The 57,671-nt window shown below is 74.1% G+C and carries 44 protein-coding genes, 1 tRNA gene and 1 pseudogene (1 of these 46 only partly in view); 25 read left to right on the top strand and 21 right to left on the bottom strand.

Going from position 1 to position 57,671, the window contains the following annotated elements:
* The 10 genes in view from ACZ6I1_RS23605 to ACZ6I1_RS23560 are tightly spaced (at most 18 nt apart) and all read left to right on the top strand, a layout consistent with a single transcriptional unit that may run on beyond the window.
* Window positions 1-5,829 carry the 3' portion of an SDR family NAD(P)-dependent oxidoreductase gene (locus ACZ6I1_RS23605; RefSeq protein WP_469290188.1) on the top strand. 1,104 nt of this gene lie to the left of the window's left edge, so the window shows 5,829 of its 6,933 coding nt (coding positions 1,105-6,933); the start codon falls outside the window, past its left edge; it ends in the stop codon at window positions 5,827-5,829.
* The gene (locus tag ACZ6I1_RS23600) at window positions 5,822-10,495 is read left to right on the top strand and encodes a type I polyketide synthase (RefSeq protein WP_469290186.1); all 4,674 of its coding nucleotides are present in this window, start codon (window positions 5,822-5,824) and stop codon (window positions 10,493-10,495) included. Before ACZ6I1_RS23605 ends, ACZ6I1_RS23600 begins: the two co-directional genes overlap by 8 nt.
* Complete coding sequence (locus tag ACZ6I1_RS23595; RefSeq protein WP_469290184.1) at window positions 10,485-10,802, top strand: acyl carrier protein; 318 nt, start codon at window positions 10,485-10,487, stop codon at window positions 10,800-10,802. Before ACZ6I1_RS23600 ends, ACZ6I1_RS23595 begins: the two co-directional genes overlap by 11 nt.
* 6 nt (window positions 10,803-10,808) lie before the next feature.
* Complete coding sequence (locus tag ACZ6I1_RS23590; RefSeq protein ID WP_469290182.1) at window positions 10,809-11,660, top strand: alpha/beta fold hydrolase; 852 nt, start codon at window positions 10,809-10,811, stop codon at window positions 11,658-11,660.
* Window positions 11,657-12,820 (top strand): glycosyltransferase, encoded by a 1,164-nt coding sequence (locus tag ACZ6I1_RS23585; RefSeq protein WP_469290180.1) that lies wholly within the window; start codon window positions 11,657-11,659, stop codon window positions 12,818-12,820. Before ACZ6I1_RS23590 ends, ACZ6I1_RS23585 begins: the two co-directional genes overlap by 4 nt.
* Window positions 12,817-14,685, top strand: coding sequence for a methyltransferase domain-containing protein (locus ACZ6I1_RS23580; RefSeq protein ID WP_469290178.1), 1,869 nt, complete (start codon window positions 12,817-12,819; stop codon window positions 14,683-14,685). The genes ACZ6I1_RS23585 and ACZ6I1_RS23580 overlap by 4 nt, the downstream gene beginning before the upstream one ends.
* Complete coding sequence (locus ACZ6I1_RS23575; protein ID WP_469290176.1) at window positions 14,682-15,656, top strand: galactokinase; 975 nt, start codon at window positions 14,682-14,684, stop codon at window positions 15,654-15,656. The genes ACZ6I1_RS23580 and ACZ6I1_RS23575 overlap by 4 nt, the downstream gene beginning before the upstream one ends.
* A 16-nt stretch (window positions 15,657-15,672) precedes the next feature.
* The gene (locus tag ACZ6I1_RS23570) at window positions 15,673-16,938 is read left to right on the top strand and encodes an alkaline phosphatase family protein (protein ID WP_469290174.1); all 1,266 of its coding nucleotides are present in this window, start codon (window positions 15,673-15,675) and stop codon (window positions 16,936-16,938) included.
* Window positions 16,939-16,956: 18 nt separating this feature from the next.
* A complete protein-coding gene (locus ACZ6I1_RS23565; RefSeq protein ID WP_469290172.1) occupies window positions 16,957-18,204 on the top strand; it encodes an MFS transporter in 1,248 nt (415 codons plus the stop codon).
* A gap of 10 nt (window positions 18,205-18,214) precedes the next feature.
* Window positions 18,215-19,138, top strand: coding sequence for an SDR family oxidoreductase (locus tag ACZ6I1_RS23560; RefSeq protein WP_469290169.1), 924 nt, complete (start codon window positions 18,215-18,217; stop codon window positions 19,136-19,138).
* A 33-nt stretch (window positions 19,139-19,171) separates the two neighbouring features.
* Here the strand turns inward: ACZ6I1_RS23560 and ACZ6I1_RS23555 are convergent, their stop codons facing one another.
* Window positions 19,172-20,212 carry an enoyl-CoA hydratase/isomerase family protein gene (locus ACZ6I1_RS23555; RefSeq protein ID WP_469290167.1) on the bottom strand — a complete coding sequence of 347 codons (1,041 nt, stop codon included), beginning with the start codon at window positions 20,210-20,212 and terminating at the stop codon, window positions 19,172-19,174.
* A 27-nt stretch (window positions 20,213-20,239) separates the two neighbouring features.
* Between ACZ6I1_RS23555 and ACZ6I1_RS23550 the strand changes: the two genes are divergently transcribed.
* Window positions 20,240-20,809 carry a dihydrofolate reductase family protein gene (locus tag ACZ6I1_RS23550; RefSeq protein ID WP_469290166.1) on the top strand — a complete coding sequence of 190 codons (570 nt, stop codon included), beginning with the start codon at window positions 20,240-20,242 and terminating at the stop codon, window positions 20,807-20,809.
* Window positions 20,810-20,820: 11 nt separating this feature from the next.
* A complete protein-coding gene (locus ACZ6I1_RS23545) occupies window positions 20,821-21,402 on the top strand; it encodes an isochorismatase family protein (RefSeq protein ID WP_469290163.1) in 582 nt (193 codons plus the stop codon).
* On the opposite strand, the gene ACZ6I1_RS23540 is transcribed toward ACZ6I1_RS23545, so the two are convergent.
* The 3 genes from ACZ6I1_RS23540 to ACZ6I1_RS23530 form a co-directional block, all read right to left on the bottom strand.
* The gene (locus ACZ6I1_RS23540; RefSeq protein WP_469290161.1) at window positions 21,380-21,835 is read right to left on the bottom strand and encodes an ATP-binding protein; all 456 of its coding nucleotides are present in this window, start codon (window positions 21,833-21,835) and stop codon (window positions 21,380-21,382) included. The genes ACZ6I1_RS23545 and ACZ6I1_RS23540 overlap by 23 nt on opposite strands.
* Before the next feature lie 62 nt (window positions 21,836-21,897).
* Window positions 21,898-22,269: an STAS domain-containing protein gene (locus tag ACZ6I1_RS23535; protein WP_469290160.1), complete on the bottom strand. Its 372-nt coding sequence runs from the start codon at window positions 22,267-22,269 to the stop codon at window positions 21,898-21,900.
* A gap of 171 nt (window positions 22,270-22,440) precedes the next feature.
* Window positions 22,441-22,514: transfer RNA gene (locus ACZ6I1_RS23530), tRNA-Pro, on the bottom strand.
* A 108-nt stretch (window positions 22,515-22,622) separates the two neighbouring features.
* On the opposite strand from ACZ6I1_RS23530, the gene ACZ6I1_RS23525 reads away from it, so the two are divergent.
* Window positions 22,623-23,135, top strand: a complete 513-nt coding sequence (locus tag ACZ6I1_RS23525) for a DUF309 domain-containing protein (protein WP_469290157.1) — start codon at window positions 22,623-22,625, stop codon at window positions 23,133-23,135.
* Between the two features lie 83 nt (window positions 23,136-23,218).
* Here the strand turns inward: ACZ6I1_RS23525 and ACZ6I1_RS23520 are convergent, their stop codons facing one another.
* Genes ACZ6I1_RS23520 through ACZ6I1_RS23510 form a run of 3 tightly spaced genes read right to left on the bottom strand, consistent with a single transcriptional unit; the run spans window position 23,219 to window position 26,063 of the window.
* The gene (locus tag ACZ6I1_RS23520; protein WP_469290155.1) at window positions 23,219-23,845 is read right to left on the bottom strand and encodes a LutC/YkgG family protein; all 627 of its coding nucleotides are present in this window, start codon (window positions 23,843-23,845) and stop codon (window positions 23,219-23,221) included.
* A complete protein-coding gene (locus tag ACZ6I1_RS23515; RefSeq protein WP_469290153.1) occupies window positions 23,842-25,311 on the bottom strand; it encodes a lactate utilization protein B in 1,470 nt (489 codons plus the stop codon). Before ACZ6I1_RS23515 ends, ACZ6I1_RS23520 begins: the two co-directional genes overlap by 4 nt.
* The gene (locus ACZ6I1_RS23510) at window positions 25,308-26,063 is read right to left on the bottom strand and encodes a (Fe-S)-binding protein (protein ID WP_469290151.1); all 756 of its coding nucleotides are present in this window, start codon (window positions 26,061-26,063) and stop codon (window positions 25,308-25,310) included. The genes ACZ6I1_RS23515 and ACZ6I1_RS23510 overlap by 4 nt, the downstream gene beginning before the upstream one ends.
* Before the next feature lie 18 nt (window positions 26,064-26,081).
* Between ACZ6I1_RS23510 and cobF the strand changes: the two genes are divergently transcribed.
* On the top strand, window positions 26,082-26,834 hold the full coding sequence (gene cobF, locus ACZ6I1_RS23505; protein ID WP_469290149.1) for a precorrin-6A synthase (deacetylating): 753 nt from the start codon (window positions 26,082-26,084) through the stop codon (window positions 26,832-26,834).
* A gap of 4 nt (window positions 26,835-26,838) precedes the next feature.
* On the opposite strand, the gene ACZ6I1_RS23500 is transcribed toward cobF, so the two are convergent.
* Entirely contained in the window at window positions 26,839-27,981 is a 1,143-nt protein-coding gene (locus ACZ6I1_RS23500) for an aminotransferase class V-fold PLP-dependent enzyme (RefSeq protein ID WP_469290147.1), read from the bottom strand.
* Between the two features lie 135 nt (window positions 27,982-28,116).
* Complete coding sequence (locus ACZ6I1_RS23495; protein ID WP_469290145.1) at window positions 28,117-29,856, bottom strand: glycoside hydrolase family 71 protein; 1,740 nt, start codon at window positions 29,854-29,856, stop codon at window positions 28,117-28,119.
* 204 nt (window positions 29,857-30,060) lie between these two features.
* On the opposite strand from ACZ6I1_RS23495, the gene ACZ6I1_RS23490 reads away from it, so the two are divergent.
* Window positions 30,061-30,696 carry a VOC family protein gene (locus ACZ6I1_RS23490; protein WP_385805003.1) on the top strand — a complete coding sequence of 212 codons (636 nt, stop codon included), beginning with the start codon at window positions 30,061-30,063 and terminating at the stop codon, window positions 30,694-30,696.
* A gap of 41 nt (window positions 30,697-30,737) precedes the next feature.
* On the opposite strand, the gene ACZ6I1_RS23485 is transcribed toward ACZ6I1_RS23490, so the two are convergent.
* Both ACZ6I1_RS23485 and ACZ6I1_RS23480 read right to left on the bottom strand, forming a co-directional pair.
* Window positions 30,738-31,400 (bottom strand): response regulator, encoded by a 663-nt coding sequence (locus ACZ6I1_RS23485; RefSeq protein ID WP_469290143.1) that lies wholly within the window; start codon window positions 31,398-31,400, stop codon window positions 30,738-30,740.
* Window positions 31,375-32,547, bottom strand: a complete 1,173-nt coding sequence (locus tag ACZ6I1_RS23480) for a sensor histidine kinase (protein ID WP_469290141.1) — start codon at window positions 32,545-32,547, stop codon at window positions 31,375-31,377. The genes ACZ6I1_RS23485 and ACZ6I1_RS23480 overlap by 26 nt, the downstream gene beginning before the upstream one ends.
* 175 nt (window positions 32,548-32,722) lie before the next feature.
* Here ACZ6I1_RS23480 and ACZ6I1_RS23475 point away from each other — a divergent pair, with 175 nt between their 5' ends.
* Together ACZ6I1_RS23475 and ACZ6I1_RS23470 are read left to right on the top strand one after the other, a co-directional pair.
* Window positions 32,723-34,993: an MMPL family transporter gene (locus tag ACZ6I1_RS23475; protein ID WP_469290139.1), complete on the top strand. Its 2,271-nt coding sequence runs from the start codon at window positions 32,723-32,725 to the stop codon at window positions 34,991-34,993.
* A 92-nt stretch (window positions 34,994-35,085) separates the two neighbouring features.
* Window positions 35,086-35,613 (top strand): SMI1/KNR4 family protein, encoded by a 528-nt coding sequence (locus ACZ6I1_RS23470; protein ID WP_469290137.1) that lies wholly within the window; start codon window positions 35,086-35,088, stop codon window positions 35,611-35,613.
* A 151-nt stretch (window positions 35,614-35,764) separates the two neighbouring features.
* On the opposite strand, the gene ACZ6I1_RS23465 is transcribed toward ACZ6I1_RS23470, so the two are convergent.
* The gene (locus tag ACZ6I1_RS23465) at window positions 35,765-37,180 is read right to left on the bottom strand and encodes a family 2B encapsulin nanocompartment shell protein (protein WP_469290135.1); all 1,416 of its coding nucleotides are present in this window, start codon (window positions 37,178-37,180) and stop codon (window positions 35,765-35,767) included.
* A 273-nt stretch (window positions 37,181-37,453) separates the two neighbouring features.
* Here ACZ6I1_RS23465 and ACZ6I1_RS23460 point away from each other — a divergent pair, with 273 nt between their 5' ends.
* Entirely contained in the window at window positions 37,454-38,611 is a 1,158-nt protein-coding gene (locus ACZ6I1_RS23460; RefSeq protein WP_469290133.1) for a family 2 encapsulin nanocompartment cargo protein terpene cyclase, read from the top strand.
* Between the two features lie 9 nt (window positions 38,612-38,620).
* Here ACZ6I1_RS23460 and ACZ6I1_RS23455 read toward each other — a convergent pair whose 3' ends face one another.
* Window positions 38,621-39,946 carry a hypothetical protein gene (locus ACZ6I1_RS23455; RefSeq protein ID WP_469290131.1) on the bottom strand — a complete coding sequence of 442 codons (1,326 nt, stop codon included), beginning with the start codon at window positions 39,944-39,946 and terminating at the stop codon, window positions 38,621-38,623.
* 232 nt (window positions 39,947-40,178) lie between these two features.
* Between ACZ6I1_RS23455 and ACZ6I1_RS23450 the strand changes: the two genes are divergently transcribed.
* The 4 genes and pseudogenes from ACZ6I1_RS23450 to ACZ6I1_RS23435 all read left to right on the top strand — a co-directional run bounded on the left by ACZ6I1_RS23450 (window position 40,179) and on the right by ACZ6I1_RS23435 (window position 45,676).
* Window positions 40,179-41,258, top strand: coding sequence for a polyprenyl synthetase family protein (locus ACZ6I1_RS23450; RefSeq protein ID WP_469290129.1), 1,080 nt, complete (start codon window positions 40,179-40,181; stop codon window positions 41,256-41,258).
* A 69-nt stretch (window positions 41,259-41,327) separates the two neighbouring features.
* Window positions 41,328-42,737, top strand: a pseudogene (locus ACZ6I1_RS23445) (family 2B encapsulin nanocompartment shell protein).
* A 13-nt stretch (window positions 42,738-42,750) separates the two neighbouring features.
* Window positions 42,751-45,069: a terpene synthase family protein gene (locus ACZ6I1_RS23440; protein ID WP_469290127.1), complete on the top strand. Its 2,319-nt coding sequence runs from the start codon at window positions 42,751-42,753 to the stop codon at window positions 45,067-45,069.
* A 136-nt stretch (window positions 45,070-45,205) separates the two neighbouring features.
* A complete protein-coding gene (locus tag ACZ6I1_RS23435) occupies window positions 45,206-45,676 on the top strand; it encodes a hypothetical protein (RefSeq protein ID WP_469290125.1) in 471 nt (156 codons plus the stop codon).
* Between the two features lie 12 nt (window positions 45,677-45,688).
* Here the strand turns inward: ACZ6I1_RS23435 and ACZ6I1_RS23430 are convergent, their stop codons facing one another.
* The 6 genes from ACZ6I1_RS23430 to ACZ6I1_RS23405 all read right to left on the bottom strand — a co-directional run bounded on the left by ACZ6I1_RS23430 (window position 45,689) and on the right by ACZ6I1_RS23405 (window position 52,827).
* Window positions 45,689-46,486, bottom strand: coding sequence for a hypothetical protein (locus ACZ6I1_RS23430; RefSeq protein WP_469290123.1), 798 nt, complete (start codon window positions 46,484-46,486; stop codon window positions 45,689-45,691).
* 145 nt (window positions 46,487-46,631) lie between these two features.
* Entirely contained in the window at window positions 46,632-48,854 is a 2,223-nt protein-coding gene (locus tag ACZ6I1_RS23425; RefSeq protein WP_469290121.1) for an NADP-dependent isocitrate dehydrogenase, read from the bottom strand.
* A gap of 203 nt (window positions 48,855-49,057) precedes the next feature.
* Window positions 49,058-49,411, bottom strand: coding sequence for a DUF805 domain-containing protein (locus tag ACZ6I1_RS23420; RefSeq protein ID WP_469290120.1), 354 nt, complete (start codon window positions 49,409-49,411; stop codon window positions 49,058-49,060).
* Between the two features lie 286 nt (window positions 49,412-49,697).
* Entirely contained in the window at window positions 49,698-50,543 is an 846-nt protein-coding gene (locus tag ACZ6I1_RS23415) for a chitosanase (protein ID WP_469290119.1), read from the bottom strand.
* Between the two features lie 117 nt (window positions 50,544-50,660).
* On the bottom strand, window positions 50,661-51,743 hold the full coding sequence (corA, locus tag ACZ6I1_RS23410) for a magnesium/cobalt transporter CorA (protein WP_469290117.1): 1,083 nt from the start codon (window positions 51,741-51,743) through the stop codon (window positions 50,661-50,663).
* Between the two features lie 154 nt (window positions 51,744-51,897).
* Window positions 51,898-52,827 (bottom strand): LysR family transcriptional regulator ArgP, encoded by a 930-nt coding sequence (locus ACZ6I1_RS23405; RefSeq protein ID WP_469290279.1) that lies wholly within the window; start codon window positions 52,825-52,827, stop codon window positions 51,898-51,900.
* Between the two features lie 70 nt (window positions 52,828-52,897).
* On the opposite strand from ACZ6I1_RS23405, the gene ACZ6I1_RS23400 reads away from it, so the two are divergent.
* Entirely contained in the window at window positions 52,898-53,521 is a 624-nt protein-coding gene (locus ACZ6I1_RS23400; RefSeq protein ID WP_469290115.1) for a LysE/ArgO family amino acid transporter, read from the top strand.
* A gap of 81 nt (window positions 53,522-53,602) precedes the next feature.
* Window positions 53,603-54,646: an NUDIX domain-containing protein gene (locus tag ACZ6I1_RS23395; protein WP_469290113.1), complete on the top strand. Its 1,044-nt coding sequence runs from the start codon at window positions 53,603-53,605 to the stop codon at window positions 54,644-54,646.
* Window positions 54,647-54,662: 16 nt separating this feature from the next.
* Here the strand turns inward: ACZ6I1_RS23395 and ACZ6I1_RS23390 are convergent, their stop codons facing one another.
* Window positions 54,663-56,480 (bottom strand): ABC transporter ATP-binding protein, encoded by a 1,818-nt coding sequence (locus tag ACZ6I1_RS23390; protein ID WP_469290111.1) that lies wholly within the window; start codon window positions 56,478-56,480, stop codon window positions 54,663-54,665.
* A gap of 283 nt (window positions 56,481-56,763) precedes the next feature.
* Between ACZ6I1_RS23390 and ACZ6I1_RS23385 the strand changes: the two genes are divergently transcribed.
* Entirely contained in the window at window positions 56,764-57,312 is a 549-nt protein-coding gene (locus ACZ6I1_RS23385) for a hypothetical protein (RefSeq protein ID WP_469290110.1), read from the top strand.
* 106 nt (window positions 57,313-57,418) lie between these two features.
* Here the strand turns inward: ACZ6I1_RS23385 and ACZ6I1_RS23380 are convergent.
* The coding region (locus ACZ6I1_RS23380) for a hypothetical protein (RefSeq protein ID WP_469290108.1) at window positions 57,419-57,671 on the bottom strand (253 nt) is incomplete at its 5' end.

The raw sequence follows: 57,671 nt of genomic DNA, 5'->3' as shown, positions 1-57,671 counted from the left end.
GCCGCGCGGCTCGGCGACCGCCCGTGGGGCGTGGGGCTGCTCGGCTTCGCCCCGGCCGAGCTGCGCACGGAGCAACTGGCGGCCGTGGCCGAGGCCCGCCCCCCGTACGCGATCATCGCGGGCGGCACTCCGGCGCAGGCGGCCCCGCTGGAGGCGGCCGGCATCCGGACCCATCTGCACGTGCCCTCGCCGGGACTGCTGGAGCGGTACCTCACCGAGGGCGCGCGGCGGTTCGTGTTCGAGGGGCTGGAGTGCGGCGGCCACGTCGGGCCGCGCGCCTCGTTCCCGCTGTGGGAGGAGCAGATCGAGCTGCTGCTGTCCTGCCCCGAGCCCGAGGCCCTGGACGTGCTGTTCGCCGGCGGGATCCACGACGCGCGCTCGGCCGCGATGGCGGTGGCGGCTGCCGCGCCGCTGGCCGAACGAGGCGCGCGGGTGGGCGTGTTGATGGGCACCGCGTACCTGTTCACCGAGGAGGCGGTGGCGGCGGGCGCGGTGCTGCCGGGCTTCCAGCGGGCGGCACTGGACTGCGAGCGGACCGTGCTCCTGCACACCGCCCCCGGCCACGCGACGCGCTGCGCGGACACCCCGTACGCCGAGACCTTCGAGGCGGCCCGGCTCCGGCTCATGGAGAGCGGCACCGAGCCGCGCCTCGTCTGGGAGGAGCTGGAGGGCCTCAACCTGGGCCGGCTCCGCATCGCCAGCAAGGGCCTGCGCCGGGCCCTGCCGGGCGGCACCGCCGGTACGGCCGGAGCCGGCGGAACCCGGCCGGCGGGCTCCGCCCTGGAGGCCGTGTCCGATGAACAGCAGTACACCGAGGGGCTGTTCATGCTCGGGCAGGCCGCGACCCTGCGGACGGAGACCACCACCGTGGCCGCGCTGCACGCCCAGGTGACCGAGGGGGCGACGCGGGTCCTCGAGCGGCGGGCCCGCGCGTTCGCCCCGGCCGGGGCGGCGCCGGCCGCGGACCCCCTCGACATCGCCATCGTCGGGATGGCCTGCGCCTATCCGGGAGCGCCCGACCTCGCCGCCTACTGGGCGCGGATCCTGTCCGGGGCGGACGCGGTGACCGAGGTGCCGGCCGAGCGGTGGGATCCGGAGCTGTACTACGACCCCGATCCGGCCCGGGCCGGTGAGCGCACCCCCTCCCGCTGGGGCGGCTTCCTGGACCCGGTGCCCTTCGACGCACTCGCGCACGGCATCCCGCCCGCCTCCCTCTCCGGGATCGAACCGGTCCAGCTGCTGGCCCTGGAGATCTCGGCGCGGGCCCTCGGCGACGCCGGTTACGGCAAGGGCCGGGAGTTCGACCGGTCCCGGACCTCGGTGGTCTTCGGCGCGGAAGCCGGCACCGAACTGGCGGGCGCCTACGGGCTGCGCGCCCTGCACCCCGCCTACCTGGGCGAGCTGCCGCCCGAGCTGGACGGGCAACTGCCACGGCTCACCGAGGACTCGTTCCCCGGGATCCTCGCCAACGTGATCGCGGGCCGGGTCGCCAACCGCCTCGACCTCGGCGGCGCGAACTGCACGGTCGACGCGGCGTGCGCGTCCTCGCTCGCCGCGCTGGACCTGGCCTGCCGCCAACTGCGCGACCTGGACAGCGACATGGTCATCTGCGGCGGGGCGGACGTGCACAACGGCATCAACGACTACCTGATGTTCGCCTCCGTGCGGGCCCTGTCCCCCAGCGGCCGCTGCCGGCCCTTCGACGCCTCCGCCGACGGGATCGCGCTCGGCGAGGGCGTGGGCGCGCTGGTGCTCAAGCGGCTCGCGGACGCCGAGCGGGACGGCGACCGCGTGTACGCGGTGATCAAGGCGGTGGGCGCCTCCAGCGACGGCCGGTCCCTCGGCCTGACCGCCCCCCGGCCGGAAGGCCAGCGGCGGGCCCTGGAGCGCGCCTACGCCCGGGCGGGCGTCTCCCCCGGCGAGGTGGGCCTGGTCGAGGCGCACGGCACCGGCACGGTGGTCGGCGACAGCACCGAACTGGCGGTGCTGAGCGAGCTGTTCACCGAACACGGGGCCACCGCGGGCTCGTGCGCGCTGGGCTCGGTGAAATCGCAGCTCGGGCACACCAAGTGCGCCGCCGGGCTGGCCGGGCTGATCAAGGCCGCCCGGGCGGTCCACGCGGGCGTGCGGCCGCCGACCCTGCACCTCGACACGCCGAACCCGGCCTGGCGGCCGGACACCAGCCCCTTCGCCTTCGACACCGAGGCGCGGCCCTGGGCGGTGCCCCCGGAGCGCCGGATCGCCGGCGTGAGCGCCTTCGGCTTCGGCGGCACCAACTACCATGCCGTGCTGGCCGGTTACGCGGGCTCCGAGGAGCCGCGGCACGGCCTGGAGGAGTGGCCGGCCGAGCTGTTCTGCTTCCGCGGCGAGGACCGGCGGGCGGCGGGCCGGGCGATGGCGCGGCTCGCGGCCCGGCTGGAGGAGAACGATGCGGCCGGGCGGCCGTGGGCACTGCGCGACCTCGCGGCGGAGGCGGCGGCCACCGGCTCGGGCCCGGTCCACGTCGCGGTCGTCGCCGCCGGTCCGGACGAGCTGGCGGCCCGGCTGGAGCAGGCCCGGGCCTTCACCGCGGGTCCGGGGGTCCACGTACGGGAGGAATCGGCGGATCCGGGCCGGATCGCGTTCCTGTTCCCGGGGCAGGGCAGTCAACGTCCGGGAATGCTGGGCGAGTTGTTCACGGCGTTCCCCGGGCTGCGCGGGCTCCTGGACGCGGCTCCGGCTCCGGTGGTCTCGGCGGTGTTCCCGCCCGCGGCGTTCACCGCCGAGGGGCGGGCCGCGCAGCGGGCGGCGGTCACCGACACGCGGGTGGCCCAGCCCGCCCTCGGGCTGGCCGGAGCGGCGGCGCACCGGCTGCTCACCGGCCTGGGTGTCCGGCCGGACTGCGTGGCCGGGCATTCGTACGGGGAGCTGACCGCGCTGTGGGCGGCCGGGGCCTTCGACACGGAGGGCCTGCTGCGGCTGAGCGCCCGCCGGGCCGAGGCGATCCTGGCCGCCGCCGGAACGGATCCGGGGTCGATGGCCGCGGTGTCGGCCGCGCCGGAGGAGGTACGGGAGACCGCCGCGCGGGCCGGGTGCGTGGTGGCGAACCACAACGCACCCCGGCAGTGCGTGATCTCGGGGCCGACGGCGGCCGTGGCGGCGGCGGTGGCGGCCCTGCGCGAGGCCGGCCTGTCGGCCGAACCGCTGCCCGTGGCCTGCGCGTTCCACAGCGGGGTGGTGGCGGGAGCGGCGGCCGCCCTGGCCGGGGAGCTGGCCGGGACGGCCGTGTCCGGGCCGGTCATTCCCGTCTGGTCGAACACGACGGCCGCCCCGTATCCGGCCTCCGCCGAAGGGGTACGGGGCCTTGCCGCACGCCAGGTCGCGGAGCCGGTCCGGTTCGTGGAGCAGGTGGAGGCGATGTATGCGGCCGGTGTCCGCACGTTCGTGGAGGCGGGGCCCGGCCGGGTCCTGTCGGGGCTGACGTCCCGGATCCTGGGCGAGCGGCCGCACACCGTGGTCCCGCTGGACGTACCGGGCGAGCACGGCCTGGTCCGGCTGGTCACGGCGCTGGCCGAACTGGCGGCGGCCGGCGTGCCGGTGGCGCCGGAGGCGCTGTTCCGCGGACGGACCTCCGCCCTGCCCGACCACGCGCCGCGCCGGCCGGGCTGGCTGGTCGACGGCCACCTGGTGCGCACCGCCGACGGCGCACCGGTGGCCGGGGGCCTGCGGCCCGCCCAGCGGGTGACCGCGGCTCCTGCGGTCGCGCCCGCGGCGGCGCCCGCCTCCGACCGGCGCGAGGAGGCGGTTCTGGAGTACCTGCGCGGCGCCCGCGAGCTGGTCGAGGCGCAGCGGGACGTGCTGCTGGGCTACCTGGGCGCGTCCCGCGGTGCGCCGCGCCCGGCCGTCCCCGCGGGAACGGCCGGCGCACGGCCCGAGGTCCGGCCGGTCCTCGCGCCGGGCGCCGACCACGGCCCGGGGCCCGAGGCCCGCGGCACGGGCGGCGGGGTGCCGTCCGGCGCGCCGCTCCCGGTGGAGCCGGCCGCCGCCCGGCCGGTCCGGTCCCCTGAGGACGTCATGGAGGCGGTCCTGGAGATCGTCCACACCCGGACGGGATACCCCAGGGACATGCTCGACCCCAGGCTGGACCTGGAGGCGGACCTGTCCATCGACTCCATCAAGCGGGTCGAGATCATCGGCGCCCTGGCCGACCGGATCGGGCTGCCCCAGGACCCCGGCGGCTCCGCGGAATCCGCGGTCGAGGAGCTGTCCCGGATCAAGACCCTGCGCGGGATCGTGGACTGGGTCACCTCCCACACCGGCGAGCCGGAACCCGCAGAACCAGCCGGCAGCGCGGGGGCAGCGGTCACGGCTCCGGCAGCGGGGCCCGCCGCCGTGCCGGTCGCCCGGCTGCGCGTGGACACCGTCCCCGTGCCGGCGCCTTCAGGGGATCCGGAGACCCTCCGCGACCTGCGCATCGGGGTCGTGGACGACGGACAGGGCCTGGCTCCGGCACTCTGCGCGGCCCTGCGGACGTACGGGGCCGAGGCGCATCCGCTCACCGAGGCCAGGCCCGGGTTCAACGGGATCGTCGACCTGACCGCCCTGCGGACCGGCGCCGAACCCGTCCTCCCCCAGGTCTTCCCCGGGCTGCGGCGGGCCCTGACGGGCGGCACGCCCCGGCTGCTGCTGGCCACCGCGAGCGGCACCCCCGGCGCGGGTCTGCACGGCTTCGCGCGCAGCGCCGCCCTCGAGTTCCCCGGCACGCTGGTCCGTGCCGTGGACGTCCACCCCAAGGAGGCCTCCGAGCAGGTCGCCGCGCAGCTCCTCGCCGAGCTGAGCTGCCCGGTCCCGGTCCCGATCCCGGGCGCTGGCGGGGGCACGGGCGCGGGCGCGTCGGCGGCCGGGGAACCGGCCTCGGTCGGCTACACCGCCGAGGGAACGCGCGTCACCCGCCGCCCGGTGCCCGCCCCTCTCGTCCCGGCCGGCGACGGCCCGCCGCTCGGCCCCGGCTCGGTGGTCCTGCTCACCGGCGGGGCCCGGGGGATCACCGCCCGGACCGCGCTCGCGCTGGCCCGCGCCACCGGATGCCACGTGGAACTCCTCGGGCGCACCCCCGAACCCCCCGCACAGCCCGACGCGTTCGGCCAGGCCACCGACCGGGTGGCGCTGCGCGCCGCGCTGATCGCCACGGGGCTCCGCACACCCGCCGAGATCGAGGCGGCGGCCTCGCGGATCCTCGCCGAACGCGAGGTACGGGCCACCCTCTCCGCCCTGGCGACGGCCGCGGCCTCGGTCCGCTACCACTGCGCGGACGTCACGGACGAGCGGGCCGTACGGGCCGTGGTGGCCGAGGTGCGCGAGCGGCACGGCCGGCTGGACGGCATCGTGCACGGCGCCGGGGTGCTGCGCGACGGCCTGTTGCGCGACAAGCAACCGGCCGACTTCGCCGAGGTGTTCACCACGAAGGTCGCCGGTGCCCGCCACCTGGCCGCCGCGGCCGCCGAGCACGGGACGGGGCCCGCGCCCCGGTTCCTGGCGCTGTTCGGCAGCGTCGCCGGGGTCTACGGGAACCGCGGCCAGTGCGACTACGCCGCGGCCAACGACGCCCTCGACGGCCTGGCACGCACCTGGGCGGAGTCCTTCCCGGGCCGGGTGCTGTCCGTGGACTGGGGTCCGTGGGCGGCGGATGCGGGCGGGATGGTCACGCCCGAGCTGGAGCGCGCGTACGCCCGTCGCGGCATCCCGCTCATCGCGCCGCAGGCGGGTACCGCCGCGTTCCTGGACGAACTGGCGCACGGAACCGACGTACAGGTGGTGCTGATGGCGGAGCGGGGCGACGGCGATGAGTGAGCCGCTGCGGCGCGGCCCGCGCCCGACCGACGCGGCGATCGTCGGGATGGGCGCGGTGTTCCCCGGGGCGGCCGATCTGGCCTCCTACCGGCGCAACCTCCTCGCCGGCACCGACTCGATCGGCGAGGTCCCGCCGGGACGCTGGGACCCCGAGGTGTACTACGACCCGGCCGGCGCCGCCGGACCGGCGGCGGGCGACCGGTTCTACTGCCGGCGCGGCGGGTTCGTCGACGGCCTCGCCGCCTTCGACCCCACCCGGTTCGGGATCATGCCGGCGGCCGTGGAGGGGGCCGAGCCCGATCAGATGCTGGCCCTGCACGCGACGGCCGAGGCCATCGCGGACGCGGGCGGCGAGGACCGGCTGCCGGCCGACCGCTCCCGGATCGGGGTGGTGCTGGGGCGCGGCGGGTTCATGGGCGTGGCCACCGCGCGGCTGGACCAACGGGTGCGTACCGCCCACCAGTTGGCGCAGACCCTGCGGGAGCTCGCGCCGGAGCTGGGCGAGCGGCGGATCGCGGAGGTGCGCTCCGCCTTCCAGGAGGCGCTGGGGCCGGAGCGCCCGGACGCCTCGATCGGCCTGGTGCCGAGCTTCACCGCCGCCCGCACGGCGAACCGGCTGGACTTCCGCGGCCCCGCCTACACCCTGGACGCGGCCTGCGCCTCCTCGCTGCTGGCGGTGGACCAGGCGGTGGGGCTGCTGGCGGGCGGGCGCTGCGACGCGGTGGTCGCGGGGGCCGTGCACCACTGCCACATCGCGACGCTGTGGAGCGTGTTCACGCAGCTGCGGGCGCTGAGCCCGAGCGAGCGGATCCGGCCCTTCGACCGGCGGGCCGACGGGACCCTGCTCTCCGAGGGCACCGGCGTGGTGCTGCTGAAGCGGCTCGCGGACGCGGAGCGGGACGGCGACCGCGTGTACGCGGTGATCCGCGGTACGGGGGTGGCGGGGGACGGACGGGCGGCGAGCCTGATGAGCCCGCTGGTCGCGGGTCAGGTACGGGCCCTGGAGCGGGCCTGGCGCGACGCCGGGCTGGATCCGCGGGCCCCGGGCGCGCTGGGCCTGCTGGAGGCGCACGGCACGGGCACTCCGGTCGGGGACGCCGCCGAACTCGACACCCTCGCCCAGGTGTTCGGGCCGCCCATGGGCGGAGGACGGGGGATCGGCTTCGGTTCGGTGAAGTCGATGCTCGGCCACACCATGCAGGCGTCCGGCATGGCCGGGCTCATCAAGGCCGCCCTCGCCGTGCACGAGGGGGTGCTGCCGCCGACGCTGCACCTGGAGGAGCCGCACCCTGACCTGGCGGCGACGCGGATGCGGCCGGTGACGGCGGCGGAGCCGTGGGAGCGCGGGCCGGTGCCCCGCCGGGCCGGGGTCAACGCGTTCGGCTTCGGCGGGATCAACGCGCACGTCGTGCTGGAGGAGGCTCCGGGGGCCGCCCCGCCGACCGCTCCGGTGCGGCGTTTCCTGCCCCTGGGGGCCGCTGCCGTACCGGTGGGGGCGGCCCGCGCCCGGGAGGACGTACTGCGGCTCGCGGCGGACGGTCCGGCGGAGTTGTCCGCGCTGCTGGCCTCCGGATCCGCGGCGTCGGGTGGTTCCGGACCGTGCCGGCTGGCGGTGGTGGGGCCGACGCCGCAGCGGCTCGCGCTGGCCGCGAAGGCGGTGGCGCGCGGCCGGGCCTGGCGGGGCAGGGGGGACGTGTGGTTCGCCCCGGAGCCGCTGGGCGGCCGGCTGGCCTTCCTCTTTCCCGGCCTGGAGCCGGAGTTCGCGCCGGTCCTCGACGACGTGGCGGACCGGCTGGGTCGCGGCCTGCCCCCGCTCACCCGGGGCACGTCGCTCGTCGAACGGGCCCTGGACGCGATCGCCACCGGACGGTTCTTCGCCGGGGCCCTGCCCGCGATCGGCATCGAGGCCGACGTGCTGGCGGGCCACAGCCTGGGCGAGTGGGCGGCGATGGTGGCCGCCGGCATGTACCCGAAGGAGGCGGCCGACACCTTCCTCGGCTCGCTGCGGCCGGACGACCTGCTGGTCCCGGACCTCGTCTACGCGGCCCTGGGCTGTGGTGCCCGGCGGGCGGAAGCGGCCCTCCACGGGGTGGAGGGGGTGGTGGTCAGCCACGACAACTGCCCGCACCAGTCGGTCGTCTGCGGAGAGCCCGAGCAGGTCGCCTCGGTGGTGGCCCGGTTGCGGGCCGACGGAGTGCTCGGCCAGGAACTGCCCTTCCGTTCGGGCTTCCACACCCCGATGTGGGAGCCGTACCTGGGCCAGGTCCGGGCCGCCTTCGGGCGGCTTCCGCTGCGGGCCGCCGCGCTGCCCGTCTGGTCGGCCACGACCTGTGCGCCGTTCCCCTCCGAGCCGGGCGACGTACGCGAGCTGGTGGTCCGCCACCTCCTGGAGCCGGTCCGCTTCCGCGAGCTGACCCTGCGGCTGTACGAGGAGGAGGGGGTGCGGTCCTTCGTCACGCTGGGCCCCGGCAGCCTGCCGGGCTTCGTCGAGGACACCCTGCGCGACCGCCCGCACCTGTCGGTGTCCGTCTCCTCCCCCCGGCTCGGCGGCCTGGCGGCGCTGCGCCGCGCGTGCGCCGCGCTCTGGGTGGAGGGGTACGCGCCGCACTGGGACCTGCTGGCCGGAGCGGAGGCCGGTCCGAGCCGGGCGGACGCCCCGGCCCCCGGGCCGGCGGACGCTCCCGATCCGGCCGTCGGCCGCCCCGGCGTGCGTCCCGCGCCTGCCGGCCGCGGACCCGGCCCGGGCTCCGGCCGCAGCGTGCCGCTGGACCTCGGCTCCCCGCTGGTCCGGCTCGGCGAGGCGGCCAGGGCCTCCCTGGGCGGCCTGCTGGCACCGCCGACACCGGGCACGCCCGGGGCCCCGGGGACAGCCGGGACACCGGGGACGCCCGTCACGCCCGGGACGCCCGGGACACCGGCCGGCCCCCGGCCGGTCCTGCTGTCCGCCCTGGACGCGGTGCTCGCCGACACCGGCGCGGCCGCCCGGAGCGTCACCGAGGCCTGGTCCGCCGTACGGACCGCGGATGCGGCAGCGCCCGCCGCCCGGCCGGACCCCGCCGCACGGACGACCGCGCCCGACCCGGCCGGCGAGGGTTCGGGAAGGGCCACGGGGAAGGAACGCCTGCACCTGTCCCTGGCCGCGCTGCCCTACGTACGGGACCACTGCGTGTACCTCCAGCCCGACGGCTGGCCCGAGGACTCCGACCGGTTCCCCGTCGTCCCCATGACCACCATGCTGGAGCTGGCCGCCGGGGCCGCGCTGCGGCACGCCCCGCCCGGTCTCCGCGTCGTCGGCTACGAGGACGTACGGGCACTGCGCTGGCTGGCCGTCGAACCGGCCGTCGACGTCGAGGTCACCGTACGCGGCGACGGGCCCGGCCGGGCGCGCGTCACCCTCGGCCCGTACGCCTCGGTGGTCGTCCTGCTCGGCGAGCGGTACCCGCGGCCGCCCGCACCCGACACCACACCCCTGCGCGATCCGCGGCCGGCCCCCGTCAGCGCCGACGCCCTCTACCGGGACCGGTGGATGTTCCACGGCCCCCGCTTCGCCGCCGTGCACGAGGTGCGGAGCGTCGGCGCGGACGGCATCGAAGGGGTCCTGCGGGCGCTCCCCGACCCCGGGGCGCTGCTCGACGCCGCCGGCCAGCTCTTCGGCCACTGGATGCAGCTCAAGCTGCCCGTCGACCGGTTGGTGTTCCCGGCCACCGTGGACCGCATCCGCTTCACCGGGCCCCCGCCGGCCCCTCTGGACCTGGTCGCCGCCACGGCCCGGATCCGCGCGGTGCACGACACCACCGTGCGCGGCGACCTGGAGCTGCGCCGGACCACCGGAGAGGTGTGGGCCCGGATCGAGGGGTGGACGTACCGCCGCTTCGGCGCCGACGAGCGGGTCTGGCCGATGAAGTTCACCCCGGAGGTGTGCGGCATCGGCGAACCCCGGCCGGAGGGCTGGTGCCTGGCCCGCCGCCGCTGGACCGACCCCGCCTCGCAGGAGCTGGTGATGCGCCGCTACCTCGGCGCCGCCGAGCGGGTGGCGTACGAGCGGCTGTCGCCGCGCGCCCGGGCGCCGTGGCTGCTGGGCCGGATCGCCGCCAAGGACGCGCTGCGCCAGGTGCTGTGGGACGGCGGGGCCGGACCGGTGTTCCCGGCGGAGGTGCCGATCGGCAACGATCCGGCCGGCCGGCCGCTCGCCGAGGGCCCGCTCGCCCGGGGCCTGCGGCTGTCGATCGCCCACAAGGACCGGATCGCCGTCGCCCTCGCGCACCCCGGCCGCCCGGTCGGCATCGACGTGGAACAGGTCACCGCCGACCCGGACGCGCTGGTGCGGATCGCCCTCGGACCGGAGGAACTGCGGCTCGCCGAACGGCTGTCCGCCCGCGAGGGCTGCGGCCTGCCGGCGGCCCTGACCGCCGTGTGGTGCGCCAAGGAGGCCGCCGCCAAGGCCGAGGGCAGCGGGCTCGGCGGCCGCCCCCGGGACTGGCGGGTGGCCGAGGATCCCGGCGCGGACGCGCTGCTGGTCCGCTCCCCCGACGGGCACCGGTACCCGGTCCGCACCGCCCTGGTCCCCACTGATCCGCTCGACCACGTCGTCGCCTGGACCGTCCGCGACACGGCGACCCCGTCCCCCGTCCCCTTCCACCTCACGGAGACCCGTCATGGCATCTGACATCCTCGCCGAGATCACCGGAATGCTCGTGGAGATCGTCGGCGACGCGTACCTCCTGGCCGAGGAGGTCACGATGAAGACGACGTTCAACGAGGACCTCGCCCTGGAGAGCGTCGAGTTCGTCGCCCTCGCCGAGCTGCTCCACCACCGCTACGGCGCCGAGGTGGACCTGATGGAGTTCCTGGCGGAGAAGGACATGGACGCCATCCTCGCCATGTCCGTGGGTGACCTCGTCACGCACATCGGCCGGATCACCCATGCCTCCCTCGCCCGCTCGGGGGCCGCCCCGGCCGCCTCCGCGGGCTAAGCCGCCATGGCCTTCGTCCTCGCCAACTCGCTGCGCTTCCACGTCCAGCGGCTGCCCGCCACCGCGGAAGCCGCCCGCCCCGACCGGCCCGTGGTGGTCTTCCTGCACGGGCTGGCCGTAGACAACCTGTCCTCCTTCTACTGCCCGCTGGCGGTACCGGTGGCCCGCGCCGGCCACGAGGCCGTCCTGTACGACCTGCGCGGCCACGGCCGCACCGAGCGTCCGGCCGCCGGATACGACAGCGGCACGGCCGTACGGGACCTCTTCGCGCTGCTCGGCGCGCTGGGTCTGGGGGACCGGCCGGTGCACCTGGTCGGCAACAGCTACGGGGGCACCCTCGCCCTGCACGCGGCACTGGCCCGGCCCGGTCTCGTCACGGGGCTGACCCTCCTCGAGCCGCCGCTCGGCGGGAGCTGGGTGGAGGGCATGGTGGACACCCTGTCGGCCGCCGCCCTCAGCCTGGAGGACAGTCCGGTCCCCGCCGAGCTGCGGAGCCTGCGGCTGCGCAAGGCCGCCAACCTCACGGCGATCGCCGACGACCTGCTCAACCGCACCACCCTCATCGACGACATGGCGGCCGGCCGCACCTTCGGCCCGGCCGACTACGCCCGGCTGCGCTGCCCCCTGCTGGTCGTGTGCGGCGAGCACTCCGAACTGGTCCCGGGCGCACGGGAGCTGGCCCTGCACGCACCGCACGGGGCGCTGCGGATCCTGCCGGGTCTGGGACACGACGTGCTGAAGGAGACCAGCGGGGTGCTGCGGGAGGCCGTACTGGCCCATCTCGGCGCGTCGGCGGCGCTGACGGCACAGGAGCCCCGGGACGCGCACGGGACACGGGTGGGAGCGCTGGTGCCATGAGGGTGCTGTTCACGGTTCCGCCGCTGGCGGGGCACGTCAATCCGACGGTGGCGGTCGGGGCCGAACTGGCGGCCCGCGGCCACGAGATCGCCTGGACGGGGCCTTCCGGGGTACTGGCCGGGCTGCTGCCCGCGCAGGCCCGGATCCTGCCCGCCGGGGAGGAGGCGGGCGGCGGCTACTCGGCGCTGCACGCACGCTGGCGCGATCTGCGCGGGGTCGCGGCGCTGCGGTTCCTGTGGGAGGAGGCGCTCGTGCCGCTGGCGCGGGCGATGGCGCCCGGGGTGGCCGACGCCGTCCGCGCCTTCGGGCCGGACGTACTGGTCGCCGACCAGCAGGCCCTGGCCGGACCGCTGGTCGCCGAGCAGCTCGGGATCCCCTGGGCGACGTCCGCCAGCACCTCGGCGGAACTCACCCGGCCCTTCGCCGACTTCCCGAAGGTCGGCGCGTGGGTGGCGGAACAGGTCCGCGGACTGCTCGCCGAGTTCGGGCCGGTGGCCTCCCGCTGGGATCCGCGGTTCTCCGACCGGCTGGTCCTGGTCTTCTCCACGCCCGAACTCGTCGGCCCGTCCGACGAGTTCCCGCCGCACTACGCCTTCGTCGGCCCCGCCTTCGGGGCCCGCCCGGCCGCTCCCGGATTTCCCTGGCAGCGGCTCGATCCGGCACGCCGACGGGTGCTGGTGTCCCTGGGCACCCTCAACCAGGAGGCCGGCAGCCGGTTCTACGCGGCGGTGCTCGGCGCCGCCGAACACCTCGCGGAGGACGTGCAGGTGGTGCTCGCGGCTCCCCCCGCACTGATCGGTTCCGCGCCGGGGCACCTGCTGCTGCAGGAGCGCGTCCCGCAGCTGGAACTGCTGCCCCACCTGGACGCGGTGGTCTGCCACGGCGGCCACAACACCGTGTGCGAAGCCCTCGCGTTCGGGCTGCCGCTGGTGATCGCCCCGATCCGCGACGACCAGCCGATCGTGGCCCGCCAGGTCGTGGACGCCGGAGCCGGGGTACGGCTGCGGTTCGCCAGGACCCGGGCCGAGGAACTGCGCGACGCGCTCACGGCCGTACTGGACGAGCCCGGCCCGCGCCGGTCCGCCCGGCGGATCCAGGCCTCATTCGCCGCGGCGGGCGGAGCCGCCGCCGCGGCCGACCGGTTGGAGAAACTCCTATGACGCCACCCCCGATCCCCCGGGTCCCGTGGACCTCGGTGGTCCTGCTGGCCGCGCTCGGTGCGGGCACGGTCCGGGCCGGCCGCCGGCTGCGGGCGGTGCCGGTGCTGCCGGTCGCCCCGGCCGCGGCGACCGGGGTGCCGCGCGCCGCCGGGTGGCGGCTGCTGACCGCCCGGGGGGTGGAGGCCGACGCGGCCACGTTCCTCGCCGCCTGCGCGCACGCCGAACGGGAGGGGCTGCGGGTCCTGGACCTGCTGCCGGGGGATCTGGCCGCCGAGCGGGCGCTCGGGCTGCTGCGCCTGGTCGACCCCGCCCGCTACCGGCGGGACCGGCTCGGCGAGGGGCGCGGCGCCGGGTTCGCGGTGCTGGCCGCCGAGGAGCTCCTCGCGCGGGCGGGGGTGGATCCGGACGGTCCGCGCCCCGGGCCGGCGGAACTCCTCGCGCTCGCCCGTCGTTTGAAGGAGTACGCGGCCGGGGCCGCGGGCCTGGCCATCGCCCCCGCGCTGAGCTGCGGACCACAGGGCGGGGCGACGGGGCCCGCGCGCGCCGCCGAGCTGCGGGCCCAGGGGCTGCCGCCGGGGGCGCTGGCCGCGGCCCAGCTCGCCGGGCTGGCCCTGCTGGCGGGCGTCGTCGTGCGCCAGGGCCGGTGGGGCGCCGCCGCGGCCGGGCTGTACTGGCTTCAGCCGTACCTGGCCCTCGGCGGGCCGCGCTCCCCGCTGCGCCCCGCCGATCTGGGCCGGGCCACCGCCGCCCGGCCGGTACGGTCGCTCGGCGCGGCCCTGCGGACGGCCGCGGCGGCCCGCCGTGGCCGGGGCGGGGATGCGGACTCCGGGCGGGCCGCCGCCTACCGGGCGGACCTGGCCGCGGGGACCGACCGCTTCTTCGAGGTGCGCCGCCCGGACTGCCCCTGGTGCGGCGGCGGGCGGCTCGCCGTCCGGGTCCGGGTGCCCGACCTGCTCCAGGGCAAGCCCGGCCGGTTCACGCTGGAGCGCTGCGAGGACTGCGGGCACGTCTTCCAGAACCCCCGGCTGAGCCCCGAGGGGCTGGAGTTCTACTACCGCGACTTCTACGACGGGCGGGGCGGCGAGGGGGCGGGCACCGTCTTCGGGCGGCTCGGCGACGCCTACCGGGGGCGCGCCGAGATGCTCCGCGCGCAGGTCGGCACCGCCGGTCCGGAGTCCTGGCTCGACGTGGGCACCGGGCACGGGCATTTCTGCAACGCGGCGCGCGAGGTGTGGCCGCAGACCCGGTTCGACGGGCTGGACATGGGCGACGGGGTCCTCGGGGCCGAGCGCCGCGGCTGGGTGGAGACCGGCTACCAGGGCCAGTTCCCGGAGTACGCCTCGAAGCTGGCGGGCCGGTACGAGGTGGTCAGCATGTACCACTACCTGGAGCACACCAGGGATCCGCTGGCCGAACTGGACGCGGCGGCCGCCGTCCTGGCCCCCGGCGGATTCCTGGCCGTCGAGGTGCCCGACCCCGAGTCCCGCATGGCGGGCCTGCTCGGCGGGGCGTGGCTGCCCTGGTTCCAGCCGCAGCACCAGCATCTGGTTCCGGCCGCGAACCTGCGCGAGGCGCTGGCCGACCGGGGGTTCACCGTCCTCGTCGAGGAGCACGGCGGGGCCCATCAGGGCAACGACTTCTTCGGCGCGGTGGCGCTGACCGCCGCCCGGCTGGCCCCCGACCCGGACCGGCCGTGGGGTCCCCCGGCCACGCCCCGCACGCGGGCCCTCGCCGGCCTCGTACGGCTGGCGGCGCTGCCCTGCTTCGCGGGGGCGGCCGTGCTCGACGCCGTGCGGTCGGCGGCCGCCCGGGTCACGGACGGCGGGAACGCCTACCGGATCCTCGCCCGCAAGGACGTCCGGTGACGGGCCCCGCCGAACCGGCGGGCCCGGCCGGACCGGGCCTCGCGGAACCCGGCGTCCACGGGCCGGGGCCCCTCCGCGCCGGAGGCGACCTGGCGCGGCGGGCCACCGCCGATCCGCTGTTCCGGCTCGTCGCCTACGCCCTGGAGGCCGCGCACGGCCGGCCCCCGGCCGCCGTGTGGAGCGCCCCGTACGCCTTCCACCTCGGGTCCCCCGGGCTGGTCGCGGCGGCCGGCTGGCCGACGGCCGCCGCCGCGGCCCCGCGCACCGACGGCCTGGTGCGGCTCAGCTCGCTGGGGCATCCCGCGGACAGCTGCGATCTTCCGCTGACGCTGTCCGGGCCGCCGCCCGCGGCCCCCGCCTGGGCGGTCCGGCCGTACGCCGTGCTGCGGGCGCTGGCCCGGGCCGGTTTCGGCCGCGGCGGTACGGACCTCCACGTGCAGGGCTCGCTCACGGCGGCCGCCGGGCTGGCCACGGCCGAGCCGGCCGACTGCGCGATCGCCCTGGCGGTGGCCGACGTCCACACGGGGGCCGGCGTGCTGCCGGACCGTGCGCGGCTGGCCCGGCTGCTGGCCGCGGCGCTGCCGGACGGGGACGACTCCTTGCGCCGGGCGGTGCTCTTCGCCCGTCCCGGCAAGGCCCTGCTGCCGGGCGCCGAGCCCCGGCGCCGGCAGCGGTACGTCCCCTTCGACCCGGCCGCGTCCGGGGCGCGACTGGTGCTGGTGGCCGTGCGCGGCGAGGCCGCGGACCGGCCGGCCGAGCTGGCGCGGGCCGTGGCCTGCGCCCGCCGGGCCGGGGCCCTGCGCGCCTGGCCGCCCGGGCAGGAGCCGGGGCGCAGTGCGCTGGTGCTGCTGCCCGAGGCACGCCTGACGGCGGTGCGGGCCGCGGTCGCGGAGGACTTCCGCGACCGGGAGCGGCCCGTACCGCGCTTCCTGAACATCGCCGTGGCCGGCGCGGCCCGGCGAGAGGAATGACACCAAGGAGGATCCCATGCCCACCCCCTCACCCAGGGCCGACGCGAGACGCCGGGCCCGGTGGTCGGCGCTCGTGGCCGGACTCGGCGCGCTCGGCCTGCTGGGCGCGTTCACCGTCGCCAACTCGCAGGCCGCGGAGCCCCGTTCCGCGACCGTGCCGGTCGCGGCCGCGCTGCCCTCGTACGACCACGTGGTGGTCGTCGTGTACGAGAACAAGCAGTACGGGGAGATCATCGGCAGCGCGAACGCCCCGTACATCAACCAGTTGGCGAACGGCGGCGCCAGCCTGACCGGCATGAAGGCACTGACCCACCCCAGCCAGCCCAACTACTTCAACCTCTTCTCCGGCGCCACGCAGGGCATCACCGGCGACGGCTGCTACACCCCGCAGTCGATGACGGCCCCCAACCTCGGCCAGGAGCTGATCGCGGCCGGCAAGACCTTCGCGACGTACAACGAGGACCTGCCGAGCGAGGGGTCCACGGCCTGCACGAACGGTCAGTACGCGCAGAAGCACAACCCGTGGTTCGCCTTCAAGAACGTGCCGCTGAACACCGGGAAGACGTGGGCGCAGTTCCCGCAGAACAACTTCGCGGCGCTGCCGCACCTGTCGTTCATCGTGCCGAACCAGTGCAACGACATGCACTCGTGCTCGGTCAACACGGGCGACACCTGGACGAAGAACAACATCGACGCCTACGCGCAGTGGGCGAAGGCCAACAACAGCCTGCTGGTGCTGACCTGGGACGAGGACAACTACCTGGGGTCCAACCAGATCGCCACCGTGTTCTACGGCGCGCACGTCAAGACGGGCAAGTACGCCACCCCCTTCAACCACCACCACCTGCTGCGGACCTTCGAGGACCTCTTCGGCACGACCCACGCGGGCAACGCGGCCAACGTCCAGCCGATCTCCGAGGTGTTCGAGGGCTCGACGCCCACGCCCACGCCCACTCCCACGCCCACCTCGACCCCGACACCCACACCGACCCCGACCCCGACACCGACCCCGACCGCGGGTGACCTGAAGCTGGCCAACCCCGGCCCGCAGACCTGCAAGTTCAACCAGTCCTGCACCATCCAGCTCAGTGCCACCGGCGGCAGGCCCCCGATCCGGTACGCGGCCACCGGCCTGCCCTGGGGCCTGACCGTCGACCCCGGCACCGGCCGGATCAGCGGCAAGCCGTGGGCCAGCGGCACGCTCCAGATCACCGCCACGGCCACCGACTCCGCGGGCTCGACGGTCACCGCCGGGTTCCCGCTCACCGTCAACTGGTTCTAGTCGCCCAGGGAGGCATCCGTGTACCTGTCGACCAGCCGGGCCGCGGACATGGCCGGGGACACCCCGGCTCCGAGCGGCCCCCTGCGGGCCGTACCCGGCACGGTGTTCGCGCTCGGCGTGGTCAGCCTGGTCACGGATGTCTCCGCCGAGATGGTCACCGCCGTCCTGCCGCTGTACCTGATGGCGGGGCTCGGCATGTCCCCGCTGGCCTTCGGCGCCCTGGACGGGCTCCACCAGGGCGCGACCGCGCTGCTGCGCCTCGCGGGCGGCCGGATCGCGGACCGCACCCACCGGCGCAAACTCGTGGCGGGCTTCGGCTACGCCCTGTCCGCCGTGTGCAAGGCGGCCCTGCTCGCCGCCACCACCCCCTGGTCGGTGGCGGCGGTGCTCGCCGCCGACCGGACCGGCAAGGGCCTGCGCACCGCTCCCCGCGACGCCCTGATCTCGCTCTCCTGCCCGCCGCAGGACCAGGGCCGCGCCTTCGGGGTGCACCGTGCGCTGGACACGGCGGGCGCCCTGCTGGGGCCGCTGGCCGCGTTCGGGGTGCTGTGGGTGGTGGTCGACGGGTACGCCGCCGTGTTCACGGTGAGCTGCTGCATCGCGCTCCTGGGGGTGGTGGTGCTGGTCCTGTTCGTCCGGGAGGCGCCCGCACCCGCCCCGGCCGCCCGTGCCCCGCTGCCTCCCGTACGCACGCTCGTACGGATCCCCGGGCTGCGCCGGCTGTGCGCGACCGCAGCCGTGCTCGGCCTGTTCACCGTCGGCGACGCCTTCCTCTACCTGCTGCTCCAGCGCCGCCTCGAGCTGCCGGCCGCGTACTTCCCGCTGCTGCCCGTCGGTACGGCGGCGGTGTTCCTGCTGGCCGCGCTGCCCGTCGGCCGGGCCGCCGACCGCCTGGGCCGGCGCCGGGTGTTCCTCGGCGGACACGTGCTGCTGCTCGCCGCCTGTCTGCTGCTGCTCGCTCCCGTACCGGCGGGGCCGTGGCTGGTGCTCGGGGTCCTCGGACTGCTCGGCCTGTTCTACGCGGCCACCGACGGGGTGCTGATGGCGGCGGCCGGACCGCTGCTGCCGGCGGGGCTGCGCACCACGGGACTCGCGGTGCTGCAGACGGCCCAGGCCCTGTCCCGGTTCGCGGGGTCCCTGCTGTTCGGCGCGGCCTGGACGCTGTGGGGGCCTGGCCCGGCCCTCGGCATCGCCGCAGGGGGGCTGTTGGGGTCGCTGGCGGCGGTCGCCGTGTTCGGCGGGCGGGAGCGGCGCGAGCCGTCGTAGGGTCGGCCGCATGGCGGAAGCAGAGCGGACACTCGAAGGCAGGATCGCCCTGGTGGCAGGGGCGACGCGCGGGGCAGGCCGGGGCATCGCGGTCCAGTTGGGCGCGCGGGGCGCGACCGTGTACGTATCGGGGCGCAGTTCCCGCAGCGGGCGCTCGGAGTACGACCGCCCGGAGACGATCGAGGAGACGGCCGAGCGGGTGACGGCGGCGGGCGGCCGGGGCATCGCGGTGGTGGCCGACCACTTGGTGCCGGGGGAGGTCGAGGCCCTGGTGGGGCGGATCGACCGCGAGGAGGGGCGCCTGGACGTCCTGGTCAACGACATCTGGGGCGGGGAGCGGCTCTTCGAGTTCGACAGCACGGTCTGGGAGCACGACCTGGACAACGGGCTGCGGCTGTTGCGGCTCGCGATCGAGACCCATGCCGTCACGAGCCACTTCGCGCTGCCGCTGCTGCTGCGCCGGCCGGGCGGGCTGGTGGTGGAGATGACGGACGGCACCGCCGAGTACAACGCGGCCCACTACCGGAATTCGTTCTTCTACGACATCGCCAAGTCCGCGGTGCTGCGCATGGCGTTCGCGCTGGCGCACGAGCTGGGGCCGCGCGGGGCCACGGCGGTGGCGCTGACCCCGGGCTGGCTGCGCTCGGAGATGATGCTCGACGCCTTCGGTGTGACCGAGGAGAACTGGCGGGACGCCCTGGAGCAGGTCCCGCACTTCGCCATCTCCGAGACCCCCGCGTACGTCGGCCGGGCGGTCGCGGCGCTCGCCGCCGACCCGGACGCTGCGCGCTGGAACGGGCAGTCCCTGTCCAGCGGGCAGCTCGCCGGGGTCTACGGCTTTACGGATCTCGACGGCAGCCGCCCGGACTGCTGGCGCTACATGGTCGAGGTGCAGGACCCGGGCCACCCCGCGGACACCACCGGCTACCGCTAGGGGGTGGCAGGGAAGGCCCGCCGGCCTTCGCGGTCAGAGCACCAGGTCGCCGCCGGGCAGCGGTGCGAAGTGGCGCTCCACGTCCGCGCCGGTCACGTCCGCGAGGGCGGGCGGCGACCAGCGCGGAGTGCGGTCCTTGTCGACGACCTGGGCGCGGATGCCCTCCACCAGGTCGGGCGAGGCCAGCGCGTTGCACGAGACCCGGAACTCCTGGACCAGCGCCTCCTCCAGCGAGCCGAGGGCGGCGGCCCGGCGCAGGGCCGCCAGGGTGACCTTCAGCGCGGTCGGGGACTTGGCCAGGACGGTCTCGGCGGCCTCCTTGGCGGCCGGGTCCCCGTCGGCGAGCAGCCGCTCCACGATCTCCTCGACGGTGTCCGCCGCGTAGCAGTGGTCGATCCAGGGACGCCGGTCGGCGAGTTCCCCGGGCGGCGGCGTGGCGGCATACCGCGGCAGCACCTCGTGGGCGGGGGCCGCGGCGAGGGCGGCCGTCAGCTCCGGGAGGCGCGCGGCGGGGACGAAGTGGTCGGCGAGTCCGCACAGCAGCGCGTCGGCGGCGCCCACGGCGGCGCCGGTGAGGGCGACATGGGTGCCGAGCCGGCCGGGCGCGCGGCCGAGCAGCCAGGTCCCGCCGACGTCGGGGACGAAGCCGATTCCGGTCTCGGGCATGGCGACGCGGGAGCGTTCGGTGACGACGCGGACCCCGCCGTGGGCCGATACGCCGACGCCGCCGCCCATGACGATGCCGTCCATGAGGGCGAGGTACGGCTTGGGGTAGCGGGCGATGCGTGCGTTGAGGCGGTACTCGTCGCGCCAGAACTCCGCGGAGGCGGCGGTCCCGGCTTTGGCGTCGTCGTGGATGGCCCGGATGTCGCCGCCCGCGCACAGCCCGCGCTCACCGGCGCCGCGGACGAGCACCTGGTGGACGGCGGGGTCCCGCTCCCAGGCCGCCAGGGCTCCGGCCATGCGCAGCACCATGGGGTGGGTGAGCGCGTTGAGCGCCTTGGGGCGGTTGAGGGTGATCACCCCGGTGCGGCCCTGGACGTCGAACAGGACGGTGTCGTCTTCGGTTTTCACACCGGTCAGTATGTAACGTGGGCCGGCATGCGGAAGATCGTCCTTTGGATGTCGGTGTCCCTCGACGGGTTCATCGAGGGACCTGAGCACGAGATCGACTGGCACACCGTCGACGAAGAGCTGCACCGGCACGCCAACGACGAGGCCCGCGCGCTGGGCGGGTTCCTGCACGGCCGCGCAATGTACGAGCTGATGGAGTCCTCCTGGTCGGACGCGGGCACCGGCGCCGGCGCCGCGGACTCCGGGCCGGAGGCCGAGTTCGGGGGCATCTGGCGGGACAAGCCGAAGTACGTGTACTCGCGCACCCTCGAGCGGGTCGGGCCGAACGCCACGATCGTCCGGGACGTCGTGCCGGAGGAGGTCGCCGCGCTCAAGGCGGCCCCGGGTGGTGACCTGGGCCTCGGCGGGGCCGGTATCGCCGCCGCGTTCCTGCGCCACGATCTGGTGGACGAGTACCGGATCTACGTGCACCCGGTGCGGATCGGACGCGGCAAACCGCTGTTCCCGCCGGTCGACGGCGGCCCGGTGCCGCTGCGCCTGGAGGGCACCCGTACGTTCGGCAACGGCGTCGTGCTGTTGCGTTACGGCCGGCCCTGAGGAGACTGCCCATGACCTCCGGTCCCAACCGCCTCGCCCTCGGCGAGGACACCGCCCTGGTCCTGGTGGACCTGCAGAGCGGGATCCTGTCCCTGCCGACCGCCAGGCCCTCCGCCGGCATCCTCGAGAGGGGCATCGCGCTCGCCGGGGCGTTCCGTGCCCGCAAGCTGCCCGTGGTCCTGGTCAAGGTGGCCTGGTCCCCCGACAGCGGCGACCTGCCGCCCGCCCGTGTGGACCGTCCGGGCCCGGCCGCCGCCCCGCCGCCGGCGTTCTCCGAGATCCCCGCCGAGCTCGCCGCGCTCGGGGACGTGGTCGTCACCAAACGGCACTGGGGCGCCTTCACGGGGACCGAGCTGGACCTCCAGCTGCGCCGGCGCGGCATCCACCGCATCGTCCTGGCCGGCATCTCCACCAGCGCGGGCGTCGAGTCCACCGCGCGTACGGCCTGGGAGCTCAGCTACGACCTGGTCTTCGCGGAGGACGCCACAGCGGACCTGGACGCCGACTCCCACGCCCACACCTTCGGCAAGATCTTTCCGCGCATCGGCAAGGTCGGCACCACCCAGGAGATCATCGCGGCCCTGGACTCCTGACCCCGGCGGGTGCGGCCACCTCCAGCCATACGCACTTGCCGTCCGGGCCCGGCCGGGAACCCCAGCTGCGGGCCAGCCGGTCCATGATCAGCAGCCCGTGCCCGCCGGGCTGCCCGCGCTCCGCTCCCGGCCCGGCCCGCACGGGGACGGGCGGGGCCGGGTTCCCGTCGGTCACCTCTATGCGCAGCCGCTCGGTGTCGCAGTCCAGCAGCAGCGCTCCCGGCCCGCCGCCGTGCAGGCAGGCGTTGGCCACCACCTCGGACACCAGCAGGAGTACGTCGTCGGCCGCGTCGCGGACCTCCTGGGTGGCGGCCGGGAGCCAGTGCCATGCGGTCAGCGCGCGGCGGGCGAAGTCCCGGCTGCGCGTCACGACATCGGTGACCCCGTCCAGTACCAGGTACCAGGTCCGGTCGGGTGACCCCCGCTGCTCCATGACGCTCTGACTCCTCCTGTCGACATGCCGTAGCCGAACCCGCCACCCGGTTTCCGGCGGCGCTAGCCCGGCGGACCGTCCGTCCCGCTCAGCGCCTGCGCCACATCGGCGTGCACGGGGAAGACCCCGTCGGCGCCGGTGATGCGGAACATGCGCGCGACGGAACCGCGCAGCCCGGCCAGTTCCACGCTGGTGCCCGCCTCCAGGGCCGTGAGCCTGCTCTGGAGGAGCACGTTCAAGCCGGTGGAATCGCAGAATCCCAGCCCCGTGAGATCCACCAGCAGCCGGCCACCGCGGGTCACCGCCGCATCGAGGGCTTCCCGCAGGGGCTGGGCCGTGTCGTGGTCCAGCTCCCCCGCCAGCTCGAGGACGACGGCTCCGTCCACGGTTTGCACCGCGACGGTGAAGCGCTCATTGTCCGCTCCCGGAACCATCCGGCATCACCCTTCCGTCCTGTTCTTGCACCTTCCCAGAAGCCACGCGGATACGCCTCCGGCGGGGGCGGTCGCGGCGGCGGGCGGTCGCCACTGCGGAGCGATCCGAAACGACCGTGGGGCCGTTTCGGATTGCTCCGAAACGGCCCCACGACCTGCGACTTCGAAAAGTCGGGACGACAGGATTTGAACCTGCGACCCCTTGACCCCCAGTCAAGTGCGCTACCAAGCTGCGCCACGTCCCGTTGTGCCTTCCACCTGGGGTTTCCCCCTGCTCGGCGGCACATGCAGAACATTACCCCACGCCGAGGGGTGTTCATGCACCGGTAATCGGCGGGGGTGAAGATGGGGTGGTGAACGCACGGGATCAGGATCGGGATCGGGACGGCGAGGGGCGGGCGCGCAGTGCGCGGCCCAGGGACGGGCTGGGGCGGCCGCTGCCGTACGGGGCGCCCGGGGTGGAGCGGCAGCCCGAGGGAGTGGTGCGTTCGCCCGCGGAGACGGTCGTGGAGGCGCAGCGGCTGCTGGACGCCGGGATGCCGTTCCACGCGCACGAGGTGTTCGAGGACGCCTGGAAGTCGGGTCCCGAGGAGGCGGCCCCGCTCTGGCGGGGGCTGGCGCAGCTGGCGGTCGGGCTGACGCACGCGGCGCGGGGCAACGCGGTCGGCGGGGCGCGGCTGCTGCGGCGCGGGGCCGATGCGCTGACCGGGTGGGAGGAGGCGTACGGGATGGACGTGGCGGGGCTCGTGGGGTGGGCCCGGGAGCTGGCCGGGCGGGTGGCCGCCGGGGAGCGCGTCGACGCGGCGGCCGAGGCTCCCGGACTGGCGGGCCCGCGCAGGGCCTCCGGCGGGCCGGGCCCCGCCTGACCGGCGGTGCCCGCCGGGCCGCTCCTGCGGGGCGGCCCCCGGAGCACGGTCCGGCGCGAGCCTGCCCCGGCCACCGCGTGCCCTCACGGTGCGCCGACGAGGACCACCTCCAGGGTGCGGGGGCCGTGCACGCCCTCCACCCGGTCGAGTTCGATGTCGCTGGTGGCCGAGGGACCCGAGATCCAGGTCAGCGGGCGCGTGGGGTCGAGGCGTTCGAGGGCCTGCGGGACGGAGTCCACCACCTGGTCCGGCACGCGGACCACGCAGATGTGGTGGTCCGGGACCAGGGTGATGCGGCGCCGGCCCTGGTCGGGACCGCCGTCGAGGACGATCGTGCCGGTCTCGGCGATCGCCAGGGCGCAGCCGGTGACGACGCTGTCGACCCGGTCGAGGTCGGAGGGGGTCGAGGCGGCCCGGTCGGGGACGCGGACCGGATCCGCCGCCGCGAGCCAGTGCGGGGGCAGGGCGGGCGGGACGAGGACCGACGCGGAGCCGCGCGCGGCGAGCAGCCGCGCCAGCAGCTGCGGCAGTCCGTCCTCGTCGGTGCGGTGGACCTTCGCCCGGTACTCGGCGAGGTGGGCGGCGAGCAGGTCGGCGCTCTCGGCGGGCGTGCGGACGCCGTGGACCCGCAGGTAGTCCCGGGGGACCTCGGGGTCCGGGCCGGAGGCGGCCCGGCGGATGCGGCCCAGGATGCGGTCCTTGCTGCTCACTGCGGTTTCCCCCGTTCTCGGGCCCACCAGTCGCGGAAGGACTCGGCGGGTACGGCGGGCAGTTCGCGGGTGTCGGTCCAGGCCCGGCCGGGGCCGGGGAGCCGGCGCGGGGCCAGCCGGCGGGCCCGGGCCAGCAGGCGCTCGCCCGCCCGCAGGGCGCCCGGCCGGTCCAGCAGCAGCCGGGCGGCGCGCATGGCGGCCCGTTCCGCGGCGTGTCCGTGGGCCGGGCGGATCGTGACGCGGATGCCGTCGCGGGTGACGGGGCCGCCCTGGGCGACCCGTTCGCGCAGGTGGACGAGGACCTCGGGGATGTCGATGGCCACGGGGCAGACCTCGTAGCAGGCCCCGCAGAGGGTGGAGGCATGGGGCAGAGAGGCGTCGATCTCGCTGCCGGTGCCCCGGAGTTGGGGGCTGAGGATGGCGCCGATGGGCCCCGGGTAGACGGATCCGTAGGCGTGGCCGCCGGCGCGTTCGTACACGGGGCAGACGTTGAGGCAGGCGGAGCAGCGGATGCAGCGCAGGGCTTGGCGGCCCACCTCGTCGGCGAGGGTGTCCGTGCGGCCGTTGTCGAGCAGGACGAGGTGGAAGGCGGCGGGTCCGTCGCCTTGCGCGGTGCCCGTCCACATCGTGGTGTACGGGTTCATCCGCTCGGCCGTGGAGGAGCGCGGCAGCGTCTGGAGGAAGACCTCCAGGTCGCGGAAGGTGGGGACGACCTTTTCGATGCCGACGACGGAGATGAGGGTCTCGGGCAGGGTCAGGCACATCCGGCCGTTGCCCTCGGACTCGAGGACGACCATGGTGCCGGTTTCGGCGACCATGAAGTTGGCGCCGGACACGGCGACTTTGGCCCGCAGGAACTTCTCGCGCAGGTGCAGTCGGGCCGCCTCGGCGAGTTCGCGCGGGTCGTCGCCGAGCGGGTCGGGCGCCGGCCGTCCCCAACGGCCCATCTCGGTGCGGAAGATGTCGCGGATCTCGGCGCGGTTGCGGTGGATGGCCGGGACCAGGATGTGCGAGGGGCGGTCGTGGCCGAGCTGGACGATGAGTTCGGCGAGGTCGGTCTCGTAGGCGGCGATCCCGGCGGCGCAGAGGGCCTCGTTGAGGCCGATCTCCTGGGTGGCCATGGACTTGACCTTGACGACCTCCCGCTCGCCGGTGGCGAGCACCAGCTCCGTCACGATGCGGTTGGCCTCGGCGGCGTCGGCCGCCCAGTGGACCGTGCCGCCCGCGGCGGTCACCGCGGCCTCGAGCTGGAGGAGGTAGCGGTCGAGGTGGCGCAGCGTGTGGTCCTTGACCGCCCGGCCGGCTGCGCGGAGCCGGTCCCAGTCGGTCAGTTCGGCGACGGAGCGGGCCCGTTTGTCGCGGATGGTGTGGGTGGCGCGGCGCAGGTTGGCCCGCAGTACGCCGTCCCGTACGGCCTCGCGGGCCGCCTCGGGGAACGCGGGCAGGCCGAGGGAGGTGCCGGTCATGACAGGGGCTCCTGCTCGGTCGCGGCCAGGATCTCGGCGAGGTGCAGGGCCCGCAGCGGGGCGCCGGACCGGCGCAGCAGGCCGTCGAGGTGGGCCAGGCAGGAGTTGTCGGCGCCGCACAGCACCTGCGCGCCGGTGGAGACCGCGCTGCCGATCTTGTCGGTGCCCATCGCGGCCGACACGTCGGGGTTCTTGACGGCGAAGGTGCCTCCGAAGCCGCAGCACTCCTCGGCGCCGGGCAGCTCGACCAGTTCCAGGCCCTTGACGGCGGCCAGCAGCCGCCGCGGCCGGTCGCCCAGCCCGAGGCCGCGCAGGCCGTGGCAGGAGGGATGGTAGGTGACGGTGTGGGGGAAGTACGCGCCGACGTCGGTCACCCCCAGCACGTCGACCAGGAACTCGGTCAGCTCGTACACACGTGGCGCCAGCTCCTCGGCGAGCGCGGCCGCCTCGCCGCCGCGCCCCTCCGCGGCCGCCTTCCGGCCGATGCGCGGGTAGTGCTCGCGGATCATCGCGGCGCAGGACCCCGAGGGGGTGACCACGTACGGGTATCCGGCGAAGGCCTCGGCCGTGCGCCGCAGCAGCGGTTCGGCCTCGCGCCGGTAGCCGGTGTTGTACTGCGGCTGCCCGCAGCAGCTCTGGGCCGCCGGGAAGTCCACGGTGACGCCGAGCCGCTCCAGGAGGCGTACGACGGCGATGCCCGTGCGCGGGTACAGGGCGTCGTTGACGCAGGTGACGAACAGGGCGGCACGCATGACGGGCACAATAGCGCCGTGAAGAAGTTTTCAGTGATCGGCATAGGCGCGGGCGACCCGGACCACCTGACCCTCCAGGCGGTCAGGGCGATCGGCGCGGCGGACGCATTCCTCATCCTGGAGAAGGGCGAGGAGAAGGCGGACCTGACGGGGCTGCGGCGGGCGATGCTCGAGGAGCACGCCCGGCCCGGGCACCGGCTGGTGGAGGGCCGCGACCCGGACCGGGACCGCACCCCGGCCGACTACGCGCCGACGGTGGACGGCTGGCGCAGCGCGCGCGCCGAGCTCTTCGAGCGGTTCATCGCCGAGGACCTGGCGGAGGGCGAGACCGGGGCGTTCCTGGTGTGGGGCGACCCGTCGCTGTACGACTCCACGCTGGCGATCCTCGACGAGGTGCTGGAGCGGGGCCGGGTGGCCTTCGAGCACGAGGTGGTGCCGGGCATCAGCAGTGTCTCGGCGCTGCTGGCCCGGCACCGGACCAACCTGAACCGGGTCGGGCGGCCGGTCCAGATCACCACCGGGCGGCGGCTGGCCGAGGGCTGGCCGGACGACGTCGACGACGTGGTGGTGATGCTGGACGCGCGGCACGCCTTCACCGCGCACCTCGACCAGGACCTGTTCATCTATTGGGGGGCCTACGTCGGCACCCCGGACGAGATCCTGGTCTCGGGCAGGCTCGCGGACGTCGCCGGGCGGATCGAGGAGCTGCGCACCGAGGCCCGCGCCCGCAAGGGCTGGATCATGGACACGTACCTGCTCAGGCGCGGCTGAGCGGTCACGCCAGGAAGGCGGGCAGGGCGGCGGCGAAGCGCTCGTACTCCTCCGGGCGGTTGTAGAGCTGCGCGCACACGCGCAGGCCGCCGCCGCCCGGCCGGGGCCAGACCATGACCCTGGTACGCAGCTTCGCCGCGAGTTCGTCGCGCAGGGCCCAGGCCGCGTCCTGGGTCTCGGCAAGGCCCGGCGGCAGCAGCAGCGAGCGCATCGGGACGCCCGGCGTGTGCGGGAGCGCGGTGACCCCGGGGATCCGGGCGAGCAGGCCGGCGCCGTAGGCGGCGAGTTCGCCGTTGTGGGCCCGTACCTTCGCGGCGTCGAGGCGGTCGAGCAGGTCGAGGCCCTCGGGGGCGGCCAGCCAGCCGGTGTAGTCGACGGTGGCCCGGTATTCGACCGAGCGGGGGAAGCCGCGGTCGTCCTCCCAGGAGGGCACCAGGGCCTTGATCCGGTCCCGGTGGGCGGGGGCCACGGCGAGGAGGGCGCTGCCCGACGGGGCGTAGCCCCACTTGTGCAGGTTCCCGAACCAGAAGTCGGCGCCGTCGGCGATCGGGGCGGCCAGCGCGCCGGGGGTGTGGGCGCCGTCGACGACGGTGGTGATCCCGCGCGCGGCGAGGTCCGCGAGGAGCCGGGGACCGGCGATGAGGCGGGCGGTCGGCGAGCTGACGTGGTCGAGCAGGGCCACCTTCGTGCGGGGGGTGAGCGCCGCCAGCACGGCCTCGCGCACGGCGTCCTCGTCGGGCAGCCGCGGGTCCAGCGCCACCGTGGTGAGGGGCGCGCGGCGGGCGGCCGCCGCGGTCACCATGCCGTAGCCGTGGTCGGTGACCAGGATCTCGTCGCCGTCGGCGAGCGGGATGGCGTCGAGGGCGAGGTGGGCGCCCTCGGTGGCGTTGGAGATGAAGGCGATGCCTTCCGGGTCCGTTCCGAGGCGGGCCGCGATCCGGCCCCGGGCCAGGGCCAGCCGGTCGGGGACGCCGTCGAAGAAGGCGTCGGGGTCGGCCTGGGCTTCCGCGCGCAACGCCTGCTGGGCTTCCTGGACCGGGACGGGGACCGCTCCGAAGGAGCCGTGGTTGAGGTGGGTGACGGCCGGGTCCAGCCGGAAGAGGGCGCTGCCGCCGGGGAAGGCGGTCGGGGTGGCGGGCTCGGTCACGGTACCTCCGGGTGACGGGTGCGGCGGGGTGTGCTCCGGGATGATGCAAGGGCGGCGCCCCGGCCCGACAAGGCCAATCGCGGGAGAGTGGCCTGGCCCTGGTCACCGCCCCGATGGTCCGGGGCTGCGGCTCCCTCAGCGTTCCCGGCCGCTGGTCGCCGCGTAGTACTGGAGGTCCTGGACCTCCACCGTGCGGTCCACCGGGTAGGGCAGCCGCACGTGCGCGCCGGTCCCGCCGTCGCGCACCACCGCCGCCGAGGCGGCGCCGGCCTTCAGCGGCAGCAGCTCGGAGTGCACTCCCGCGGGGGCCTGGTGGGTGTCCTGCGCGGATCCGACGGCCGTACGGACGACCGCGGGCCCGGTGAGGAAGCTGAGCACCTCCACCGTGTCCCTGGGCGCGGCGCTGCCCTTGCGCGGCGCCATCAGCAGCGACTGGCCGCCCGTCGGGTCGGCGGCCGCGAACTGGGTGCGGGCGGTGAGGTACAGCGTGTCCCGGACGATCTTCGGCCAGCTGCCCGTCTTGAACCGGGTGAGGTAGTAGGAGGTCAGATCCAGGTAGGCGTACCCGTTGTGCAGGGAGGGCGCGAACTGGCTGCCCTCCGAGTAGTCGTTCCAGGTGGTGAGCTGCACCCAGTCGGCCCCGTCCTCGATGGCGTGCGTCCAGGTGGAGCGCAGGGTCGCGGTGTTGCCGGCCTCGTCGTAGATGCCCTGGTTGGGGCGCGCGTCCTGGACCGATACGGGCTGCATCCAGACCTTGCCCATGTCGTGCGCCCGCCGGACGTCGCGCGTGTTGCCCTCCTGGCCGACGTAACTGCGGCTGCCCCACTCGGAGAAGCCGTAGCTGATGGGCGCGAAGGCGCCGTTGTGGGCGGCGAAGTCGAGGAAGAGCGGGACGAAGGCGGTGCGGACGCCGTGCCGGGACCGCAGGACCTCCAGGACCTCGGTCCACCACGCGGCGCTCTTCTCCTCCGCCTTGAAGGGGGAGACGACGAGCCGGCCGTCGGGGAGCCGGTGGGCGGCCGGGGCGGAGCCGAGCGTGGCGATCGCGTCGGCGAGCACGCCCGGGTCGTCGGTCTTCAGCGAGGTCATGTCGGGCATCAGCATGATCGTGAAGGCGGGGTCCACCGAACGGGCCGCCGCCATCAGGAGGTTGCAGCGGTCCCAGTTCCGTCCGGAGAAGGAGAGCACGTCGAGGGTGAACCCGTCGATGCCCGCCGCGCGGGCGGTGCGCACCTCCTGCTGGAGGTTGGCGTACTCCCAGTCGCCGGACTTCGGTTCGACGGGCAGCGGCCGGTCGCGCAGCAGGCCGCCGTACCTTCCGTGCTTGCCGCTTTCGCCGTTCGGGTTCAGGTAGTGGCGGGCGTAGTAGTCGCCGTCCGCGGGCGCGTTGTCGAGGGAGAGCGGGTAGGGGGTGAAGTAGTGGGCGAACACCAGCTTCCGGCCCCCCGCGGCGGAGCGCAGGGCGGCCGGCTGGGGCATGTCGAAGGGCAGGGCGCCGGCGGGGCGCGCCGCCCCGGGGTCCGTCGCACCCCGGGGGTCGGCCTTGGCGGCGGCGCCCCTGGTCGGTGACGGGGTCCCGGGGGCCGGCGTGGCGGCCGGTCCGGGTTCCCCGGGCGGGGGCGCGGTATCCGGGCCGGTGGACCGCGGGACGCCGGTCTCCTGGACCGGACCGCCGCGTGCGGAGGCCGGGCCGGAGGGGTCCCAGGCGATTCCGGTGGCCGCGCACACCCCGACGAGGAGGAAGGCGGAGACGAGCAGGGTCAGCAGCGGCCTGCGGCCACGGAATCCCGTTCGGCGCCGGTGCGATGCCGGGCGCTTCGTCCGCCGGTCCGTCCGCCGGTCCGTCCGCCGGTGCGCCCGCCGGTCCGCTCTCATCTTCTGGTCCCTCCCCCGCACGCGCCCCCGGTGGGGGGCTGCACAGCAGTACAGCCCATGACCGGCTTCCGGACAACCGTTCCGGGCTGCGGCCCCTGGAGCAGGCCTCTCGGAAGTGCAGGGGGCAGCGCTGCTGCCTGGCTTCGGCCGGGGCGGCGGGCGTGGCGTCGGGACTTGTACGGGTTGTCGGGCGATGATGACGGAGTGCGACTTGATCACGTGTCCTATGCGGTGGCCCGCGACAGCTTCGTCTCGACCGTCCAGTGGATCGGATCGGCCCTCGGCGCCGGGTTCGTCGACGGGGGCGTGCACCCGCGATTCGGCACCCGCAATTTCATTCTCCCGCTGAGCGGCGGCACCTACGTCGAGGTCGTCACCACACTCGACCACCCCGCCGCCGACCGCGCACCCTTCGGCCAGGCGGTCGCGCGCCGCGCCGCCGAGGGCGGCGGCTGGCTCGGCTGGGTGGTCTCCGTTGACGACATCGCCCCGGTCGAGGCCCGCCTCGGCCGCACTTCGGCCGAGGGCCACCGTGTCCGCCCCGACGGGTTCGACCTGAGGTGGAAGCAGATCGGCCTGCTGGAACTGCTGGAGGACCCGCAACTGCCCTACTTCCTCCAGTGGTTGGTCCCCATCGAGGAGCGCCCGAGCGCCGACCCGCGCACCTCCACCACCATCCAGGGAGTCTCCATCGCCGGAGACGCCGCCTCCATCGCCGAATTCCTCGGCGAACCGGCCGACCACCCCCTCGACCAGATCGACGTCACCTGGGTCGAGGACGAGGAACCGGGCTTGGTCTCGGTCGAGTTCGCCACCGCCCACGGCCCGGTCACGATCTGACCAGGTCCTTGCCGGGAGTCGTGTCGTGTCCGGCACCCGGCTCAGCTTCCGGGGAGGATACGGCGCGTTTCGTAGGCCCACATCGCGATCTCGACCCGGTTGCGGGCGCCGAGTTTGGCCATCAGGCTGGCCAGATGCGTCTTCACCGTGCTGAGGCTGATGTGCAGTGCATCGGCGATCTCGGTGTTGGTCAGCCCGCGTGCGACGGCGAGGAGCACCTGCTCCTCGCGGGCGGTGACGGGGGAGACCGGCTGGGCCACGGGCCGGCCGGCGGGCAGGTCCGCGAATGCCTGGAGCAGACGGACGGTGACGCTGGGCGCGATGAGCGCCTCACCGTCGGACGCCGACCGTACGGCCTGCGCCAGAAGGTCCGGTCCCGTGTCCTTGAGGAGGAACCCGCGGGCGCCGGCACGCAGGGAGCCGTAGACGTACTCGTCGAGGTCGAACGTGGTGATGACGACCACGGCCAGCGGGTCGGCGACGCCCGGGCCGGCGACCAGCCGGGTGGCCTCGAGCCCGTCGAGCACGGGCATGCGGATGTCGAACAGACAGACGTCCGGGCGTAGTTCGCGGGCCAGACGTACCGCTTCCCGTCCGTCGGCGGCCTCGCCGACCACCTCGATGCCGGGCTGGGCGTTCAGTATGATCCGCAACCCGGTGCGGATGATCGTCTGGTCGTCAGCGACGAGGACGCGAATGGACACCGCTCTCGCTCCTCGCTCTCGGCAGTTCGGCTTCGACATGCCAGCCCCGGTCGGTACCAGGGCCGGCTCGTAGTGTGCCGCCGAGCAGGGTCGCGCGCTCGCGCAGTCCGGTAAGTCCGTATCCGTCGCGTCCCCGGCCGGTGCGCCGGCCGTCGTCGCGTACGCTCACCCGCACCGTGTGCCGTTCCGCGGCGACCCGAACGACGAGCTCGGTCGCGTCGACCGCATGGCGCAGCGCGTTGGTCACCGACTCCTGCACGATCCGGTAGACGGCCGCGTCCACGGCCGGGGGCAGCGCGTCCAGTTCGCCGTCGAGCCCCAGGTCGACCCTGAGGCGGCCACCCGGGGTGCGCACCAGGCGCTCCAGATCCGCGACTCCGGCCGGAGGCGCCAGCTCGGCGCCGACCCCGCGGTCGCGCAGCGCGGCGACCATGGCGCGCATTTCCTCCAGCGTCCGCGCCCCTTCCTCCTCGACCCCCTCCAGCGCCTCGACGGCGGCGGACGGGTCGGTGCCCGCGAGCACCCGGCCCGCCTGGGCGATGATCACCATGGCCGACACGTGGTGGGCCACCGTGTCGTGCAGTTCCCGGGCGAGCTGCTCGCGCTCGCGGGAGCGCACCTGGTCCAACTGCCGCTCACGGGCGGTCACCCGGAACCGCACGGCGGCCCCGACCACGCCGGGCAGCAGCAGGAAGACCAAGCCCACGACCTTTTCGACGACCGGGGTCTCGTCCGTGACGACACACAGGACGCCGACCGCGACGATCAGCGCGCCGCCCAGCACGATCTCGCGTCCCGATCCCCACCGGGGCAGCGCGTACACCAGCACGAGCACGACCGCGCCGGTGTACAGGCCGACGGGCTCGCGCGGTGCGGCGACGAGCGAGGCCACCGGAAGCAGGATCACCGAGCCGAACGCCAGCGTCACCATCGCCAGCGGGCGGGTCCGGCGCCACAGGGGCAGCAGGCACAGCCATACGGCGAACACCACCGCCAGCGGCCGCCACACGACGTTCTCGCGCAGGGTGGCCTCCAGCGCCACACCGGCAAGGCCCGCGGCGAGCAGCGCCCAGTCCCGCCACACCCGGGCGGGCGCGTCGGTCGGCCGGGGTTCGGTCCACAGGGTTCGCAGGTCGTCTCGGAGCACGGTTCTCAGCCTAGGGACCGCGGCGCGGCGCGCATCGGCCGAAAGGACGGGTCGTCACTCCTCCCCGGGGCCGACGGATCCGCGGCCCGCGGGCCGATGCCGCGGAGCGCCGTGGCGACGAGCCTCGGCATCGGAGGCCGTACAAGGACGGCCGACGAGGTGGTTGGAGGACCCGATGCTCTCGAAAGCCCTGTTGCGCCTGGGCGCAAGCGCCGCCCGCCATCCCTGGCGGGTGATCGCGGCATGGCTGATCGCCGCCACGCTCGCCGTCCTCGCCGCCGTCGCCTTCGGCGGGCGTACCGTGGACTCGATGACCGCTCCGGGACTGGACTCGCGACGGGCCGCGGAACTGATCGAGCGGGCAGGCACCGGCCAGGAGGGGATGACCGCCCAAGTGGTCGTCACCCCGCGCGACGACGGTGCGACGTTCTTCGGCGACGACGGCGCGCGCACCGCTCTCACGCGGCTGCAGACCGAGGTGAAGCGGCTGCCGCACGTGCTCGGCACGAGCGACCCGGCGGGGGCGCTCGACGCGGGCGGGGACACCGCCGTGCGCGGCGGCCTCGTTTCGGCCGACGGGCGGATCGCGGTCGTCCGGGTGCAGTACCCCGACCAGAGCCGGCTGTCGGCCGAAGACCTCGACGCCCTCGTCGATCTCGGCGACCGGCTGCGCGCCGAGCTGCCGCTGCGCATCGAGATGGGCGGGAGCCTCTTCTACGCCTTCTCCGACCCGAACGGCGGCGCGAGCGAGCTGATCGGCCTGCTCGCCGCGGCCGCGATCCTGTTCCTGGCGTTCGGTTCGCTCGTCGCCGCCGCGCTGCCGATCGGCATGGCGGTCTTCGGGCTGACCATCGGAGTCGCCACGATGACGGTACTGGCGGGGGTGACGGAGGTCCCCGCCTTCGCACCGGTCCTGGGCAGCATGGTCGGGCTCGGAGTGGGCATCGACTACGCCCTGTTCGTGCTCGCCAGGCACCGGGAGTACCTCGCGTGCGGGCTCGATCCGCAGGCGGCGGCAGGGCGAGCGGTGGCAACGGCGGGGCGGCCGGTGGTCTTCGCCGGCGGCACCGTCGTCGTGTCGATCCTGGGCCTGGCGGTCGCGAACGTGCCGTTCATGACGGTGGGCGGGCTCGCCGTCTCGATCGTCGTCCTGACGATGGTGCTCGCGTCGGTGACGCTGCTGCCGGCCTTCCTCGGCGCGGCGGGCCCGCGCCTGGCCCGGGCCGGCCGGATCGGCCGGGCTCTGCGGACCGGGAAGCCGGGCCGACTCGCACGGCGGCGGGACCCGGCGGCAGGCGCCGCCCACGCCGCCGGGTGGCGTCGCTGGATCGGGCACGTCAGCCGGCACCCGGTGCCGTACGCGATCGGCGCGGCGGGGCTGCTGCTGACCGCGACGCTGCCCGTGCTCGGCCTGCGCGTCGGCCTGCCCGACGACGGCTCACTGCCGCAGAGCCGTACCGAGCGCCGCGCCTACGACCTCGTCGCCGAGGGGTTCGGCCCGGGCACCAACGGTCCCCTCGTGATCGCCGCGGACCCCACCGGTGATCCGGGAGTGCTGGACCGACTCGTCGGGGCGGTCGCGGCGGATCCGGGCATCGCATCCGTCGCGCCGGCGCACATCGATGGGGCCACCGGCATCGCGACCCTCGTGGTGTTCCCGACCACCAGCCCTCAGGACGAGGCCACGGCCGGCACCATCGCCCGGCTGCGCACCGACGTGCTGCCCACGGCGATCGGGCACGGCCCGGCCAGGGCCCACGTCGGCGGCGCCGCCGCGAGCCTGTCCGATGTGGGCCAACGCACCAGCCAACGCCTGCCGGTGTTCGTCGCCGCCGTACTGGCGATGTCGTTCCTGCTGCTGATGCTGGTCTTCCGCTCGATACTCGTACCGCTCAAGGCGGTCCTGCTGAATCTGCTGAGCATCGGCGCGGCCTACGGCATCATGGTCGCGGTCTTCCAGTGGGGCTGGGGAGGCGCACTCATCGGGCTGGAAGCGACGGTTCCGATCGTGTCGTTCATCCCGATGTTCCTCTTCGCGATCCTGTTCGGCCTGTCGATGGACTACGAGGTGTTCCTCCTCTCCCGCGTACGCGAGGAGTACCTGCGCACCGGCGACAACGGCACGGCGATCGTCGAGGGCGTCTCGCGCACCGCCCGGATCATCACCTCGGCCGCCCTCATCATGGTGGCGGTGTTCCTGTCCTTCGCCGTCGCCGAGGACCCCTCCACCAAGATGTTCGGGCTCGGCCTGGCCACCGCGATCTTCATCGACGCCACGGTCGTACGCATGGTGCTGGTACCGGCGACCATGACACTCCTCGGCCGGACCAACTGGTGGCTGCCGAAGTGGCTGGACCGGCTACTTCCCCGCGGCCCGGTCGGCACCGACGACACCGACGCGGAATCCACGGGTGAGGCCCCGCGTCCACGGCTGGTTGACCGTTGACTCAACCGCTGCCCGCCCGTGGCGTCACCCACGCCGTTTCCTTCGGATCTTCTGCCTCCCGAAGCTGAGGGGCGGGATGTGAGGATGGGGCCATGCGCGATGCGTACGAACCTGTCCCTCTCACGGCTGCCTCCCTCGCTGCTTGGCGCGAGGAGGTCTCGGCTGCCCTGTGCGCCGTGACCAGCGGCTTCGAGGAGAAGTACGGCTACAGCCCGGGTGAGAATGCGATTCACCCGCCGGAGGCGGACGACCGGGCCGCCGCAGGGCGCCTGGCTGCGGAATCACCGGCCTTCGCCGATCTCGCTGTGTACTACAGCGAGATCGGCTCCGTGAAGATGAGCGACGTCGGCAACGCGTACTTCCTGCGCTCTGGCGCCCAAGCACTGGACGAACGCATCAATCTGTCCGAGGCGGACGGAACCATCACCGCCGTACTGATCGGCTCCGACGGTGGTGGGATTCAGTACGCGGTTGGCGCGGACGGCACCGTCTGGCGCTCTCGGAATGCTTCCGAGGAAGGCGGGTTCGACCGGATGACGAACGACCTCGCTGAGTTCCTCGACCTCCTGCGACGCTCGATCCACCGTTTCAACGAGTCCGGAGAGCCCGGCTTCGTGTAGGCCGGGCTTCCGGGATATCCGGCTGACCGGATGTGGATGGCGGCGAGGTGGAGTCCGCCGCGGGACCGTCCTTGCCCTCGAACTGCTGCCGCAGACAGGTCTGCCGGTGCCTGCGGCGAGGGCGCCGAGGCGGGCGCGCGAGAGACGGAAGCTAGGTGCGGGTGGCGGCGATGTCGGCGTTCTCCAGGATTCCGATGGCGTCGGGGACGAGTATGGCCACCGAGTAGTAGGAGCTGACCAGGTAGGACATGACCGACTTCTGGTCGATGCCCATGCAGCGGACGTTGAGGCCGGGTTCGATCTGCTCCGGGATCGCGGCCGGGCGCAGGCCGATGACCCCGCCGTTGTCCTCTCCGGTGCGCAGGGCCAGGATGGAGCTGGTGTGACCGCCGACGACCGGGATCTTGCCGCAGGGCAGGACCGGGATGCCGCGCCAGGACGGCACCTGCTTGCCGTGGACCTCCACGGTGTCCAGGGCGAGGCCCCGCTTGTTGCACTCGCGGAAGAAGGCGGCGATGGTCTTGGGGTGCGCGAGGAAGAACCGGGTGCCGCGGCGCATGCTGAGCAGGTCGTCCATGTCGTCGGGGGTGGGCGGGCCGGACCAGGTGCTGATGCGCTGTCCGTAGTCGGCGTTGTGCAGGAGGCCGAAGTCGCGGTTGTTGAGGAGCTCGGTCTCCTGGCGTTCGCGCATCGCCTCCACCGTCAGGCGCAGTTGCTGCTCGAACTGGTTCATCGGGTCGTTGTAGAGGTCGGCGACCCGGGTGTGGATCTGCAACACGGTCTGGGCGAGGCTGAGTTCGTACTCGCGCGGGCGCAGCTCGTAGTCCACGAAGGTCGCGGGCAGCCGGGCCTCCCCCGCGTGGCCGGAGGAGAGTTCGATGTCGGCCTCGCCGCGCCGGTTGACGGGGCGGCGGCCGTTTTCGACGTACTGCTCCAGGTGGGTGCGCAGGCTCTCCGCGCGGCCGAGCACCTCCTGGAAGGAGCTCCAGCGCAGTGCCATGACGGTCCCGGCGGTCGCGGCGCGTACGCCGTACCCCCATCGCGGGTCGGTCTCACCGAGGGCGTCGTCGCCGAGCTGGTCGCCGTCGGCGACCACGCCGAGGAGTTCGGCGCCGCCGTACTTGCCCTCGGCCCGCTTCTCGAAGCGGCCGTGGGCGATGATGAACACCTCGCCGACGGGGGCTCCCGGCTCCACGAGCACGTCGCCGGCGCGCAGGTCGCGCTTGGTGAAGCGCAGGGCCAGCTCCTCCAGGACGGCCGCGTCCCCGTATCCCTTGAGGGCGGGCAGTTCGGTGAGGGTGGGGGCCAGGATGCGTACGTCGTCCGCGCCGGCCTGGACGAAGGAGACCCGGCCGCGCCCGACGGCATGGGTCAGGCGGCGGTTGACGCGGTAGGTGCCGGCGCCGAGGTCCACCCAGGGCAGCATGCGCAGCAGCCAGCGGGAGCTGATGCCCTGCATCTGGGGAACGGACTTGGTGGTCGTCGCGAGGTTGCGGGCCGCGGCGGTGCTCAGGCTCAGCTGCCGGTCGTCGGCGGGGGTCAGGGGTGGCTGCGCCTCTGCGGTCATGCGGGGTTCCTCCCTGCGTCGGTCGCGCGGAGCGTGCTGCACGCCCACGGTGGGGCGCCGGGCGTCACCTGCGGTAGCCGGACCGGTCCGGGCGTCTGTTGAAAATCCGGGCCGGTTGAAGGCCTGCACGCCTGTACGAAGGGGCGGGCGCACGCTGCCGTACGGGCTTTCAACGCCCCCGGCATCTTCAACAGGCCCGGCCGCCGCGGGGGCTGGCGGATCCGGTCGCGGCCCCTGCTCCATGGGTGCGTGCGCCGACCCGCAGGAGGACCCATGGACCGCGCCCCCGCCCCTGCCCCTGCCCCGGGCCGCGCCCGCGCCGCCGACGCCGATCCGGCCGGGGTGCTGCGCCGGCTGCTCGACGGCCGCAGCGGCCTGGGCACCGCGCCGCAGCGCCCCGGCCCGAGCCATCGCACGCGCACGGACACGGACACGGGCACGGGCACGGACACGGACACGAGCGCCAACGCCGGCACCGGCATCGTCGTCCCCCCGCTGTACTGCCCCGACGCCGTCCGGGACGACCCCGCGCTGGCCGACGTCGTCAACGACCGGCTCGTCCTGTGGGCCGCCGAGACCGGGATCTACGCGGACCGGCTCGACGCACTGCGCGCCTGCCACTTCGGCCGCCTGATGATGCTCGCGCACCCGGACTGCGACGACCCCGACCGGCTCCTCGCGGCCGCCAAATGCGGCCTCTCCGAATGGTCCGTGGACGACCACTGGGCCGACGCGGGCGAGGACGCCGACCCCGCGCTGCTCGGCCTGCGCACGGCGCTCGCGCACGCCGTGGTCGATCCGGTGCGCCTGCCGGCGGGCTACGAGCGCTGGTTCGAGGAGCGGGTGGCCGCCGAGCCGGTGCTGCGGGCCTTCCGTTCCAGCCTGGAGCACCTCGCCTCGTTCGCCTCCCCGACCCAGGTGACCCGCCTGCGCTACCAGCTGGCCGTGATGTTCGTCGGCTACAACCACGAGGCCGAGTGGCGGACGTCCGGCCGACGGCCGCCGGTCTGGGAGTACCTGGTGCACCGGTACGAGAACGGCTTCTTCCCCTGCATGGTGCTGACCGATCCGGTCGGCGGCTACGAGGTGCCCGCGCCGGAGTTCGCGGACGCCCGGGTACGGCGTACGTACATGTACGCGGGGGTGGCGACCTGTCTGCTCAACGACCTGTACTCGATGGCCCGGGAGGATCCCTCCGACACCAGCCTCCCCCGCCTGATCGCGGCCGAGGAGCACTGCTCCCTCCAGGAAGCGGTGAACCGCACGGCGGCGGTCCACGACGAGGTGATGCGCACGGTCGAGGCGGAGTCGGCCGCCCTGGCCGCCCTCGGCTCGCCCGCGCTGGGCCGCTTCCTGGAGGGGGTCTGGAACTGGATGGGCGGAGCGAAGGAGTGGCACGCCACGACGCCCCGCTACCACGGACCGGCCTGAGGCACCCCCTCACGCGAGCGCGCCGGCACGGGCCAGCAGGGCCCGCGCCGTGCGGTTGCCGCGCACCGGCTGGAGACGGCCGCGCAGCCGGCGCAGGGCGTCGTCCACCCGTGCGGATTCCAGCTGGGGAACCGCGTCCAGCATCTCGTGCCAGGTGGCGCAGGCCCGCTCCACGTGGCCCTGGTACAGGCGGAGTTCGGCGAGCCGGGCGAGGGTGACGGCGCGCGCCCGCCGCTCGCCCGGCGGCCGGCGGCGCAGTGAGGTGCCGAGCGCGGCGATCGCACCGGGCACGTCCCCGAGGGCGGCCAGCGCCTCGGCCTGCTGATGGGCGAGTGCGGCGTGGTGGTAGTCGCCGATGGCCGCCCGCTGCCCGTCCGACCGCTCCAACAGCCGTTCGGCTTCGGCCAGATGGGCCACCGCGGCCCGCCGGTCGCCGCAGGCGGCCTCCGCGACGGCAAGCTGCCCGGTGACGAAGGCGGCCTGGAGGGCGGGCAGCCGCCCCGCTTCCCGGGCGGCCGCCTCCGCCAGCTCCCACGCCTGCTTCCGGTGGCCCAGGTGGTGGGCCTGCACGCTCATGGCGCGGAGTACCGGCGCCCAGCACCCGGGATCCCCCGCCTCCTGGCCGAGCCTCAGCCCGGCCCGGTAGTAGGCCTGCGCCACGCCCTGCTGGTTGCCGTCGAAGCACAGGAACCCGGCGGTGTACGCGAGCCGCGCGGCGCAGCCCAGCAGCCGGTGCCGTACGGCGGGCGCGGCACCCGCCCGCAGCCAGGGCGCCACGGTGGTGGCGAGGTAGCGGGTCAGGGCGGGCCGGGCCAGGCCGCTGCCGAACATCATGTCGGCGTTGCGGAACACCGGCAGGACGGCCTCGGCGGCCTCCACCTGCTCGGCGCCGATCCGCCCGGACGGCCGTGCGCGAGCACCGGCCCCGCCGGGCGGCGGCCAGCCCGGGGGCCGCCACGCGGAGGAGTAGACGGGGATCTCGCCGAGCAGGGCCAGGGCGTCCGCGCCCTGTGGTTCGGCGTCGGGGCGCTCGCGCGCCCCGAGCCCGGCGGGCCGGGCGAGACCGGTGTCGGCCGGGCTGATCCGCCGCCCGGTGCGACGGCTCAGCGCCTCGGCGGCGAGCGCCACGACGTGTGCGGGCGGCCGGGTGCCGGCCAGCCAGTGGGAGATCGAGGTCCGGTCGTAACGCAGGGTGAGGCCGGCCTCGGCGGCCACGGAGTTCACGGCGCGCGCGAAGTCCTGCCCGCTCCAGCGCGCGTCGGTGAGGAGGGTGCGGAGTCGTCCGTTGGGTTCACGCTTGGCCATCAGGGCCGCCCAGCTCGTACACGTGTCCATCCATTCAACGCGGTCGGACATTCAACACGGCGGGGCGGGGACGGATGTACCGGGTGAGGCCGTCCTGCCCCTAACTAAGACGTGTGCGCTCGGCGGTGCACGGTCACACCGTGTGGCCATGGCGTACGGGAGCACGGCAGATCGCACGGAGCGGGATCGTTCCTGGCGGTCACTCCCGCACGCCGCCCCCGCCCCCGCACTCGGCCCGTTGCGCAGGAGGTGCGTACGCCCCATGACCCCGCACGTGAAGCACGCCCGGCACGCCGATCCCGCCCCGCCCGTGCGGCAGGTCCCGCACGCGCACGACGATCCCGCCGCCACCGCCGTGCTCGGCCGCAGCCGGGCGGCCGTGGAGCCCCTGCTGCGCACGGCGGTGCGCTCACTGCCCGGCGGCGTGCGGGCGGTGTCCGAGTACCACCTGGGCTGGCGCGATCCCACCGGTGCCCCCGTCGCCGCCGGGGCGGGCAAGGCCATACGCCCGGCCCTGGTGCTGGCCTCGGCGCGGGCGGTCGGCGGCCGGGAGGAGGACGCCCTCGGCGCGGCGGCGGCCGCCGAACTCGTCCACAACTTCACGCTGTTGCACGACGACGTCATCGACCGCGACCCGACGCGCCGTCACCGGCCCACCGCCTGGACGGTGTTCGGCAGCGCCCGGGCCATCGTCGCGGGCGATGCGATGGCCTCGCTCGCGGTGCGGCTGGTCGCCGACCGGACCGACGCGGTGCTCCGGCTGTCGGACTGCGTGGTCGAGCTGTGCGAGGGGCAGTACGAGGACTGCTCCTTCGAGGCACGCACGACGGCGACGGTGACCCTGTCCGAGGTGATGGCCATGGCCGAGGCCAAGACGGGCGCCCTGCTGGGCGCCGCCTGCGCCCTCGGCGGACTGTACGGGGGCGCCCCGCCGCAGGTCACGGCCGCCCTCGACGCCTTCGGGCGCGGCATCGGGATCGGCTTCCAGCTGATCGACGACCTGCTGGGCATCTGGGGCGATCCGCAGCTCACCGGAAAGCCGGTGGGCGCCGACCTCGCGGCCCGCAAGAAATCCCTGCCGGTGGTCGCGGCCCTGCTGTCGGGCACCGACGCCGGCGCCGAACTCGCCGCCCTGTACGACGGCACCCGCCCGCTCGGCGACACGGGGATCGCCCGCGCGACGGCCTTGGTCGAAGCCGCCGGCGGACGGGACTGGGCGCAGCACGAGGCCTCCGTACGGGCGGCGGCGGCGCTGGAGCGCCTGGCCGAGGCCGTCCCCGAGCCGGCCGCGACCGCCGAACTGGTGTCGCTGTGCGAGCTGATCACCCGGCGGGAGCACTGACCGGCGGGCCACGCCCGCGCCGAGCGTCCGCGAGGTTCACAGGAAGACCGACCGAGAGGAAGGCCCGCCATGTCCGTCGATCCCAGCGCCGAAGTGGGCGCCGAGCACCTGACCGCCGCCGCCCGGCAGAGCCTGAGCACCGAGGCCGCCCGGAACCTGGCCACCACCACCAAGTCCGCGCCGCAGATGCAGGGGATCAGCTCGCGCTGGCTGCTGCGGATCCTGCCGTGGGTACAGACGGGCGGCGGCACCTACCGGGTCAACCGCACGGTCAGCTACACCCTCGGCGACGGGCGCATCACCTTCGTGAAGACCGGCTCGGAACTGCGGGTCATCCCGGCCATGCTGCGCGAGCTGGGCATGCTCCGGAACTTCCCCGACGACCAGGTGGTCAAGGCCATCGCGGACCGGTTCGTCAAGGAGGAGTTCCGCAAGGGCGACGTCATCGTCCGGCACGGTGAACCCGTCGACAAGATCTACCTCATCGCCCACGGCCGCATCGAGCGGCTGGGGGTCGGCGCGTACGGGGACGAGGCGAGCCTCGACGTGCTCAGCGACGGCGACCACTTCGGGCACCATCCGCTGCCCGACGCCCGCTGGGAGTTCACCGCCCGCGCCCAGACCGACGTGGTGACGATGACCTTCAACCGCGGTGACTGGGACGCGGCCCTCAACAGCTCTGCCGCGCTGCGCCGGCACGCGGAGGCCTATCTGGAGGCGGAGCGCGTCGGCCGCCGGGGCAGCGACGCCGTGGACCTGTCCGCCGGCCACACCGGTGAGGTGATGCTGCCCGGCACGTACGTCGACTACGACCTCAGCCCGCGCGAGTACGAACTGAGCGTCGCGCAGACCGTGCTGCGCGTGCACTCGCGGGTCGCCGACCTGTACAACCAGCCGATGAACCAGTCCGAGCAGCAGCTCCGCCTGACCATCGAGGCGTTGAAGGAGCGCCAGGAGAGCGAACTGGTCAACAACGCGGAGTTCGGGCTGCTGCACAATGCCGACTACGAGCAGCGGATCTACGCCCGCACCGGACCGCCGACCCCCGACGACATGGACGAACTGCTCAGCCGGCGGCGCGGGTCGCAGTTCTTCCTGGCCCATCCGCGCACCATCGCCGCCTTCGGCCGCGAATGCAGCCGGCGGGGCCTGTACCCGGACAGTCTGGACTTCCAGGGGCACCGGGTCCCGTCCTGGCGGGGCGTGCCGCTGCTGCCCTGCAACAAGATCCCGGTGACCCCGGAGCGGACCAGCTCGATCCTGGTCCTGCGGACCGGCGAGGACAACGAGGGGGTCGTCGGGCTGCACCCGGTCGCGCTGCCCGACGAGTAGCAGCCGGGCCTGTCCGTCCGTTTCATGAACATCAACGAGCAGGCGATCATCTCCTACCTGGTCACGGCCTACTATTCGGCGGCGATCCTCGTGCCCGACGCCGTCGGGGTGCTGGAGAACGTCGAGATCTCGCGTTTCGACGACTGAGGGGGTCCAGGCCATGACCGCTCGGCAGGAGAACGTCTCCCGGCAGCCCTTCGAGCTGCCCGAGTTCTACCTCCCGCATCCCGCCCGCCTCAACCCGCACCTGGAGGAGGCCCGGAGGCACACCCGCGCCTGGGCCGCGGAGCTGGGGATGCTGGAAGGCTCGGGCGTCTGGGGCCCGGCCGACCTGGAGGCCCACGACTACGCACTGTTGTGCGCCTACACCCATCCCGAGTGCGACGGCCCGATGCTCTCGCTCGTCACCGACTGGTACGTGTGGGTGTTCTTCTTCGACGACTGGTTCCTGGAGCGTTTCAAGCGCTCCGGCGACCGGGCGGCCGGGCGGGACGCGCTGGAGCGGCTGGCGCCGTTCATGCCGGCCGATCCGGGCGGGCCGGTGCCCGAGCCGGCCAATCCGGTGGAGGCGGGCCTGGCCGACCTGTGGCGGCGTACCGTGCCCGGCCACTCGGCCGACTGGATCGCGCGGTTCACCGTCAGCACCCGCAACCTGCTCCACGAGTCGCTGTGGGAGCTCGACAACATCTCCATCGGCCGGGTGTCGAATCCGATGGAGTACGTCGAACAGCGCCGCAAGGTGGGCGGCGCGCCCTGGTCGGCGGGGCTCATCGAGCACGCGGTGGGTGTGGAGGTGCCCCCGTCCGTGTCCGGGGAGCGGGCGCTGCGCGTCCTGCGGGACTGCTTCGCCGACTCGGTGCACTTCCGCAACGACCTGTTCTCCTACGAGCGGGAGATCGGAAAGGAGGGCGAGCTCAGCAACGGTGTGCTGGTCCTGGAGCGGTTCTTCGGCTGCACCGCGCAGGAGGCGGCCGACCAGCTGAACAACATGCTCACCTCGCGGCTCCAGCAGTTCGAGACCACCTTCTTCACCGAACTGCCGGCGCTGTTCGCGGAGAAGGGCCTGGACCCGGCCGGGGTCCTCGCCGTCCTCACGTACGCCCGCGGGCTCCAGGACTGGCAGTCCGGCGGCCACGAGTGGCACATGCGCTCCAGCCGCTACATGAACACCCGCCCGGGACGGAACGCCGCGGGACCGGCGGGGCTGGCGGGACCGGCGGGGCCGGCGCACGCGGCGCTGCCCGGATGGCTGCGCGGCCCGACCGGGCTGGGGACCACCGGGGCCAACATCAGGGCGCTGCTGGGGCTGACCGGCGGGGCGCGCCGGGTGCGCCGGCACGGCAGCGTCCCCCACCGGGTGGGTCCTTCGGTGATTCCGGAGTTCTACCTGCCGTACCGCAACGTCCTCAATCCGCACCTGGCCGGCGCCCGGGAGCGGCTCATCGAGTGGAGCCGGCGGATGGGCTTCTTCGACGAGGGCCTGTGGTGGGAGGAGAAGGCGCGGGACTACGACTTCGCGCTGTGCTCGGCGGGCATGGACCCGGAGGCCTCGGCGGAGGCGCTGGACCTCAGCGCGGGCTGGCTGAGCTGGGGCACGTACGCCGACGACCTGTATCCGCTGGTCTTCGGCACCAGCCGCAGCCTGGCCGCCGCCAAGGAGCAGACCCGGCGGCTGTTCGCCTGCATGCCGCTGGACCTCTCGGCCCCGCCGCCCCCGTCGAACGCCGTGGAACGGGGCCTGGCCGACCTGTGGCGGCGTACGGCCGCGCCGATGCCGCCGCGCGGCCGGGAGCTGTTCCGGGCGGGCGTGGAGCAGATGGTGGGCAGCTGGCACTGGGAGCTGGACAACCAGTTCCACAACCGGGTACCGGATCCGGTGGACTATCTGGAGATGCGCCGGCTGACCTTCGGCTCCCCGATGACCACCGCGCTCGCCCGGATGGCGCACCTGGACGTCGTGCCGGACGAGGTCTACGGGAGTTCAGCCATGCAGTCGATGTACCAGGCCGCCTGCGACTACTCGGCCGTCATGAACGACGTGTACTCGTACCAGAAGGAGCTGGAGTACGAGGGCGAGCTGCACAACTTCCTGCTCGTCGCGGAGATCTTCTTCCAGTGTGACTATCCGACGGCGCTGCGCATCGCGAACGACCTGATGACCTCGCGGATGAAGCAGTTCGAGCACGTCGTGGAGAAGGAACTCCCCGTCATGTACGCGGACTACGGCCTGGACGCGGCGGCCCGCGCGGCCCTGGACCGCACCGCCGAGGAGCTGAAGCGGTGGATGGCGGGCATCGCCGCCTGGCATGCCGGGACCCGCCGCTACCGGGAGGAGGACCTCGTACGCCACCACGCGCACCGCCGGGCCGTGGCGGCGGGCGCGATGGGGGGCGCGATGGCGAGCGGAGTGGCCTCGGAGCCGCCGGGCGGCGGGGCCCGCCGGCTTCCCGCGGCCCCGCACCGCGCCGCGTGGGCCTGACCTGCGCGGCGGCAGACTGCCTTCGCAGGAATACGACGTTCCCCTGGTCTTGCGGCGCAAGCGGCGCATAATCGACGTCATACGGCTTGAAACAACCCTCTGGCCGTACTTGGTCACGCATGCAATGGGGGGCATCGTGCCGATGAGGGAATCCGGGGCGTCCGCGGCGGCGCCGGGAACGCTGCCCGCGACGTCCACCGAGATGTCGCGGCTGCTGACCGCCGTCCGGCGGGGGCGTGTGCTGACCGTGACGGGCAGGTTCCGCGAGCCGCGGAGCCTGCTGGTCCGGGAGATCGCCCGGCGGCTCGCGTCCAACTTCTACGACGGGGTGGCCGTGGTGGGCCTGGAAAACCCCTCCGGCGTGCGGGAGCTGACGGCTGCCCTGGGCTGCGTGCCGGGCATGCCCTTCCTGCCGTGCGGGACGGCGGGTGCCGCCTCCTGGCTCGCCGAGCGCGACATGCTGCTCGTCCTCGACGGCAGCGACCGGCTCACCCCCGCGGCCGTGGACTGGCTGCGGGACCTGCTGTCCCGGGCGCCGGGCCTGCGGCTGCTGGCCGCCGGCCGCCATCCGCTGGCCTTCGAGGAGGAGCGGGTCCACCGGCTGTGACGCGTGCGCGGCTCAGCCCGCCGGCCGGCTGAGCCGGTGCCATACGGGGGCCGGACAGTGGCCTTGCGGCCGGGACGTGAGGAACAACGGGTACGCGACCCGGCGCGGGGGCCGCCCCGACTCCACCCAGTGCCGGCGGCCGGAGACCTTGTCCCAGCCCTCGTTCGGCATCGGGAGGTAGTCGGAGCGCCCGTCCTTGTCCTTGCTGGTGATCTGGGCCACCTCCGCGTGGTCGGCGTGGGCGGCCAGGACCACGCAGTAGTGCCGCAGCTGCCGGGTGGGGTCCTCCCGCAGCGGCACCATGGCCAGCCAGATCTCCCCCGGGGCGGGCCGGTTCCCGCGCACGGGCGCGGCCGTGCGCGGGCGGCCGCGGGAGGTGTCCGTGCGGGAGGCGTCCCACCGGCGGACGGCGACGACGAAGGCGAGGGCCACCAGCCCGGCGGCCATGCTCTCGGCCGTCGCGCGCACGTTCCACAGGGGCTGGTCGCCGACCTTGCCCTCCGTCCACCACAGCGCCGCCGCGACCAGGGCCAGCAGCGCCGCGGCCCGGGCCGGGACCAGCCACCACACGAAGGTCCGGCGGCGGCCCGCGAAGAACGCCAGGACCAGGGCCACCGCGACCGGGATGGCGTACGTGATCACGTACTGCCCGGCTCCCCGCAGCTCCTGCGGGGGCGTCTGCTGCGCGAGCAGGTCCGGCAGTGTCAGGGGCACGGCCAGCAGGTATCCCACGGTGGGCAGGACGAAGAGGACGAGCAGCAGCGCGGCGCAGCCGACGCCGCCGCAGGACGTGTCGGACCGGCGCGCCACAGAACCCCCCAGAGATCACCGGCGGTGAACGCTAGCGCAGGTCCCGCCCTCCGGCCACCGGTTCGGGAAGGCCGCGGACGCGGATCCGCCCCGGCCGGGCACGGGGCCGGCCGGGGCGGAGCGCGTCACGCGTGGTGCACAGGTGTCAGCCGAGGATGGCCAGCGCCTGGTTGAAGGTGGCGGACGGGCGCATGACCGCCGCGGCCTTGGCGGCGTCGGGCTGGTAGTAGCCGCCGATGTCGGCCGGGGAGCCCTGGACGGCGATGAGCTCGCCGACGATGGTCTGCTCCTGCTCGCCCAGCGTCTTGGCGAGCGCCTCGAACGCGGTGGCCAGCTCGGCGTCGTCGGTCTGCTTGGCCAGCTCCTGCGCCCAGTACAGGGCGAGGTAGAAGTGGCTGCCGCGGTTGTCGATGCCGCCCAGCTTGCGGCTCGGCGACTTGTCCTCGTTGAGGAAGGTGCCGGTCGCGCGGTCCAGGGTGTCGGCCAGCACCTGGGCACGGGCGTTGCCGGTGGTGGTGGCGAGGTGCTCGAAGGAGACGGCCAGGGCGAGGAACTCGCCGAGCGAGTCCCAGCGCAGGTAGTTCTCCTTGACCAGCTGCTGGACGTGCTTCGGGGCGGAGCCGCCGGCGCCGGTCTCGAAGAGGCCGCCGCCGTTCATCAGCGGGACCACCGAGAGCATCTTGGCGCTGGTGCCCAGCTCCAGGATCGGGAAGAGGTCGGTCAGGTAGTCGCGCAGCACGTTGCCGGTCACCGAGATGGTGTCCTCGCCGCGGCGGATGCGCTCCAGGGAGAAGGCGGTGGCCTCGACCGGGGACATGATCTTGATGTCCAGGCCCTCGGTGTCGTGCTCGGCCAGGTACGTCTTGACCTTGGCGATCAGCTGCGCGTCGTGCGCGCGGCCCTCGTCCAGCCAGAACACGGCCGGAACGCCGGTGGCGCGGGCGCGGGTGACGGCGAGCTTGACCCAGTCCTGGATCGGCAGGTCCTTGGTCTGGCAGGCGCGGAAGATGTCACCGGCGGCGACCTCCTGCTCCAGGACCACGGTGCCCGCGGCGTCGACGACGCGGACGGTGCCCGCGGCGGCGATCTCGAAGGTCTTGTCGTGGCTGCCGTACTCCTCGGCCTTCTGGGCCATGAGGCCGACGTTCGGCACCGAGCCCATGGTGGACGGGTCGAACGCGCCGTGCGCGCGGCAGTCGTCGACGACGACCTGGTAGACCCCGGCGTAGCTGCTGTCCGGGAGGACGGCGAGGGTGTCGGCCTCGGCGCCGTCCGGGCCCCACATGTGGCCGGAGGTGCGGATCATGGCCGGCATGGAGGCGTCGACGATGACGTCGGACGGCACGTGCAGGTTGGTGATGCCCTTGTCCGAGTCGACCATCGCGAGGGCCGGGCCCTCGGCGATCTCGGCCTCGAAGGAGGCCTTGATCTCGGCGCCGGTCTGCGGGAGGCCGTCCAGGCCCTTCAGGATGGCGCCGAGGCCGTCGTTCGGGGACAGGCCGGCGGCGGCGAGGGCCTCGCCGTACTGCGCGAAGGTCTTCGGGAAGAAGGCGCGGACCACGTGGCCGAAGATGATCGGGTCGGAGACCTTCATCATCGTGGCCTTGAGGTGCACGGAGAACAGGACGCCCTCGGCCTTGGCGCGGGCGATCTGCTCGTTCAGGAAAGTGCGCAGCGCGTCGACGTGCAGGACGGACGCGTCCACGACCTCGCCCGCGAGGACCGGTACGGACTCGCGCAGCACGGTGGTGGCGCCGTCGGCGGCGACGTGCTCGATGCGCAGGGTGCCGGCCTCGGCCATGACGGCCGACTTCTCGGTGGAGCGGAAGTCGTTCTCGCCCATGGTCGCGACGTTGGTCTTCGAGTCCGCGGACCAGGCGCCCATGCGGTGCGGGTGCGCCTTGGCGTAGTTCTTCACCGAGGCGGGGGCGCGGCGGTCGGAGTTGCCCTCGCGCAGGACCGGGTTGACGGCGCTGCCCTTGACCTTGTCGTAGCGGGCGCGGATCTCGCGCTCCTCGTCGGTCTTCGGGTCGTCCGGGTAGTCCGGGAGGGCGTAGCCCTGGCTCTGGAGCTCGGCGACCGCGGCCTTCAGCTGCGGGATCGAGGCCGAGATGTTGGGAAGCTTGATGATGTTGGCTTCGGGGGTCTTCGCCAGCTCGCCGAGCTCGGCGAGGGCGTCGGCGATCCGCTGGCTCTCCTCGAGGTGCTCGGGGAAGCTGGCGATGATCCGACCGGCCAGGGAGATGTCACGGGTCTCGACATTCACACCGGCCGTCGACGCGTATGCCTGGATCACAGGCAGGAACGAATACGTCGCGAGGGCCGGGGCCTCGTCAGTGTGCGTGTAGATGATGGTCGAGTCAGTCACCGGATGCTCCGCTCCACAGTCTGCGTCTCTCGTCTGCAACATTGCTCGACATCAAGATATCTCGTGATCGGCCCGGTCTGGACAGCCCCCTGCCACGAGCCGGGGGAGATCCGGGTCACGCGGGGCTCCGGGAACGGCGAAAGCGCCGCCCACGGCTGTCTCCGGCCGGGGCGGCGCTCGGGCACTTCGGGTCGAGGCCCAGGTCAGGCGTGGTAGCCCTTGGGGTCGGGACCGTACTCGTTCGGCTGCGGCTGACCCGCGGTGGCCGTCAGGACGAGCAGCCAGATGCCGCCGATGAGCGGGACGAGGCTGATGAAGTACCACCAGCCGGACTTGCCGATGTCGTGCAGGCGGCGGACCAGGACCGCGAGGCTCGGCAGGAGGGTGCCGAGGGTGTAGACGAGGGTGATGATCGGCAGGGTCCCCAGCGCGAAGTCGAGGATCACCAGGGCCACGACGATGATCGACTGGATGAGGGAGAACATCCAGTATTCCTGGCGGCGGGCACGGCCGGAGAAGTCTGCGTACTTCTTCAGAACGTCGGTGTAGTGGTTCACGGGTCCCCCCAGAGGACGGAAGTGCGGCCCGTCCTGCTGGAGCAAGCCGGGGCAGAACTTATGCCCCCCTTACAGCGGGGTCAAGCCACTTCTCCAGGGCCCGTATCCGGCCACACGGCACGATATCCGGCACCGCGGGAGCGCCGGCCGGGGTGCGGAGCGGCGCCGTGTCCCGGGAAGTCCGGAACGTCCGCCCCCAAGGCCTGCTCCGCACCACGGAACCCGCGTTGATCGGTGTCCACATCGTTACCGCACGGCGACGCCGCAACCCGGCCGCCCGCCCGCGTCAGCCGATGTGGAAGGAGTCCCCGTACACCTTCCAGTCCAGGGGGGTGTTGAGGTTCAGGTTGCCCTTCTTCAGGAAGACGCGCTGCGCGGTGTCGACGCGGCTGGTGTCGCTGTGCGCCTCTTCCTGCTTCATCGCCCAGACGCGGGCGTCGAGGAAGGCGTTGAGCCACGCGGTCTCGCTGCCGCCCCGGGACGGGGGCTTGGCCTTGGAGAGGGCGCGCGCCCTGATGTTGCGGAAGCTGGTGGAGTCCGTACCGTCGCCGTGCATGACGATGGCGTCGTAGTAGATGAACTGGCCGAGGGTGCCGACCTTGTCGGTCTTGCCCTGCTTGACCGCCGGGTTGAAGTAGACCCGGTCGCGCTCGTGGTCCTGGGCCTTCCTGAACTCGGCGTCCTGGGCCGCCTTCGCCCAGTCCCTGGTGAAGTGGGGGTCGAGGCCGGAGTGGGAGTCGGTGCCGTCGACGCGGCGCAGGGCGGGGAGGTATCCGGCGAGGACGTTGCCCGGCTTGACGCGGGTGTAGTGCTCGACGAGGTCGAGCATGTCGCCGGTGCCGGAGCAGAAGCCGATGATGCCGGCCGTGTAGCCGCGGCCGTCGTCTATGTCCTCGATGTACTTGTACTGCGCCTTCCAGTCCAGCGAGGAGTTCTCCGCACTGGAGACGAGCTTCATGGCGATTTCCTTCTTCGCCGGATCGTCGAGCCCGACGGCGGCGGCGGCCGCTTCCGCGTGCGTGGAGCCGGCGGTGGTGTCGACGGCGGTCGCCTGGGCCGTGACCGGTAAGGCGAGGAGCGCACTGCCGAGTACGGCGCCGATGACCAGTGTCTTGCGGCGAGGGGTGAACACAAGGCCTCCATGGGGGAGTTGAGGCTTCCCGGTTTCGTTAAGAAACTTTACTACCAGACTTCGCGGCACCTCAAGACCCCGGAACCGGCCCCTCCCCCACCGGGGCCGGCGGCCGGTTCAGAGCCAGCCGTTGCGGCGGAACCCGCGGTGGATGACGAAGCAGGCCACGGCCATGACCCCGAGCACGAGCGGGTACCCGTACGTCCAGCGCAGCTCCGGCATGTGGTCGAAGTTCATGCCGTACACCCCGCAGACCATGGTCGGCACGGCGACGATCGCCGCCCACGCCGTGATCTTGCGCATGTCCTCGTTCTGCGCGACGGTCACCTGCGCCAAGTGCGCCTGGAGGATGGAGTCGAGCAGGTTGTCGTAGGCGCCGATCTGCTCGGTGGCCCGGGTCAGGTGGTCGGCGACGTCCCGGAAGTACGCGCGGAAGTCGGCCGGGATCACCGGTATCGGCTGGGTCGCCAGCTGCTCGAGCGGGCGGCCGAGCGGGGCCACCGCCCGCCGCAGCTCGAGGAGTTCACGCTTGAGCTGGTAGATCCGGCCGGCGTCGCCGCGTCCGCCCGACTCGCTGAACACCGCGGTCTCGACGGCGTCTATGTCGTTCTGCACCGCGTCCGTGACGGCCACGTAGTCGTCGACCACGTGGTCGACCATGGCGTGCAGCACGGCCACCGGCCCCCTGGCCAGCTGCTCCGGGGAGGCTTCCAGCTCCTCGCGGACCGGGCCGAGCGTGCCGCGGCCGCCGTGCCGGATGGTGATGACGAAGTCCTCACCGGTGAAGGCCATCAGCTCGCCGGTCTCCACCACCTCGCTGGTCGCGGTGAGTTCCTCGTGCTCGACGTAGCGCACGGTCTTGAAGACGGAGAACAGCGTGTCGTCGTACCGCTCCACCTTGGGCCGCTGGTGCGCGTGCACGGCGTCCTCGACGGCGAGCGGGTGCAGGCCGAACAGCTCGGCGAGCCCGGCGAGCTCCGACGCGTCCGGTTCGTGCAGGCCGATCCAGACGAAGCCGCTGCCCGCCTTGCGGACCCGCCGCAGCGCCTCCTCGACCTCCGCGCAGCCGTCCTGGCGCGTGCCGCCCTGGTACACCACGCAGTTGACCACGGCGCTGCCGAGCGGGGAGCGGGAGGGGTGGCTGAGGTCGACGGCGCGCCGGTAGCCGCGGCGCACGACCCGGCGGAAAGTGCTGAACATGGACAACGACGTGCTCCTCTTTCGGCTGATCACCGGCCAGTCTGCCATCGCACCGCGTGGCCTTGGGCGCCGCGAGCGCCCCGGGGACCGGCCGCCTCGGGCGCCGTCACCGCCGCCGTCGCGATCGCCGCTCCAGGACTCCCCGCCCCGCAGCTTAGGACGTGGCCGCGGGGGGCTTTCGGAGCGCCTCCCCCGCCGCGTCCGCGACCAGCCGCGCCACCATCGACAGCGCCGGCGAGTCCAGCTTCCACTGCTGCCAGTACAGGGGCACGTCCATCGGCCGCCGGGGGGCGAGCAGCACCAGCCCGCCCGCGCGCACCAGCGGCCTCGCCTGCTGCTCCGGCACCAGCCCCCACCCCAGGCCCGCGACCACCGCGTCACGGAACCCCTCCGAGGTCGGTACGTGGTGCCGCAGGGGCCCGGCGTCCGCCGCCCCCGATCCGGCCCGTGCGCCGGCCAGCGACCGTACGAAGACGTCCTGGAGGACGTCCTTGCGGTCGAAGACGATCGTGGGCGCCCGCCGCAGGTCCTGCTCCAGCGTCCCCGTGAGGTGCCGGGCCGCGAACTCCGGGCTCGCCACGGGCAGGTAGCGGGCCAGTCCCAGCATCCGTACGCTGCACCCGGCCACCGGATCCGGGGAGGAGGTCACGGCCGCCATCACCTGGCCCTCCCGCAGCAGCGCGGTCGTGTGCGACTCGTCCTCGCGGTGCAGCTCGACGCAGACCGGCGGATCCTGCGGCACCCGGCTCAGCACCGGCAGGAACCAGGTCGCGAGGGAGTCCGCGTTCACCGCGATCGGCAGCCGCACCGGGCCCATCCCCTCGGCCATCCCCAGTTCGGCCCGCGCATCGCGCTCCAGCCGGGCCAGCTGCCGGGCGAAGCGGACGACCACCTCCCCGGAGTCCGTGGCCCGCACCGGCTTCGTCCGCATCAGCAGGACCCGCCCGGTCCGCTGCTCGAGCGCCTTGACCCGCTGGCTGACCGCGGACGGGGTCACGTGCAGGGCGGCCGCCGCCGCGTCGAAGGTGCCCTCGTCCACCACCGCCAGCAGGGTCCGTACCTGGTCCAGGGGAAGTTCGTCCATCACGAGCGCTAATGGTACGTAAAAACCTTTAGCTGTACTGAACCGAGGGGAGCTGCCTACGGTCGACGACATGACACACGGCATCATCACGGCGGCCCTCGCCGGTTTCGGCACCGGACTCTCCCTCATCGTCGCCATCGGCGCACAGAACGCCTTCGTCCTGCGCCAGGGCGCGCGCCGCCACGCGGTCCTCGCGGTGGTCGCCATCTGCGCCGTGTCCGACGCTCTCCTGATCGCCCTCGGGGTGGCCGGTGTCGGGGCCTTCGTCACCGCCTGGCCCGCCGCGCTGACCGTGGTCGGGCTGGCGGGGGGCGGGTTCCTGATCTGTTACGGAGTCCTCGCCGCCCGCCGGGTGCTGCGGCCGCAGCCGGGCGCCGCGCTGAGTACGGAGGGGGCCGCCGCCGGTTCGGGCCGCCGGGCCGTGCTGACCTGCCTCGCCATGACCTGGCTCAACCCGCACGTCTACCTGGACACGGTGCTGCTCCTCGGTTCCCTCGCGGCCGACCGCGGCGACCTGCGCTGGGCCTTCGGCGTCGGAGCCGGTCTGGCCAGCCTGACCTGGTTCGGGACCCTGGGCTACGGGGCGCGGCTGCTCAGCGGACTGCTGGCCCGTCCCTCCGCGTGGCGGGTGCTGGACGGCCTGGTCGCGGCGACCATGGTGACCATGGGCGGCTTGCTGCTGGCCCGCGCCTGACCCCGGCCGCGCCGGCCGGCGGACCGCCCGGGCGGACGGCCTGACCCCGGCCGCCTGACCGACCGACCTCTGGAGCCCGCCGTGCCCGACCGCCCCTCCCCCGACACGGTGCGGGCGTACTACGCCGCGCAGCCCTCTCCGCTCGTGGCCGCCACCGGGATCGTGCTGGACTCGCGCGGGCGGGTGCTCGTACTGACGACCTCGTACAAGGCGGATCTGGAACTGCCGGGCGGCACGGTCGAGGACACGGAGACCCCGGAGGAGGGACTGGCGCGCGAACTGAAGGAGGAGCTGGACCTGGGTGTGCCGGTCGGCCGGCTGCTCGCAGTGGACTCGCGCCCGCCCGGGGAGCTCGGCCGCTCCCTCGTCGTGCACGTCCACCTCGTCGGCCCGTTGCGACCGCAGGAGGCCGACGCGCTCTCCTTCCCGGACGGCGAGATCACCGAGGCGCGCTGGCTCCGGCCGGAGGACGCCTGCGCGGCCCTGCCCGCCCGGATCGCGCCCCGGCTGCGCGCCGGACTGGCCGCCCTGCACACCGGCTCGCTGGCCCACCTGGTCGACGGCGTGCCCCAGCCGGGGTCCCCGGCGGGTCTGGACCCGGCCGACCGGGGCGCCTTGGAGCATGCGGGGGCCTTCGACGCCGCCGGTCACCGCGCCAGCCGCCCCAAGGCCACGACCGCGGCGAGCGTGCTGTTCACCGACTCCGGCGGCGGGATCCTGCTGGTGCGGCCCGCGTACGGGAACACCCGCCGCTGGCAGCTGCCCGGCGGCGGCATCGACAGCGACCTCGGCGAGACCCCGCGGGCCGCCGCCCGGCGGGAGGTCCGGGAGGAGATCGGCCTCGATCTCGCCCCCGGACGCCTGCTGGCCGTCGACTGGTCCCACAAGCCGGGCCGCCTGGCGCGCGTCCGCTTCCTCTACGACGGCGGCGTCCTCGACGCGCGGGCCCTCGCCCGCGTCCGCCTCGATCCCACGGAGCTCCTCGCCTGGCGCACGGCCTCCCCGGCGGAACTCCGCGACCTGGTCAAACCGTCGCTGCGGCGCCGGATCAAGGCCGCCCTCACCGCCCGCGCCACGGGAACGGGCCCGCTGGAACTCCACGCGGGCCGCCCGGCCGACGGGTGAGCGCCGCACGCGGGGTTCAGTGCCGGTCGGCCTGCGCGGGCACGTCGTCGAGGAAGCCGCCCGACTGGTGCTGCCACAGCTTCGCGTAGGCGCCGTCCGCGTCGAGCAGTTCCTGGTGGGAGCCTTGCTCGATGATCCGTCCGCGGTCGAGGACGACGAGCCGGTCCATGCCCGCCACCGTGCTCAGCCGATGCGCCACGACGAGCGCCGTCCGCCCGTCCATGAGCCGCCACAGGGCGTCCTGTACGAGGACCTCGCTCTCGGAGTCCAGGGCGCTGGTCGCCTCGTCGAGCAGCAGGATCGGCGCGTCGCGCAGGATCGCCCTGGCGAGGGCGACCCGCTGGCGCTGCCCGCCGGACAGCTTGACCCCGCGCTCGCCCACCATGGTGTCGAAGCCGTCCGGCAGTACGTCGGCGAACTCCGTGACGTGCGCCGCCTCGGCGGCGCGGCGGATCTCGGCGTCGGTGGCGTCCGGCCGGGCGAAGGCGATGTTGTCCCGCAGGGTGCGGTGGAACATCGCCGGGTCCTGCGGCACGTAGGCGATCAGGCTGCGCAAGCCGGCCTGGGACAGCTTGCTGATGTCCTGCCCGCCGATCAGGATCCGGCCGGCGTCGATGTCGGTCATCCGCAGCAGCAGCCGGGTGAGCGTGGTCTTGCCCCCGCCGGAGCGGCCCACGAGACCGATCTTCGTCCCGCCGGCCACGTCCAGGTCCAGGCCCTGGAAGAGCGGCTTCCCGGCCGCGTGGGCGAAGGTCACCTGCTCGAAGCGCACGTCGGCGGCCGCCGGGGACGGCAGTGGTGCCGGCAAGGGCGGGTCCAGCACGGTCGGCGGTTGGGCGAGCAGTTCGGTGAACTGCGCGGCCTCCGTCATCGAGCTTTCCAGCCGGCGGTAGATCTGGTTGAACTCGAACATGATCCGCGTCGCACTGGCGTAGTAGGTGAAGGCGACGATGACCGCCTCCACGCCGTGTTCTCCCGCCCCGAGCGCGACGGCGAGCAGCAGGCCCAGCACGTTGGTCAGTACGGACATCGGCGCGACGACGGTGTCGATGCGCAGGTTGCCGTAGTCCCATGACCGCAGGGTGAGCCGCCGCGACTCCGCGACCCGGGAGCGGTGTTCGGCGGCCTCGCGTCCCTCGGCGCCGAACGCGCGCACCGTGTCCATGTTCATCAGGCTGTCGGCGACGTGGCCGGAGACCCGGGCGATCGCCTGTTCGCGCTGGGCGACGAGCGCCTGGCGGCGACGGATCAGGGGTGCCACGCACAGCCCGGTGAACGCGATCAGTGTCAGGAGCCCGGCCACGAGGAGCGGGTCGTACTGCCACAGCACCACCGAGGCGAACACGAGGGGCACGAAGCTGCCCATGACGGAGAAGGTCAGCGTGTCGGCGAACTCCTCGAAACGGGAGGCGAAGCTGAGGACGCGCTTGGTCAGCGATCCGGCGAAGTTGTCGTGGAAGAACGCGGCGTCCTTGGCGTACAGCTCTTCCATGCCGATGACGTACAGGTGCTCGATGCCGCGGGCGTCGACGCGGTTGAGGCAGTGGAAGCCGATGCGCCACAACACCTCCCCGGCCAGCAGGGCACCGGCGAAGGCCAGGACGTACGGGAGCATGGAGCCGATGTCGGCTTCTTCGTCCCCGGCGATGTGGCCGACGAGCTTGGCGACGACCAGCGGCGCGATGTAGTTGATGCCGATGTTGCCCAGCGCCGGGGACAGCATGGCGGGAACCGTCAGCCAGCGGAGTCGGACCAACTCCCGTACGTAGTAACGAAGTGCGAGGAGCACGGAGCCCCTGCCCGGCGAACCTTCCTGCGATTCGGGCGATCCCATCCCAACCCTGCTTTGTCGGACCAGAAGGACAAGGCCCGCAGTGTCCCGCGACGGCGCCCGCGCAGTCCACGCGTTTTTTCGCCGCACCGAGCATGCCGATTCATCACATGATCGGACCGACAACTGCTCGCGAGAGGAGAACAAAGGAGAACAAATGGGTGATGGAGGGGCGACGCGTCCCGGGCGGCAGGGACGAATCCCACCCCATGTGTACTTTTGGTGATCGACTGCTTGCAGCAAGTGATCGAGCACGTTCGAAAAGCAGAGGCACGGAGGGTACTTGATGCACAAGCTCCAGAAGGTCTTGATCGCCGCTGTGGCGGCGGGGAGTCTGGCCGCCCTGGGCGCGGGGAGCGCTCACGCCGATGAGGCGGGCGGCCTCGGCGGCCGGTCCTCCCACGAGATCGCCGAGCGCGGCGGGCTGGTGCGACTGCCGCAGCTCCCGCCGCTGCCGCAACTGCCCCGGCTCCCGCAGCTGCCGCGGCTCCCGAAGGCCGCCGCCGCAGCCGCGGCGGCTGCCACGACGACGCCTCTGCAGAACGCGTACGGGCCCTACGCGCCGTACGCCATGTACGCGCCGTACGCGCCCTACGCGCCGTACGCCCTGGACACGTCCGGCACCGGGAACACGCCCAACACCCCGAACACGCCGAACACCCCCAACACCCCGAACAGCCCGGGCACGCCCAACACCCCCAACACGCCGAACAGCCCGGGCACGCCCAACACCCCCAACACGCCGAACACCCCCAACACGCCCAACAGCCCCGGAACGCCCAACACCCCCAACACCCCCAATACGCCGAACACGCCGAACACGCCGGGCCTGTGAGGACGTCTTAGCCCCTGACCGGGATCGGGGCCCGTCCGGCTCTTCAGCGCACGCGGCGGCGCCGCGCAGTGTCTCCACTGCGCGGCGCCGTCACGTGCGCTGTGCGTTACCCGGGGGTGTTGGGCGTGTTGGGGGTGTTCGGGGTGTTGGGGGTGTTGTTGCCGCCACCACCCGGGGTGTTCGGGGTGTTGGGCGTGTTCGGGGTGTTCGGGGTGTTGTTACCGCCACCACCCGGGGTGTTCGGGGTGTTGGGCGTGTTCGGAGTGTTCGGGGTGTTGTTACCGCCACCACCCGGGGTGTTCGGGGTGTTGGGCGTGTTCGGAGTGTTCGGGGTGTTGTTACCGCCACCACCCGGGGTG

It is taken from the genome of Streptomyces sp. NPDC046303 (assembly GCF_055588085.1).
Note: the sequence above shows the minus strand (reverse complement) of the source record. Positions and strands in the feature narration are given on the sequence as shown.

Coding starts and splice junctions, on each gene's coding strand:
- corA (WP_469290117.1), bottom strand. CDS start 51,743: ATGTTCAGCACTTTCCGCCGGGTCGTGCGCCGCGGCTACCGGCGCGCC.
- ACZ6I1_RS23390 (WP_469290111.1), bottom strand. CDS start 56,480: ATGGGATCGCCCGAATCGCAGGAAGGTTCGCCGGGCAGGGGCTCCGTG.
- ACZ6I1_RS23385 (WP_469290110.1), top strand. CDS start 56,764: ATGCACAAGCTCCAGAAGGTCTTGATCGCCGCTGTGGCGGCGGGGAGT.
- ACZ6I1_RS23465 (WP_469290135.1), bottom strand. CDS start 37,180: ATGACCGCAGAGGCGCAGCCACCCCTGACCCCCGCCGACGACCGGCAG.
- ACZ6I1_RS23440 (WP_469290127.1), top strand. CDS start 42,751: ATGACCGCTCGGCAGGAGAACGTCTCCCGGCAGCCCTTCGAGCTGCCC.
- ACZ6I1_RS23590 (WP_469290182.1), top strand. CDS start 10,809: ATGGCCTTCGTCCTCGCCAACTCGCTGCGCTTCCACGTCCAGCGGCTG.
- ACZ6I1_RS23550 (WP_469290166.1), top strand. CDS start 20,240: ATGCGGAAGATCGTCCTTTGGATGTCGGTGTCCCTCGACGGGTTCATC.
- ACZ6I1_RS23545 (WP_469290163.1), top strand. CDS start 20,821: ATGACCTCCGGTCCCAACCGCCTCGCCCTCGGCGAGGACACCGCCCTG.
- ACZ6I1_RS23580 (WP_469290178.1), top strand. CDS start 12,817: ATGACGCCACCCCCGATCCCCCGGGTCCCGTGGACCTCGGTGGTCCTG.
- ACZ6I1_RS23510 (WP_469290151.1), bottom strand. CDS start 26,063: ATGCGTGCCGCCCTGTTCGTCACCTGCGTCAACGACGCCCTGTACCCG.
- ACZ6I1_RS23475 (WP_469290139.1), top strand. CDS start 32,723: ATGCTCTCGAAAGCCCTGTTGCGCCTGGGCGCAAGCGCCGCCCGCCAT.
- ACZ6I1_RS23450 (WP_469290129.1), top strand. CDS start 40,179: ATGACCCCGCACGTGAAGCACGCCCGGCACGCCGATCCCGCCCCGCCC.
- ACZ6I1_RS23595 (WP_469290184.1), top strand. CDS start 10,485: ATGGCATCTGACATCCTCGCCGAGATCACCGGAATGCTCGTGGAGATC.
- ACZ6I1_RS23405 (WP_469290279.1), bottom strand. CDS start 52,827: ATGGACGAACTTCCCCTGGACCAGGTACGGACCCTGCTGGCGGTGGTG.
- ACZ6I1_RS23535 (WP_469290160.1), bottom strand. CDS start 22,269: ATGGTTCCGGGAGCGGACAATGAGCGCTTCACCGTCGCGGTGCAAACC.
- ACZ6I1_RS23585 (WP_469290180.1), top strand. CDS start 11,657: ATGAGGGTGCTGTTCACGGTTCCGCCGCTGGCGGGGCACGTCAATCCG.
- ACZ6I1_RS23455 (WP_469290131.1), bottom strand. CDS start 39,946: ATGGACACGTGTACGAGCTGGGCGGCCCTGATGGCCAAGCGTGAACCC.
- ACZ6I1_RS23470 (WP_469290137.1), top strand. CDS start 35,086: ATGCGCGATGCGTACGAACCTGTCCCTCTCACGGCTGCCTCCCTCGCT.
- ACZ6I1_RS23495 (WP_469290145.1), bottom strand. CDS start 29,856: ATGAGAGCGGACCGGCGGGCGCACCGGCGGACGGACCGGCGGACGGAC.
- ACZ6I1_RS23400 (WP_469290115.1), top strand. CDS start 52,898: ATGACACACGGCATCATCACGGCGGCCCTCGCCGGTTTCGGCACCGGA.
- ACZ6I1_RS23560 (WP_469290169.1), top strand. CDS start 18,215: ATGGCGGAAGCAGAGCGGACACTCGAAGGCAGGATCGCCCTGGTGGCA.
- ACZ6I1_RS23600 (WP_469290186.1), top strand. CDS start 5,822: ATGAGTGAGCCGCTGCGGCGCGGCCCGCGCCCGACCGACGCGGCGATC.
- ACZ6I1_RS23540 (WP_469290161.1), bottom strand. CDS start 21,835: ATGGAGCAGCGGGGGTCACCCGACCGGACCTGGTACCTGGTACTGGAC.
- ACZ6I1_RS23515 (WP_469290153.1), bottom strand. CDS start 25,311: ATGACCGGCACCTCCCTCGGCCTGCCCGCGTTCCCCGAGGCGGCCCGC.
- ACZ6I1_RS23460 (WP_469290133.1), top strand. CDS start 37,454: ATGGACCGCGCCCCCGCCCCTGCCCCTGCCCCGGGCCGCGCCCGCGCC.
- ACZ6I1_RS23570 (WP_469290174.1), top strand. CDS start 15,673: ATGCCCACCCCCTCACCCAGGGCCGACGCGAGACGCCGGGCCCGGTGG.